The organism is Pseudomonas putida (genome assembly GCF_004357765.1).
GTDB classification, from domain to species: domain Bacteria; phylum Pseudomonadota; class Gammaproteobacteria; order Pseudomonadales; family Pseudomonadaceae; genus Aquipseudomonas; species Aquipseudomonas putida_U.
Window position 1 is genome coordinate 1 of sequence record NZ_SMTE01000014.1, and the last position, 56,342, is coordinate 56,342.

Below are 56,342 nucleotides of genomic sequence, written 5' to 3' on the forward strand. Positions count from 1 at the left end.
AAAAACCGACCATGCCAGTTAAAAACTGTTACCTATGTGCGTGAACTGATTTGTAACCCATGTGGGTGAGTCATACCAGCAAGCGGTTTTGTGCAACTTTTTCCAAGAAAAAAGTTGCCCGCCGTAAAGGCGGAAGGGGCCAGTAGCGCCGCTACACACAATGGATCAACTCACGATCTAAATGCCAAGCCAAGCCAAGCCAAGCCAAGCCAAGCCAAGCCAAGCTCCCCCCGACAATCCGTGAAGAACCAAAAGAAAGGGGGAAACCGACGATGCGCATCGGCTTCCCCCATCACCACTCAATCAGCGTTCAATGCTCGGCGACTGCACTGCGCCTGGGCGCCTCGCTGTTCTGTTCTCCCGGTTCCAGCATCGGGACTTCGTTGCCCTCGGCATCGAACAGCTTGCCATCTTTGAAGTAGTCGCCATCGCGTAGCGCCGAGATGTCGGAGTACTGGATGGTGCGTTCGTAGCCAGCGGCAAACACCGACTGCTGGTCCGAATTGCCCCGGGTGAAATGGTTGAAGATCAGGTTCAACAGGATAGCCATGATCGCCGAAGAACTGATGCCAGAGTGGAAGATGGTCTCGAACCAGTTGGGGAACTGATGGTAGAAGGTCGGCGCGGCGATCGGGATCATCCCGAAGCCCAGCGAGGCGGCGACGATGATCAGGTTGACGTTGTTCTTGTAGCTGACCTTGGAGAGGGTGCGGATACCGCTGGCCGCCACCGTCCCGAACAGCACGATGCCGGCACCACCAAGCACTGGCGTGGGCACGGCAGCGATGATCCGGCCCATGATCGGCAGCAGGCCAAGCACTACCAGGATTACCCCGCCGGTAGCCACCACGTAACGGCTCTTGACACCGGTCACGGCCACCAGACCGACGTTCTGGGCAAATGCACTCTGGGTGAAGGAGCCGAATACCGGAGCCAGGATGCTCGATGCCATGTCGGCGCGCAGGCCATTGCCCAAGCGTTTGGAGTCGACCTTGGTGTCGATGATCTCGCCCACCGCCAGGATGTCGGCCGAGGTTTCCACCAGCGTCACCATGATCACGATGCACATCGACAGGATCGCGGCGATATGGAAAGTCGGCATGCCGAAGTGGAACGGTGTCGGGAAGGCAAACATCGGGCCTTCGGTGACCTTGCTGAAATCGGCCATGCCCAGGCTCCAGGCGATCAGCGTACCGACCACCATCGCCAGCAGGATCGACAACCGCGAAATGGCGGCGTTGCCGAGCTTGCTCAGCAGCAGCACGATGGCGAAGGTCAGGGCGGCCAGGCTGATATTGGCGACGCTGCCGAATTCCGGTGAGGCGCTGTTGCCGCCCATCACCCAGCGGGCCGCCACTGGCATGAGAGTCAGGCCGATGGTGGTGATGACGATGCCGGTCACCAGCGGCGGAAAGAATTTGGTGATGCGCGAGAACACCGGGGTGATCAGAAAGCCGATCAGCGATGCAGCCATGACTGCACCTAGCACGCCGGGCAGGCCGCCGCCGCCCTCGCTGCTGAGGATCGCGCCCATGGTCGCTACACCGGCGAACGACACGCCCTGCACCAGTGGCAGCTGGCAGCCGAAGAAGGGCAGGCCGAGGGTCTGCAGCAGCGTGGCCAAGCCTCCGGCGAACAGCGAGGCGGCGATCAGCAGGCCGATTTCGGCCGGATTCAGCCCAGCCGCCTGCCCCAGGATCAGGGGTACGGCAACGATGCCCCCGTACATGGTCAGCACATGCTGCAGGCCATAGGCCAGATTGGCCCCGAGGCCAAGGTTTTCATCCTCGGGGCGCTTGGCTGGAGACGTGCTAGGAGACGTGGTCATGGAGCAGGCTCTCTGTCTGTTTATTGTTGTGTGGCTACTGTAGACAGTTACTACGATTGATTGCCACAACAATTGTATACAATATTTTGATCGGAGCGCGCACAACGGTGCTCGCAGGGTGCGTAACACCTGAATGCAGATTACGTTCCAAGTCTGGGGAGGCTGCGCTAGAGGGGTGTGTACAAAATGCTCCATGCCAGGCAGAAAGCTGTCTGAGTAGACAGGAAACACCCGGTGATCGAGCTATTAGCTAGCTAAAAGATTTCAATATTCGATGAGTTGACGCAGCTCGCGCATCATTTCGGTGCTGTCGGCCACGTTCAATTCCACCAAACGGTGCAAGTGGCTCATCGATTCCAGATCCAGGTACAGGCAGATGAAGCCAAGTCTGGTGGGTTCTTCATGACGTAATTCGACCTGCATCTGCACGCGGGTGCCTGCGTCGAGGTGGATGATGGCGTCGAAGTCCTGGGTCAGGTCGGCGTCCCAGGGATCAGGTCGCTCGATGAGCAGGCCCTTGAGCGACAAGTCGAGCAACCGGACCGGCCAGCGTCGCGTGCCCTGTCGCAGCTCGGTAGGAGCGTCGAAATCGATACGTTGAAAGCGCCGGCGTTCGTCGTGTGGGTTCATGGTCGGGCTCTCCGGGAGAACATCCTGACTATAGTTAGCTTTATCTACATCCGGTGTCGCGATCGGCTCGCAGAGGCTCTAGACCAAAGCAAGTATGGCAATGCGCGATGACTCGCCCTAGACTCGGTGGGCGGTCTTTTCCAATCCACCAGCTGGAAGTAAACCATGAACAACAATAATAGCCTGCTACGCCACATTCCGTGGCTCGCGCTGGCAGTCATAGGCGCCTGTGCGCTGGGTGTGGTCGCCCTGCGTCGCGGCGAGGCGATCAATGCTTTGTGGATCGTGGTCGCGGCAGTGGCCATTTACCTGGTTGCCTATCGCTACTACAGCCTGTTCATCGCCACCAAGGTGATGCAACTCGACCCCCGTCGGGCCACCCCCGCGGTGCTCAACAACGATGGTCTGGACTACGTCCCGACCAACAAGCACATCCTGTTCGGCCATCACTTCGCTGCCATCGCCGGCGCCGGTCCTCTCGTGGGCCCGGTTCTCGCTGCGCAGATGGGTTACCTGCCCGGTACCCTGTGGCTGATCGCCGGTGTCGTGCTGGCCGGCGCGGTGCAGGATTTCATGGTCCTGTTCCTCTCCACCCGCCGCAACGGTCGCTCGCTGGGCGACATGGTGCGCGAAGAGATGGGCCGTATTCCTGGCACCATCGCCCTGTTCGGCTGTTTCCTGATCATGATCATCATCCTGGCGGTGCTGGCGCTGATCGTGGTCAAGGCACTGGCCGAGAGTCCGTGGGGCATGTTCACGGTGATGGCGACCATCCCGATTGCCATGTTCATGGGTATCTACATGCGCTTCATCCGCCCCGGCCACATCGGCGAGATCTCGGTGATCGGCGTGGTGCTGTTGCTGCTGTCGATCTGGCTGGGGGGCCAGATCGCTGCGGATCCGGTGTGGGGCCCGGCATTCACCTTCACCGGCGTGCAGATCACCTGGATGCTCGTAGGCTACGGCTTCGTCGCCGCCGTGCTGCCGGTATGGCTGGTACTCGCTCCGCGTGACTACCTGTCGACCTTCCTCAAGATCGGCACCATCGTCGCCCTGGCCATCGGTATCCTGGTCATCGCGCCCGAGCTGAAGATGCCTGCACTGACTCAGTTCACCGACGGCACCGGTCCGGTATGGAAAGGCGCCCTGTTCCCGTTCCTGTTCATCACCATCGCCTGCGGTGCGGTGTCCGGCTTCCATGCGCTGATCTCCTCGGGCACCACGCCGAAGCTGCTGGACAACGAAACCAACGCCCGCTACATCGGTTATGGCGGCATGTTGATGGAGTCGTTCGTCGCCATCATGGCGATGGTCGCCGCCTCGGTCATCGAACCTGGCGTGTACTTCGCCATGAACAGCCCGGCCGCGGTCGTTGGCGCGGATGTCGCTTCGGTGGCGCAGACGGTCAGCAGTTGGGGCTTCCTGATCACCCCGGAGCAGCTCGAAGCGGTCGCCCGCGACATCGGCGAGCACACCGTGCTGGCCCGTGCCGGTGGCGCACCGACCCTGGCGGTGGGTATCGCGCAGATCCTGCACCAGGTGCTGCCGGGTGAGAACACCATGGCCTTCTGGTACCACTTCGCGATTCTGTTCGAGGCGCTGTTCATCCTCACCGCGGTGGACGCCGGTACCCGTGCCGGTCGTTTCATGCTTCAGGACCTGCTGGGTAGCTTCGTACCGGCACTCAAGCGCACCGAGTCGTGGACTGCCAACCTGATCGGCACCGCTGGCTGCGTGGCGTTGTGGGGCTACCTGCTGTATCAGGGCGTGATCGACCCGCTCGGTGGCATCAACACGCTGTGGCCGCTGTTCGGCATCTCCAACCAGATGCTGGCCGGTATCGCGCTGATGCTGGGCACCGTGGTACTGATCAAGATGAAGCGCGAGCGCTATGTCTGGGTCACTCTGCTACCGGCGGTCTGGCTGCTGATCTGCACCACCACTGCGGGCCTGATCAAGCTGTTCGACGCCAACCCGGCGGTCGGCTTCCTGGCCCTGGCCAAGAAGTACAGCACTGCGCTGGATGCCGGCCAGGTACTGGCTCCGGCCAAGGACATCGGCCAGATGCAGCACGTGATCTACAACGCCTATACCAACGCCGGCCTGACCGTGCTGTTCCTGGTGGTGGTGTTCAGCGTGCTGTTCTTCGCCGTCAAGGTCGGTTTCGCCGCCTTGAGCCGCAAGGAGCGCAGCGACAAGGAATCCCCATTCCAGGCCTTGCCTGACGCTTGAGAGGACTGCAACGATGTTCAACGACCTGGGTCGACTGGGTAAATACCTGGGGCAGGCAGCCCGCCTGATGGTCGGCATGCCCGACTACGACAACTATGTCGAGCACATGCAGACCAAGCACCCGGACAAGCCGGTGATGAGCTACGAGGCGTTCTTCCGAGAACGCCAGGAAGCGCGCTACGGTGGCAAGTCCGGGCCTAAATGCTGTTGATCCTCAACTGTTGTTAGCTTGTCCTGGCCCCATCGGCGGCAAGTCGGCTCCCACGAAAACCGTAGGAGCCGGCTTGCCGGCGATGGGGCCTGTGTTTTTTTGCCCAGGAGGCTTTCTGCGTGCATACGCCTATTCCCGTAACAGTGCTCACCGGCTTCCTCGGCGCCGGCAAGACCACGCTGCTTAAGTACATGCTCAAGGCCGAGCACGGCCTGAAGATCGCCGTGATCGAGAACGAATTCAGCGAGGCCGGCATCGACAGCCAACTGCTGGGGGACGAGCCGGTGCAGGTCATGACCCTGGCCAATGGCTGCGTCTGCTGCAGCATCCACGGCGACCTGACGCGCGCCCTGTACCTGCTGCTCGAGCGCCTGGATGCCGGCGAGATCGCCTTCGATCGCCTGGTGATCGAGTGCACCGGGCTGGCCGACCCGGCGCCGGTGGCGCAGACCTTCTTCGTCGATGAGGAGCTGCGCGAGCGCTACCTGCTCGATGGCATCATCACCCTGGTGGATGCGGCGCATGCCGACACTCATCTGGCGCAAACCATCGCCCAGGCCCAGGTGGGCTTTGCTGACCGTCTGCTGTTGAGCAAGACCGATCTGGTCACACCGGAGGCGCTTCAGGCCCTACGCGAGCGACTGGGCCGAATCAACGGCCGCGCCGCCATCGGCGTGGTCGAGCACGGCCGCATCGACCTGGCCGAACTGCTCGACGTGCGCGGTTTCAACCTCAATCCGGATCTCGGCGTCGCGCCCCGGCCGACCCTGCGGCCCATCCTCAAGCCCGCCACGCCGGATCGGATTTCCACCCTGGTGCTGCGCAGCGAGACGCCACTGGACATCGACCGCCTCAGCGACTTCATGAATGAGCTGCTGGAAAACCATGGCAAGCAACTGCTGCGCTACAAGGGCGTGCTGAACATCGCCGGGGATGACCGGCGCCTGGTGTTCCAGGGCGTGCTCAAACTCTATGGCTTCGATTGGGATGCCGAGTGGGCGGAAGGTGAAGCCCGCGAGAGCGTGATGGTGTTCATTGCCGATGACTTACCGGAGGAAGCGATTCGGGCTGGTTTTGAGGCTTTGTCTCACGCTTGAAGGCGTCCACGCTGACTCGATCATGCCGCCCAATGGCGGCATTTTTATTGGCCCAATGGAATTTAATCGGGCCAAGTTTCACGGCCCCTTGAAATGAGTACCTTTTTTGGTACACTCGGCCGTATCGGATCACCAGATCAGCGTTCTTTTCTTTCGCAGCGAGCTAGGTAACGAGCCTGTACGCGATTGGTTGAAGGGGTTGTCCCGGGAGCAACGTCAGCTGATCGGCTACGAGATCAAGTCTGTGCAGTTCGGCTGGCCGATCGGCATGCCCTTGGTCCGCAAGATGGAAAGTGGGCTTTGGGAGATTCGCGTCGATCTGGGAGATACAGCCGCGCGAGTCCTGTTCACGATGAGCGAGGGGGCGATGGTCCTGCTCCACGGATTCATCAAGAAATGCCAGAAAACGCCCTTGGTCGATCTCTCGCTGGCCAGGCAACGCAAGACAAGCCTCAGGAGGCATATGCCATGAACCCTCATATCGGTTCCGTTTTCGATGATTTTCTCGCCGAGGAAGGCCTTCTGGAGCCTGTCACGGCAGTAGCCCTGAAACGGGTGATCGCCTGGCAACTGACAGAGGCCATGAAGCAGCAGAAGGTCAGCAAGAAGGCGCTCGCAGAGCGGATGCATACCAGCCGCGCAGCGGTAGACAGGGCCTTGGACCAGACCGACCCAGGCATGACGCTGGCAACGCTAGCCAGTGCTGCCAGGGCATTGGGGCAGCGAGTGGACATACGCCTGGTGCCTGAACACGGCGTGTGCGCTGCAAGCCCGACGGCAGTCCTGTAGCTCGCATCCATTGGCCCACAAAAAAGCCCGGCACATGGCCTAATGCCAGTCAGTTCGCTCGAATCAAGGCTGGCGCAGTCCCTGTGGGAGATCACTCAGCCCTTCTGGGCTGCGCTGTCGCGCAGAGAACCATGGTCCTTGTGGGAGCGGGCTTGTCCCGCGAATGGGGCGGCGCGGTGAATGGCACCGGCTTCGCCGGTGTTCGCGGGACAAGCCCGCTCCCACAGGTTCTACGCTCGAATCAAGCCTGCGCAGTCCCTGTGGCAGATCACCGAGCCCTTGTGGGCTGCGCTGTCGCGCAGAGGACCATGGTCCTTGTGGGAGCGGGCTTGTCCCGCGAATGGGACGACGCGGTGAATGGCACCGGCTTCGCCGGTGTTCGCGGGACAAGCCCGCTCCCACAGGTTCTACGCTCGAATCAAGGCCGGCGCAGTTCCTGTGGGAGATCACCGAGCCCTTCTGGGCTGCGCTGTCGCGCAGAGGACTATGGTCCTTGTGGGAGCGGGCTTGTCCCGCGAATGGGGCGACGCGGTGAATGGCACCGGCTTCGCCGGTGTTCGCGGGTCAAGCCCGCTCCCACAGGTTCTACGCTCGAATCAAGGCCGGCGCAGTCCCTGTGGGAGCGGGTTTACCCGCGAAGGGCTGCAAAGCAGCCACAATTGGCTTAACTGACTGGCATTAGGCACATGGCCGGGCTTTTTCACATCGGGCTATCGCCGATCAGTTGCCGTATACCGGCAGCTTCTTGCAGATGGCCTTGACCTTCTCACGCACGGCGTCGATGACCGCTTCGTTGTTCAGGTCGGCGAGGATGTCGCAGATCCAGCCAGCCAGTTCACGGCACTCGGCTTCCTTGAAGCCACGGGTGGTCACGGCTGGGGTGCCGAAACGCAGGCCCGAGGTGACGAACGGCGAACGTGGGTCGTTCGGTACCGAGTTCTTGTTGACGGTGATGAAAGCCTTGCCCAGCGCGGCATCGGCATCCTTACCGGAAATTTCCTGCTTGATCAGCGACAGCAGGAACAAGTGGTTCTGGGTGCCGCCGGAAACGACGTCGAAACCACGCTCGATGAACACGCTGGCCATGGCCTGGGCGTTCTTCACCACTTGTTGCTGGTAAGCCTTGAACTCAGGCTGCAGCGCTTCCTTGAAGCAGATCGCCTTGGCGGCGATGACGTGCTCCAGTGGGCCACCCTGGGCGCCCGGGAAGACGGCGGAGTTGAGCTTCTTCTCGATCTCTTCGTTCTTGCGAGCGAGGATCAGGCCACCGCGGGGACCACGCAGGGTCTTGTGGGTGGTGGTGGTGACCACGTCGGCGAACGGCACCGGGTTCGGGTAGACACCAGCGGCCACCAGGCCTGCCACGTGGGCCATGTCGACGAACAGGTAGGCACCGACCTTGTCGGCGATGGCACGGAAGCGGGCGAAGTCCAGTACCTGGGAGTAGGCCGAGAAACCGGCGACGATCATCTTCGGCTTGTGCTCGACGGCCAGGCGCTCGACTTCGTCGTAGTCGATCAGGCCGTTGCCGTCGATGCCGTACTGGATGGCGTTGTACAGCTTGCCCGACGAGCTCACGGAGGCACCGTGGGTCAGGTGGCCGCCGTGGGCCAGGCTCATGCCGAGAATGGTGTCACCGGCCGACAGCAGGGCCAGGTAGACCGCGGCGTTGGCCTGGGAGCCAGCGTGCGGCTGGACGTTGGCGTAGTCGGCGCCGAACAGTTGCTTGGCACGGTCGATGGCCAGTTGTTCGACCACGTCGACGTACTCGCAGCCACCATAGTAGCGCTTGCCCGGATAGCCTTCGGCGTACTTGTTGGTCAGTACCGAACCCTGGGCTTCCATGACGGCGGGGCTAGTGTAGTTTTCCGAAGCGATCAGCTCGATATGCTCTTCCTGGCGCAGGGCTTCTTGCTGCATGGCTTCGAAGAGCTCGGCGTCGTACTTGGCAATGGTCAAATCACGGCTGAACATGGCGGTCCTCAAGGATCGGGCTGAATTGGGGGGGCATTCTAACCGATTGCTTCGGGCCTGGCATATGAAGTGACGTCAAGTCGCGGACCAATGGGCCTCATGTTGCATCCCGCGCCCTGCCTGGGCTGGCGATACGCGGGAGTTGACTCGGAAGTCCGTTTTCAGGGGGCAGGTTTTGCCGCCGCCACCGCCCAGTCTGATAACCGATCAGCGGATCAGCGGCAGTGCCTCCTCGGTGAACTGCACCTCGAACTGATGGGCTGGCATCGGCCGTCCGAACAGGTAGCCCTGGACCTCGTCGCAGCCGTGTTCGCGCAGGAAACCGAGCTGCTCATGGGTCTCCACCCCCTCGGCGATCACCGCCAGGTTGAGGCTGTGGGCCATGGCGATGATCGCTCTGGCGATCTGCGCATCCTGTTCGCCTTCAGGCAGGCCGTCGACGAAGGTGCGGTCGATCTTCAGCACATCGATCGGGAATTGCTTGAGATAGTTGAGCGAAGAATAGCCGGTGCCGAAGTCGTCCACCGCGATGCTCAGGCCCAGTTTTTTCAGGCTGTCGAGGATCTGCATGGCTTCGTTGACTTCACGCATCAGGATGCTCTCGGTCAGTTCGAGCTCCAGACACGCCGGCGGCAATCCTGTTTCGTCGAGAATGGTGGCGATCCGCGTGCCCAGTTGGCCGTCGGAGAACTGCCGTGCCGAGATGTTCACCGACACCTTCGGCACCCGCACCTTGGCCTTGTGCCAGGCCTTGAGCTGGCGGCTGGCTTCGCGCAGCACCCAGTCGCCGACATCCACCACCAGCCCCAACTCTTCGATCACCGGAATGAAGTCACCAGGCGGCACCAGTCCGCGGGTCGGGTGACGCCAGCGCAGCAAGGCCTCGGCACCGGTCAGGCGCAGGCCGTCACCGCTGAACTGCGGTTGGTAGTAGAGGATGAATTCGTTCTGCTCAAGGGCGTGGCGCAGGTCGCTTTCCAATTCCAGTCGTTCCAGCGCGCTGGCGTTCATCTCGGCCTGGTAGAACTGGAAATTGTTCTTGCCGCGCTCCTTGGCGTGGTACATGGCGGTGTCGGCGTTCTTCATCAGCTGGCTCAGCTCACTGCCGTCCTGCGGGCTGAGGGCGATACCGATGCTGGCGGTGACGAAGAATTCGCGGTTCTCCAGCACGAACGGCGTCACCAGGCTGCCGAGGATACTCTCGGCCACATGAATGGCACGATTCAGGGCCATCTCGCGGCTGGCGCGTGGCTGTAGCAGCAGAGTGAATTCGTCACCGCCCATGCGTGCCACGGTATCGTCTTCGTCGACACAGGCCAGCAGGCGCAGGGCCATGTCCTTGAGCATGCTGTCGCCGGCGGCGTGGCCCAGGGAGTCGTTGATCGGCTTGAAGCGGTCCAGGTCCAGGAACATCAGCACCACCCACGCTTTCTGTCGCTCGGCGTGTTGCAGCGCGGTGTGCAGGCGGTCCTGGAACAGTGTGCGGTTGGGCAGGTGGGTCAAGGCGTCGTAGTAGGCCAGGCGGTGGATGCGCTGCTCGCTGGCCTTGCGCTCGCTGATGTCGGTGAAGAAGCACACGTAGCTGGCCAGATCGCCTTCATCGTCGAACACAGCGGTGATACCGACCCAGGCCGGATAGCGCTCGCCATTGCGGCGCTTGAGCCAGACTTCGCCTTCCCAACTGGTGTGCTCGTGCAACTGCTTGATCACGTAGCGCAGGTGGCCTTCCTGCTGCTCGTCGACGGTGAGCATCCTGGGCAACTGGTCGAGGACTTCATTGGCCGCATAGCCGCTGACGCGGCTGAATGCCTCGTTGGCCTGGACGATGTAGCCTGCAGGGTCGGTGATGAGAATGGCCGAGGTCGAGTGCTCGAAGACCGTGGCGGCCATGCGCAGGTCTTTTTCCGCCCGGCGCTGCTGGCTGATGTCGCGGCCGACACCGAGCACACCTTCGAAGCGTTCGTGATCGTCCCAGACCAGCACCAGGCGCAGCTCGATGGGAATCTTGCGGCCATCGGCGCGCAGGCAGTCGAACTGGAACAACTGCATGGGCATCTGGCCGCGCAGTTGGCCGAGCTGCTCAGGGTTGCCCATGGCCCGGCTGACCCGCTCCATCAAACTGTAGATCCCGGTAAGCTGGGCCGGGTTGGCAATGATCGACTGCCAGCCATTGGCGAAGATCCAGTCGGCCGGGTAACCCAGCACGGCCTTCACCGAGGGGCTGACATAGTTGAGCTGCAGCTGGCTGTCTGTGGAGAAGATCACGTCGCTGATGCTTTCGGCCAGCAGGCGGTAGCGCTGCTCGCTGTCGCGCAGCGACTGGCTGGCCTCGATCTGCACGGTGACGTCCTTGGCCACGCCGATGATCCGCGTGACCAGGCCGTCGGCGTCACGGGTCAGCACCTGCTCGCGGATCTCGTAACAGCGCCAGTTGCCGTCGCGGTGGCGGAAGCGCAGTTGGCAGTGCAGCGATTCGTCGTGGGCATTGTCGCGTTGCTGCCGGCGTAGTGCGTGGTACAGGGCGGCATCGTCCGGGTGCAGCAGCAGCTCCCAGAAGCGGTCACCCATCTGCGACAGCTCGGCGCGGTCGTAGCCCAACGTCTGGCCGAGGTGGCGGTTGGAGAAGATCATCCGCTTGCTGCAGACATCCTGGACGTAGAGCTGGTCAGGTACGGTGCGGACCACATCCGACCAGAAACTCTCGCGTTCGAGCAGGGACAGCTCAACCTGCTTGCGACTGGTGATGTCGCTGATGCTCAAGATCACTGCCTGGTAGTCGCGCCGTTGCTGAGGCAGGCGCGCCATCAGCCACAGGTGCAGTTCACCGCCCAGGGGCGCGGACAGGCGCACCTCCAGCTCCAGCAGCGGGCGCTGTTCGATCAGGGCATCGATCAACTGCATGCCGACGCTGTCGCGGCTATCTGCGCTGCCATCGATCAGGCGCTGCCAGGCGCCTTCATGGCATTGGACATTGAGCAACTGGCGGGCCACCTGGTTGATTTCGGTGATTTTCAGTTCCTGCAGCAGCGAGCGGCGCAGGTTCGAATCCAGGGCCAGGCTCTGCTTGAGCGCGGCATGGTTGCGCAGGTGGTAGCGGTCGAGCTGGCCGGGCAGGCTCGACAGGTCGAGCACACACAGAGCAACGCCGGTGCCTTCGAAGATGTCCTGATAACGTCGGCGGTCTTCTTGCAGCGCGCGCTGGCGGCGCCGCATGCTCAGTAGTGCCAGGACCGGCAACAGAGCGCAGACCAGCACCAGCAGGCATTTGCCGATCAGCGGCGGTAGCAGTTTCTGGCGAGCCAGGTCGGCGTCGTACAGGCCACGCAGTTGCCAGGTGCTGTTCTTGATGAAGGCCAGCATCACGCTTTGCAGCGGTGCCGCGGCGGAAGTACCGTGGCTCTGGCGTTCGAGTACTTCGCCGCTGCGGCTGTTCTCCAGGACCCAGAGGGTGTCTCCCGGGCGTTCGAGATGGTCGATCAGCGACTGGTAGTAGGCCGGCGACAAACGCAGCAGCCAGTAACCGCGATCCTGCTCGGGCGCTTGGCGCAGCAGCAGGTAGAGCGTCTGGTTGTCCGGGGCGTTGCTGAACAGGTAACCGCGCCCCTGGTTGAGCCTCAACAAATCGCCAATCATCTGGCGGTCCGGAGTGCCGTCCAGGGTATCGCTGACGATTCGCCCGTCATGGTCCAGCCAGGCCACATCCTGCAGGTTCGGTAGTCGTTCGCGCAGCAGCTCCAGCAGATCGGGAAGGGCTGAAGGCGTCGGTGGCTTGACGTAGGGCTGGACGACATTGATCGCTTGCTGGGCCTTCAATGCCAGGTTCAGGCTCAGATGGTCGGCCAGTTCGGCGCTTGCCGTCAGGTGCTGCTGGCGCTGTTCGGCCTGGGTGTGACGGAATTGAGCGAACAACTGCCACAGCAGCAATCCCAGCAGAACCAGGGCCAGCAGGGCCAGCGCAGCCTTCAGGGTGGTGTGCAGCGGAACTGCGCACGCCTGGCGCGACGGTGGCGGCAACGACGGTTGAGTGAGGTCGGTCAAGCGTTGGTCCTGCGATTGGGCTGGCGATGGCAGGTTGTGGACATGCACGCGGTGTGCCGCTGTCCAGGCGTTCAGGGGGCGCGCACTATAAATGCGAGCGCCACAAATCAGCTAGCATGCCTAGGATTATGTCAAACTGCCAGCACCGATGTCAGGGGTGTCCACTCGGTCCCGGGGTTCGGCAAGGCCCTGTAACTTGTGCGAGAATGCCGCCGCTTCAATGACAACGCATCGGAGATGTCTGGTTTTGGTTACCCACTATTCCACCAATGGCCTCGATTCCGCCTGTGGGCGCAGCAGTCAAACCCTTGTCAGCACTGCCGTGACCGAGGACGTATCGTGCAAATCCTGCCAGCGTTCGCTGCTCAAGCCTGAGTCGGCCGCTGCTGCGAAAGCCAAGTCGCCATCGCTGGCCGAGTTGCGCAAGAGCGCCAAGGCCGTCGCGCCTGCCGTCGTCCAGGCAGCCCCGGTTGTAGCAGCGCCTGTGCTCGCCGTGAGCAAGCCCAAGGCTGTCGCTGCACAAACCTCGGTTGCCGAACAGCCCGCCCGCAGTGGTGGTTTCAGCGTGAAGGCCGCCTGGGCCGCGCGGCTGGCCGAGCAGGGCGACCGTTGCCGGTTGCCGCGGGGCAAGGTAAAGCAGCGTCACGTCTGAGCTGCCAGACGATTGTGCGGGTCCACGAGCGGCCCGCACAGTCCAATACACGTCTCCCGCACCCCCACCATCCGACCACCCTGTGCAACGCCGCGCGTTGGCGTAGAATGGTCGTCTTTGTTCAACGACACCCGTCAACACATCACCCGGCCCGTCAGGCTGGGCGATCGTCGATGTCTTTACCTATCTGAATTAGAGGGCTTGGTTTTGGCTCAATACGTCTACACCATGCATCGGCTGAGCAAGGTCGTGCCGCCGAAGCGTGAGATTCTCAAGAACATTTCCCTGTCGTTCTTCCCTGGCGCCAAAATCGGCGTGCTCGGCCTGAACGGTGCGGGTAAATCGACCCTGCTGCGGATCATGGCGGGCGTCGACAAGGAGTTCGACGGCGAAGCCCGCCCGATGCCCGACATCAATGTCGGCTATCTGCCTCAGGAGCCGCAGCTGGACCCGAGCAAGACCGTCCGTGAAGTGGTCGAGGAAGCGGTCAGCGTGATCAAGGACGCCCAGGCCCGCCTGGACGAGGTCTATGCCGCCTACGCCGAGCCCGACGCCGATTTCGACAAGTTGGCTGCCGAGCAGGCCAAGCTCGAGGCGATCCTGCAGGCCGCCGACGGCCATAACCTCGAGCGCCAGCTCGACGTCGCCGCCGACGCCCTGCGCTTGCCGGCTTGGGACGCGAAGATCGAACACCTGTCCGGCGGTGAAAAGCGCCGTGTCGCCCTGTGCCGTCTGCTGCTGTCGGCGCCCGACATGCTGCTGCTCGACGAACCGACCAACCACCTGGACGCCGACTCGGTAGCCTGGCTGGAGCGCTTCCTGCACGATTTCCCGGGTACCGTGGTAGCCATTACCCACGACCGTTACTTCCTCGACAACGTCGCCGGCTGGATCCTCGAACTGGACCGCGGCGCCGGCATCCCGTACGAAGGCAACTACTCCGGCTGGCTGGAAGCCAAGTCGGAACGTCTGGCCCAGGAATCCAAGCAGCAGAGCGCTCACGAAAAGGCCATGAAGGAAGAGCTGGAATGGGTGCGCAAAGGCGCCAAGGCCCGCCAGTCCAAGTCCAAGGCCCGTCTGCAGCGCTTCGAGGAAATGCAATCGCAGGAATTCCAGAAGCGCAGTGAAACCAACGAGATCTACATCCCGGCCGGTCCGCGCCTGGGTGACAAGGTCATCGAATTCAAGAACGTCACCAAAGGCTATGGCGATCGTGTGCTGATCGACAACCTGTCGTTCTCCATGCCCAAAGGCGCCATCGTCGGTGTGATCGGCGGTAACGGTGCTGGTAAGTCGACGCTCTTCCGCATGCTGATGGGCAAGGAGCAACCCGACTCCGGCAGCATCGAGATCGGTGAAACCGTGCAGCTGGCCTGCGTCGACCAGAGCCGCGAAGACCTCGACGGTGCCAAGACCGTGTTCCAGCAGATCTCCGACGGTTCCGACCAGATCCGCATCGGCAGCTACGAGATTCCTTCGCGGACTTACGTCGGTCGTTTCAACTTCAAAGGTGGCGACCAGCAGAAGTTCGTCAAGGACCTCTCCGGTGGTGAGCGTGGCCGTCTGCACCTGGCCCTGACCCTGAAGGAGGGCGGTAACGTCCTGCTGCTCGACGAACCGTCCAACGACCTGGACGTCGAAACCCTGCGTTCGCTGGAAGAAGCCTTGCTGGACTTCCCGGGCGCCGCCATCGTGATTTCCCACGACCGTTGGTTCCTGGACCGCGTGGCTACGCACATCCTGGCGTACGAAGACGACTCCAACGTGGTCTTCTTCGAGGGTAACTACACCGAGTACGAGGCTGACCGCAAGAAGCGCCTTGGCGACGCGGCCACCCAGCCGCACCGCGTACGGCACAAGAAGCTGGCGCAGTAAGCCGGTTTTGGATGCACAGGAATGGGGCCCTTAGAGGCCCCATTTTTGTGCTTTCCCGTAAAGTCGCGGTGGCTGCTTCGCGGGCAAGCCCGCGAAGCAGGCGGCGCGATGGAAGATTGTATACATTTATATAAAATGCACCAAAAAATTCATTAAAACGACATTATGCCCTGTTCCAGTGCGATTGCTTCTTGGTACATTCCCGAAAAACCAATAAGTCCAATCCCTCTTGGTGAGATGTCTACCATGATCGAATCCGTCGACCATTTCCTCGCACGGTTGCAGCAACGCGACCCAGGCCAGCCAGAATTCCACCAGGCTGTGGAGGAGGTGTTGCGCAGCCTCTGGCCATTCCTGGAAGCCAACCCTCGTTACCTGCAAGCCGGCATCCTAGAGCGCATGGTCGAACCTGAGCGCGCCGTGCTGTTCCGCGTGTCCTGGGTCGACGACCAAGGCAAGGTCCAGGTCAACCGCGGCTATCGCATCCAGATGAGCAGCGCCATCGGTCCTTACAAGGGCGGCCTGCGCTTCCACCCCTCGGTGAACCTGAGCGTGCTCAAGTTCCTGGCCTTCGAACAGGTCTTCAAGAACTCCCTCACCTCCCTGCCTATGGGGGGCGGCAAGGGCGGTTCGGACTTCGATCCGAAGGGCAAGAGCGACGCCGAGGTCATGCGCTTCTGCCAGGCCTTCATGAGCGAGCTGTACCGCCACATCGGTGCCGACTGCGATGTACCGGCCGGTGACATCGGCGTGGGCGCGCGCGAAATCGGCTTCATGTTTGGCCAGTACAAGCGCCTGGCCAACCAGTTCACCTCGGTGCTGACCGGCAAGGGCATGACCTACGGTGGCAGCCTGATCCGCCCAGAAGCCACCGGCTACGGCTGCGTTTACTTCGCCGAAGAGATGCTCAAGCGCCAGGACAAGCGCATCGACGGACGCCGCGTGGCCATCTCCGGCTCCGGCAACGTGGCCCAATATGCTGCACGCAAGGTCATGGACCTGGGCGGCAAGGTCATCTCGCTGTCGGACTCCGAAGGCACGCTCTACGCCGAGGCGGGGCTGACCGATGCTCAATGGGATGCGCTCATGGCGTTGAAGAACGTCAAGCGTGGTCGCATCAGCGAGTTGGCCGAGCAGTTCGGTTTGGAGTTCCGCAAGGGTCAGAAACCCTGGAGCCTGCCGTGCGACATTGCCCTGCCATGCGCCACTCAGAACGAGCTGGACAGCGAGGATGCCCGCACCTTGCTCGGCAACGGCTGCATCTGTGTGGCCGAAGGCGCCAACATGCCGACTACCTTGGAGGCTGTGGATATGTTCATCGAGGCGGGCATCCTGTATGCCCCGGGCAAGGCATCCAACGCCGGTGGCGTGGCCGTCTCGGGCCTGGAAATGTCGCAGAACGCCATGCGCTTGCTGTGGACCGCCGGTGAAGTGGACAGCAAGCTGCACAGCATCATGCAGTCGATTCACCACGCTTGCGTGCACTACGGCGAAGAGGCCGATGGCCGTGTGAACTACGTCAAAGGCGCGAACATCGCCGGCTTCGTCAAGGTCGCCGATGCGATGCTGGCCCAGGGCGTGGTCTGAGTTCAAGACCAGAGGGGCTGCAAAGCAGCCCCTCAGCCTTCTCCTTCGATCTCGAGTATCTCGATCATCTGGTCCCCAGCGGGACGCCGCCAGAGGACTTCATCCCCAGGCCCTGCGCCTAGCAGCGCCCGTCCCAGAGGCGACCCCCAGTTGATCAGGCCACGCCCGGCATCGGCCTGGTCCTCGCCTACCAATTGCACCCGATGCTCCTGGTCCTGCTCATCGACGAACCTGACCCAGCTGCCGATCTGTACCTGGCTGTGCGAGGTCGCGGCAGGCACCACCTGGGCGCTGTGCAGCCGGGTACTGAAATAGCGTAGGTCACGCTCTACATCGGCCAACCGCTGGCGGTCAGCGCGCTCGCCCTGGGCTTGCAGGGCATCGCGTTGGCTATTGAGTTCGGCCACCCGTTGTTGCAGCTGGCGCAGGCCAGTGGCGGTAACGTAGTTGGTCTGGTCGCTGACACGGCGCTCCACCGGCTGGTCGGCCTGGGCGGCGGCGTGGTCCTCGTTGACGAATGCTCGGCTCATGTGGGGCCTCCTTGTGCAGAAGACCACTATGGCAGCTGTGGAGTTGCGGTGGATGTCCGTGCGCGCCCTAGTTGCGCCGATAGGCGCGGGCAGCACTGCGATCCTTTTCCTGTTGCCAGTCGCGGTCGCGCTGGTCCCAGTAGCGTTCGTGGTACTGACGCTGCTCTTCGCTGTTCTGCATCGCCTGGCACTGGCGAAACCCATCGTCCCAACCATTTTCGTACTGCCGCTCGGCCAGATAACGGGGCACGTTCTTGCGAAACGCCCCAGCCATCACCCCGGCGGCCTGGTGTCCGCTGCTGCAGCCGTCCTGGAAACCGTCGGCATAGGCGGGTGGATAGCCTTGTTCGAGCAGTTGCTCGTGGGTGGATGCACAACCGTACAGCAGCAACGCGACACCTACACCGACCACATACCGCCACATAGCCCAAGACCTCCCGTTGATGCAGGAAGTCTAGGTGGCTATTTGTCGGGGAGCCGTCAAAACCGTGTCAAAGAGTCGCCTGGTTCACAGATCAGGTCAGTAGTGGTACCACTTCAATTCCAGCATCACCTCGTTCTGCGCACTGGCCAGATGGCTGAACTGACGCGACGCACTCAGGCGCAGGCCGAGGTTCTGGCTGATTTCCCACTGCTGGTTGAGGCTCAGGCTACGCCGCACCTCACCATTGGTGAAGTAATCGCCCTTGGCCTCCAGGGTCATGTTACCCAGGCCATTGCGCCACAGCAGGCCGCCATTGAACCCAGCCGCCGGGGCGACGAACTGGGCGAAGTCGTTATGGTGCTCGACCCGCAGCGTGCCCAGGGCGAAGCCCAGCAAGCCATCGGCCAGTTGCCAGGTACCACCTGCGCCGCCATTGACGTGGCTGACCAGCACCTCGTCGTCATGCTTGCCGGGGACCCGCTCCAGGCCACCGGCCACTTGCCAGGACCAAGGCTTGAGCAGCGCGTTACGCGGTGTCAGCGAGCGGATGGTCGCCAGGTCCAGACGCTGTACCTGCCAGTCGTTGCCTTCGTACTGGCGCACTTTGAGCTGAAGAATCTCGATCTGGGCGCCCAGCGGGAAACCGTAGGCATTGTCGTTGAGGTCGTGGTAAGCCATGCGCAGGCCATATTCGGCATATGCGCGATCCTCTCGGGTACCTGCACCGAGCTGCCAGGTGCGTGAGTCATGGCCATCCTCGGGCAATCCGGGGCGCTCGATCTCCAGCGGCGGCGGTGGGTTGCGGTTGATCGCCCGAAGCAGCTCGAAACTGCGCCGGGCCTGCTCCGGGTCACGCTCCTGGCCATTGGCGCGATAGCGCTCCAGGCGGTAGGCGGCATCCTGCACCAGGGCTTGGCGCTCGCGGGGCAAGGAGGTGAATGCCGGGGCTTGCAGCTTTTCGGTGTCGGCGCTGACCGCCAGCACCTGGCGCTTTTCGGCATGGTCGAGCGGCTCAGCGCGGGCCAGCAGTTCGCGTTCACGCGAGGGGCGGTAGTTGATGCTCGACACCAAACCGGACTGCTTCACCGCCTTGACCGTGTCGGTGGGGATCGCGGTCAGGGGAAACTGCGAGGTCAGATCGAGGCTTGGCCGCGCCACCTGCAGCAGCTCCAGCAGCCGGTATGAGCAGTTCTCATCGAAGAAGAAGTAATCGAACTGGATCTGCTTGAGTTCCCACACATGCTCGACCATGCGCCCGGTCTCTTCCGGCGTGAGGTCCAGCTGGTATTCCCACAGGTCGCGGTTTTCCAGGCTGCGGTATTCGGACAGTTTCTCCTGGTAGGGCATCAGTGCGAACAGGCCGGGGTAACCACCCATCAGGCCTTTCCAGGCGTAGAGAATGCTGTTGTCGCTGCCTTCGATATAGGCACCGAAGTTGATGGCGTAGCTCAGCAACGTCGTGTCGTCGCTGCGGGTATTGGATTGGTCGATGCGCAGCAGGGTATGGCCGAACATGGACGATGGGCTGTTCAGGTAGGCCGCCGGGAAGATCAGCGCAGCGCTGTGCGGGTCGATCGACTGGTACCAGGTCTTGAATTCCTGGCAGTCCGGTTGCGGCAGGTTCTGCAGGTCGAGCTGTTCACGCAGCCAACGGGTGCGTGCCGGGAAAACGCACTGGGCATGCTTGTCGCCGAGGTTGGCCGGTGCGTACAGCGCTTGCACCGTGGCCCGCAGCTCATGATCGGGATGGTGGGCGCCATCGGCGGCGAGGAAGAAAGCGTCATCGTCCACATAGCTGCGCCAGCCGCCGAGCTTGGCGGTCTCGTAGTGACCGAGGGCGATCCAGTAAGGCGTACCGGCCAGTTGCCGAACACGGGCGTCATCCAGCACGGGCGCTGCGTGAAGCGGGGCGCAGAACAGCAGCGCCAGGGAAGCGAGGCGTTTGAGCATGGGGGCAACTACTTCTCAACGATGCCGAAAGAAAAGCGAAACCCGCCCCGGTAGCGGGGCGGGAGATGCCGGACTCAGGCCTCGGTGGCGTATTTGGCCAGGCGTGGGTCGCTCTTCAGGACAGCCAGGGTGTTGGCATGAACGGTTTCGGCGTTCACGTCGGCGCTGCTGAAGATCTGGTTGAAGTGCTGGTGGGTGACCGATGCGAAGTAGCCGCGGTCTTCAGGTGCGACGCCCAGTACCACCGCATAGGTGGTCAGTGCTTCGCCTTGGCCCATGGCCATGTCTTCGGACAGCTCGTTCATCATGCCATTCATGGCGAACCAGGATTTGCCGCCGTAGGTCAGTGCAGCTTTGGTGGAGCAGCCGTTGGTACCGGAGGTCATGCCGAAGGTGGCGTTACCGGAGGTGCCGTTGGTGGTGGAGGCCAGGAAGTGGGCCGGAGTGCCACGTTGACCTTCGAACAGGAGGTTGCCCCAGCCGCAATTCGGGCCGCCTGGTGCTTCGGCCATGGCGTTGAGGGAGACCACGGTGAACAGAGTACCCAGAAGAATCCGTTTCATAGCATTTGTTCTCTATTTGTCTTAACCAAGGGTCAGGGTTGTCTGGCAACTCGGTTGCCAGGCGGGAAAGCTTTTTACCCACCCGCGCAGCTTGGAGTTTAGGCACGATCTAAAGGTTGCGTTGCTGATTGCGAAAAATTTGCTCGTATCAGGCACGTGCGGCTGCAAGATAAAGTCCTGGCGAGCCTTGCAACCCGCGCGCGGGCAGCGCCAGAATGCTGCGTATCGCCCCGCCGAAGTAAGGAAACCCAATGCCCGATCCCGTCGCTGCGCGCCTGCGTCTCGCGCCTGAAGCCCTGACCCGGCGTTTTTCACCCGAGCAGTTTGCGTTCACCCATACCGACGATCTGGAGCCCTTCCGTGGTGTCCTGGGCCAGGAACGTGCTGTCGAGGCCCTGCAATTCGGCGTGGCCATGCCGCGCCCCGGTTACAACGTTTACGTGATGGGCGAGCCCGGCACCGGGCGTTTTTCGTTCGTCAAGCGTTACCTCAAGGCCGAGGGCAAGCGCCAGCAGACCCCTTCCGACTGGGTCTACGTCAATCACTATGACGATACCCGTGAACCCCGCGCATTGGAGCTGCCCTCGGGCACCGCGCACGCCTTCATCGCCGACATGGGCGGATTGATCGACAACCTGCTGGCCACCTTCCCGGCGGTGTTCGAGCACCCGTCCTACCAGCAGAAGAAGGGGGCCATCGATCGCGCCTTCAACCAGCGCTATGACCGGGCCCTGGATGTCATCGAGCGGGCCTCGCTGGAAAAAGACGTGGCCCTGTACCGTGATGCCAGCAACGTCGCCTTCACCCCCATGGCCGACGGCAAGGCGCTCGATGAAGCCGAGTTCGCCCAGTTGCCAGAGTCGGTGCGCGAGCAGTTCCATGAGGACATCGCCGCGCTCGAGGAACGCCTCAACGAAGAACTGGCCAGTCTGCCGCAGTGGAAGCGCGAGTCGAACAACCAGCTGCGCCAGTTGAACGAAGAAACCATCACCCTGGCCCTGCAGCCATTGCTGGCGCCGCTGTCGGAAAAGTACGCCGAGAACGCAGCCGTGTGCGCTTACCTGCAATCGGTGCAGTTGAACCTGCTGCGCACCGTGGTCGAACAACTGGTCGACGACAGCAAGACCGATGCCGCGGCGCGCAAGCTGCTCGAAGAGCAGTACGCCCCGAGCCTGGTGGTCGGCCACCACGCCGATGGGGGTGCCCCGGTGGTATTCGAGCCGCACCCGACCTACGACAACCTGTTCGGGCGTATCGAATACAGCACCGATCAGGGCGCGCTGTACACCTCGTACCGGCAACTGCGACCCGGCGCGCTACACCGGGCCAACGGTGGCTTCCTGATCCTCGAAGCGGAGAAGATGCTCGGCGAGCCGTTCGTCTGGGACGCGCTCAAGCGCGCCCTGCAGTCGCGCAAGTTGAAGATGGAATCACCCTTGGGCGAGCTGGGTCGTGTCGCCACGGTTAGCCTGACGCCACAAGTGATCCCGCTCAAGGTCAAGCTGGTGATCATCGGCTCGCGCCAGTTGTACTACGCCTTGCAGGACCATGATCCGGACTTCCAGGAGATGTTCCGGGTGCTGGTCGACTTCGACGAAGACATGCCGATGGTCGACGAGAACCTCGAACAATTCGCCCAGCTGTTGCGCACCCGCACCAACGAGGAGGGCATGGCGCCGCTGACCAGTGACGCCGTGGCGCGGTTGGCGACCTACAGCGCCCGCCTGGCAGAAAACCAGTCGCGGCTGTCGGCACGGATCGGCGACCTGTTCCAGCTGGTCAGCGAAGCCGATTTCATCCGTCAGCTGGCCAGCGACGAAATGACCGACGCCGGTCATATCGAGCGGGCGCTCAAGGCCAAGGCCACACGCACCGGCCGAGTCTCGCAGCGGGTGCTCGACGACATGCTCGCCGGCATCATCCTGATCGATACCGAAGGCGCGGCCATCGGCAAATGCAATGGCCTCACGGTCCTCGAAGTCGGCGACTCGGCGTTCGGCATGCCGGCACGCATCTCGGCCACCGTCTATCCCGGCGGCAGCGGCATCGTCGACATCGAGCGCGAGGTCAACCTGGGGCAGCCGATCCACTCCAAGGGGGTGATGATCCTCACCGGTTACCTGGGCAGCCGTTATGCCCAGGAATTCCCCCTGGCGATCTCGGCGAGCATCGCCTTGGAGCAGTCCTACGGCTACGTCGACGGCGACAGTGCGTCGTTGGGTGAGGTCTGCACCCTGATCTCGGCCCTGTCGCGTACCCCGCTCAAGCAATGCTTCGCCATCACCGGCTCGATCAACCAGTTTGGCGAGGTCCAGGCGGTCGGTGGGGTCAACGAGAAGATCGAAGGCTTCTTCCGCCTTTGCGAAGCACGCGGGCTGACCGGCGATCAGGGCGTGATCATTCCGCGTGCCAACGTCGCCACGCTGATGCTCGACGAACGTGTGCTGCAAGCGGTCGAGGCGGGGCAGTTCCATGTCTATGCGGTCAAGCAGGCCGATGAGGCCCTCAGCCTGCTGGTGGGCGAGGAGGCCGGTGTGCTGGACGACAAGGGCCAGTTCGCCGAAGGCAGTGTCAACGCTCGAGTGGTCGAACGGCTGCGAGAGATCGCCGAGATGATCAGCGAAGAAGAGATCAAGGAGGCGGAAAAAGAGCGCCTGGAAGAAGTCATTGCCCAGGCCAAACCTGCCTGAGTCAATAACCCGGCGCTGGCGGTCATGGCTACCGTTCAGCGCCAGTTTTCCAGCTTCTGCCGGCGGTCTTCTATGCTGGAGCGTAAGGACATTACGGTCAGGATGAAAACAGCCTGTACGTTCAGGCTGAACATCGCTTTGTGGAGGGGACGCGGCCATGCGCAACCTCAGCCTTACCCGCCAGTGCCTTGGCCTGGTGACACGCATCGAATGCAGCATTCGTCCCTTGGCCGGCGACAATGGCATGTGGACGTTGCTGTTCGCCGCCGGCATGGCCGGTGAACAACCGTCCGCGATCAAAGCTCAGGGGCCGTTCCATGGCCCGATGGTGGCCGAGTCGGTGCTCAACGCCATCGTCGACAGCCTGACCCTGCATGGCTACCAGGTGGCCGAAGACCCGCAGATCTGGTGCCTGCACCTGCAAGCACAGCTGCGGCGGATCAATGGCGAGCGCTGCCGCAACCTCGGCGATTATCAGTTCCATCCTGAAACCTGAGAGGCCGTCGAGACTGTTGCTGACCCAGGTGGCTGGCTATACTCGCCGTCGTTTTTACCACCTGATGAGTCTCGACCCTGCATGGAACGTTTTCTCGAAAATGCGATGTATGCCTCGCGTTGGCTGCTCGCACCCATCTACTTCGGTCTGTCCCTCGGCTTGCTGGCCCTGGCGCTGAAATTCTTCCAGGAAGTGGTGCACGTGCTGCCCAACGTCTTCGCCTTGAGCGAAGCCGACCTGATCCTGGTGATCCTTTCCTTGATCGACATGTCGCTGGTCGGCGGCCTGTTGGTGATGGTGATGATCTCCGGCTATGAGAACTTCGTCTCGCAACTGGACATCGACGACAGCAAGGAAAAGCTCAACTGGCTGGGCAAGATGGACTCTTCGTCGCTGAAGATGAAGGTCGCAGCGTCGATCGTGGCAATTTCGTCCATTCACCTGCTGCGCGTGTTCATGGACGCGCAGAACATCTCCACCGATTACCTGATGTGGTACGTGATCATCCACATGACCTTCGTCGTCTCGGCATTCTGCATGGGCTACCTGGACAAGCTGACCAAGCACTGATTCCTTGTTGGCCCCTTCGCGGGCAAGCGCCGCTCAACTGACGAGCGGCGCCTGCAATGCCTTGTGTAATTCCTCGCTCTGTACAAAAAATGAACACTCATGCGTGATCCCCAGCGCGAGGTGGTTCCATGAACCTGCACCAACTCAACACCGAGGCCCGGGCGGGCCATGTCGACGAACTGAACCTGATCGCCATCGAAGGCGGTGACTACCTGCTCGAAGCCCGGGTCAGTGGCCGTCCCCATCCCCTTGACGACAACCGTGGCAAGCGCCTGCGGGTGCACTCGATCGAAGATGCGCGGTTACTGCTGGAGTCCATTCCGCTGATGTCGATGAACCTGGTGCATTGGTCGGTTCAGGACGAGATGTGCGGGATGGGCACTCATCCGGAAGAAGACCTCAAAGTGCCGATTTCCCAGCGTTCGGCCTGGTAGCTGCTCCCAGGCGTCCCAGTGTGCTAGGCTGCTCGCCCTTTTCATCAAGGGCGCGGCTGCACTGCGCCCTGCAGTGGAGCACGACCATGTCCGATATCAACCTGTCCACCGACGAAACCCGCGTCAGCTACGGCATCGGCCGTCAGCTGGGCGGCCAGCTGCGCGACAACCCGCCACCGGGCGTCAGCCTGGAAGCCATCGTTGCCGGCCTCACCGACGCTTTCAGCGGCGTCGAAAGCCGCGTCAGCGAAGCCGACCTTTCGGCCAGCTTCAAGGTCATCCGTGAAGTCATGCAGGCCGAAGCCGCTGCCAAGGCAGAAGCTGCTGCCGCTGCCGGTAAAGAATTCCTGGTCGAGAACGCCAAGCGTGAAGGCATCACCACCCTGGCTTCGGGCCTGCAATACGAAGTGATCACCGCAGGCGAGGGCGCCCAGCCGACCCGCGAAAGCAACGTGCGCACTCACTACCACGGCACCCTGATCGATGGCACCGTGTTCGATAGTTCCTACGAGCGTGGCCAGCCTGCCGAATTCCCGGTCGGTGGCGTGATCGCCGGTTGGACCGAAGCCCTGCAGCTGATGAACGCCGGCAGCAAATGGCGCCTGTACGTGCCGAGCGAGCTGGCCTACGGCGCCCAAGGCGTCGGCAGCATCCCGCCGCACAGCGTACTGGTGTTCGACGTCGAGCTGCTCGACGTTCTGTAATGCCCTCGGGCCGCTTTGCGGCCCATTCGCGGGACGAGCCCGCTCCTACAGCGATCGTATGCCCTGTGGGAGCGGGCTTGCCCCGCGAAGAGGCCGGCCTTGCCAGCCTCAATTCCAGTCTGTTCCCCCGGGGCGCAACGCCCGCGCATAGCAGAACAGAAACAGGTTTCTCACCAGTTCCTTGAGCACGATCGGTTCACTCGAATTCAGCCCGTTGAGGTCCAGGTCACCCAGGTCGCGCAGTTCGTCCAGGGCTTCTTCCTCGAGCACCGCGCACACTTCGCCGGTTTCCCGGTGCAGGATGCGCAGGTAGGGATGGGGACGGTCCAGCCAGGCGTCGATCAGATAAGTCATGGCTATTCTCCTTGGGTAGCGTCCCAATGAGAATAATTCTTATTATCAGAATAGCAAGCGCCAATTGCCGGATTTTGTCATCAGACCTTACGCACGAACTCGGACTTCAGCTTCATGGCGCCAATGCCGTCGATCTTGCAGTCGATATCGTGGTCGCCATCGCACAGGCGGATGTTCTTGACCTTGGTGCCGACCTTGACCACCAGGGACGAGCCCTTGACCTTGAGGTCCTTGATCACGGTGACAGTGTCGCCGTCCTGCAGAACGTTACCGACCGAGTCCTTCTTCACCACATCGTCGCTGGCCGCTTCTGGCTCACCGCTGGCCGACCACTCGTGGGCGCACTCGGGGCAGATCAGCTGAGTGCCATCCTCGTAGGTGTATTCGGAGTTGCATTTGGGGCAGGGTGGCAACGTGCTCACTTCGGTTCCTTAAACTGACGGGTGGTTAAAAACCCACATTGTATAAGGTTTTGCTGTCGATGTGTTTTGTCCGGACAAAAGCATCGCGGGCAAGCCCGCTCCTACAGGGATCACGCAATCCTGTGGGAGCGGGCTTGCCCGCGAAGAATCCGGCTCGGTCTGTCAGTGTGTACGCGCGACCGCAAACTCGCTCAACTCAACCAACGCATCGCGATACTCGCTGGCTGGCAGCACTTCCAGGCAGTCGATCGCACGCTTGACGTAGTCGCGCGCCAGTTGGGCGGTGTAGGCCAGGGCGCCGGAGGTCTTGACGGCCTCGCGAATCTGCTCGAGGTCTTCCAGGCCACCTTTCTGGATCGCCTGGCGCACCAGTGCGGCCTGCTCCGGGGTGCCTTCGCGCATGGTGTAGATCAGCGGCAGGGTCGGCTTGCCTTCGGCCAGATCGTCGCCGACGTTCTTGCCCAGGGCCTCGGCATCACCTTCGTAGTCGAGCAGGTCGTCGACCAGTTGGAAGGCGACGCCCAGGTGGTCGCCGAAGGTGCGCAGGGCTTCGCGCTGGGCCTCGGTGCCGCCGGCCAGGGCCGCGGCGCTGTGGGTCGAGGCCTCGAACAGCATCGCGGTCTTGCCGCGGATGACGTCCATGTAGATCTCTTCGGTAGTGCTGGCATCGCGCACGCGCGACAGCTGCAGTACTTCGCCCTCGGCGATCACCCGGGTGGCCTTGGAGAGGATCTGCATGACCGGCATCGAGCCGAGTTCTACCATCATCTCGAACGAGCGCGAGTACAGGAAGTCGCCGACCAGTACGCTGGGCGCGTTGCCCCACAGGGCATTGGCGGTGGAGCGACCGCGGCGCATGCCCGACATGTCGACCACGTCGTCGTGCAGCAGGGTGGCGGTGTGCAGGAACTCGATGGTCGCGGCCAGCAGGCGCAGATCATCGCCCTCACGGCCCAGGGCCTTGCCGCAGAGCAGTACCAGCAAGGGGCGCAGGCGCTTGCCGCCGGCGGACGTGATATAGTCGCCGATCTTCGATACCAGCGGCACGCGCGAGGTCAGCTGCTTCTTGATGATCTCGTCGACGGCGCTGAAATCGTCAGCTACCGCGCGGTAGAAGGTTTGGGGTTGCATCGGCTGCTCCATTCAGGTTGCGCGGCATGCTAGGTCGCGGGTACCGGTGTGTCAAGGCGCGCTGCCCGTGGGCCGGGGGCGCCACTTGCAAGCAAAACCCGGGTTGCGTACAATCGCGCACCCTAACTTCCTGGGCAGCACCTGCCTTACGCAATTGCACCGGGCCGTTCCAGCCCTGTGCAGCCATGCCAGCCAATACTCATCATATAAAGCGCTGGGTGAGCAGGATTATCGGAGAAATACCATGTCTTACGCAGTAATCGTTACCGGCGGCAAGCAGTACAAAGTCGCTGAAGGTGAATTCCTCAAGGTCGAGAAGCTGGAAGTCGCCACCGGCGAATCCGTGACTTTCGACCGCGTTCTGCTGGTTGCCAACGGTGACGACGTCACCATCGGTGCACCAGTCGTCGCCGGCGCTAAAGTGGTTGCCGAAGTCGTTTCGCAAGGCCGTCACGATAAAGTACGCATCATCAAGTTCCGTCGTCGTAAGCACCACATGAAGCGTATGGGCCACCGCCAGTGGTTCACCGAGATCAAAATCACCGGTATCCAGGCTTAATCCCCTAGATCCCCTGAATTTATTTGGAGAATTGAACCATGGCTCACAAAAAGGCTGGTGGTAGTACTCGTAACGGTCGCGACTCAGAATCGAAACGCCTTGGCGTGAAGATGTATGGCGGCCAGGTTATCAAGCCAGGCAACATCATCGTCCGTCAGCGCGGCACCGAATTCCACGCTGGCTACGGCGTTGGCATGGGCAAGGATCACACCTTGTTCGCCAAGATCGAAGGCGTGATCAAGTTCGAGAAAAAAGGCGAGTTCATGCGCCGTTACGTGAGCATCGTCGCCGCTTAATCGCGACGTCGCTCCAGAAGCCCCGTCATGCGACGGGGCTTTTTCGTTTGTGGTGAGCCTCTTGCAAAGCTGTTCGTATGGGCTGCCGGCGTTGGTTTCTACGGTCGTACGGGGCCGCCGCGCTCATTTTTGCAAGAGCCTCAGGGTTTGTGTCATTCAGCTCGTCGGTCGACGAGAGGCGGTTTTAGATGAAGTTTGTTGATGAAGTATCGATTCGGGTAAAGGCCGGTGACGGCGGTAACGGTTGCATGAGCTTCCGCCGCGAGAAGTTCATCGAGAACGGTGGTCCCAACGGCGGTGACGGTGGTGACGGCGGCTCGGTGTACATGGTCGCCGACGAAAACCTCAACACCCTGGTGGACTACCGCTATACCCGCCACCACGAGGCCCAGCGCGGCGCCAACGGCGGCAGCACCGACTGCACCGGCAAGAAGGGTGAAGACCTGTTCCTGCGCGTGCCGGTGGGCACCACGGTGATCGATGCCACCACCCAGGAGGTGATCGGTGACCTGATCGCCCCTGGCCAGAAGCTGATGGTCGCCCAGGGCGGCTGGCACGGGCTGGGCAACACCCGCTTCAAGTCCAGCACCAACCGCGCGCCGCGCCAGACCACCCCAGGCAAGCCGGGCGACCAGCGTGACCTGAAGATGGAGCTGAAAGTGCTGGCCGATGTCGGTCTGCTGGGCTTGCCTAACGCCGGCAAGAGCACCTTCATCCGTTCGGTCTCGGCAGCCAAGCCGAAAGTCGCCGACTATCCGTTCACCACCCTGGTGCCGAACCTGGGTGTGGTCAGCGTCGACCGCTGGAAGAGCTTCGTCATTGCCGACATCCCTGGTCTGATCGAGGGTGCTTCCGACGGCGCCGGTCTGGGTATCCGCTTCCTCAAGCACTTGGCCCGTACCCGCGTGCTGTTGCACCTGGTCGACCTGGCGCCGCTGGACGACAGCGACCCGGCCGATGCCGCCGAAGTCATCATCAACGAGCTGGCGCAGTTCAGCCCGTCGCTGATCGAGCGTGAGCGTTGGCTGGTGCTGAACAAGTGCGACATGCTGATGGATGACGAGCGCGACGAGCGGGCCAAGGCGGTGATCGAGCGCCTGCAGTGGGAAGGTCCTGTCTACATGATCTCGGCCATTGCCAAACAGGGTACCGAGCAGCTCAGCCACGACCTGATGCGCTACCTCGAAGAGCGCGCCGACCGCCTGGCCAACGACCCGGCCTACGCCGAAGAACTGGCCGACCTCGACCAGCGTATCGAAGACGAAGCCCGTGCCCAGCTGCAGGCCCTGGACGACGCGCGTACCTTGCGTCGTACCGGCGTCAAGAGCGTGCACGACATCGGCGATGACGATGGTTGGGATGATGATTTCGAGGACGACGAAGACGGCCCGGAAATCATTTACGTGCGCGACTGATCGGTTGCAGTACACTAAACGCCGCTCCTCGGAGCGGCGTTTTTGTATCTACGGTATCTACAGATTCGACATAGGTTGGAAGAAGATGCGAAGCAAGGTGACAGGCGCCAAGCGCTGGGTCGTGAAGATCGGCAGCGCCCTGCTGACGGCCGATGGCAAGGGCCTCGACCGCGGCGCCATGGCCGTTTGGGTCGAGCAGATGGTGGCATTGCGGGAAGCGGGCGTGGAACTGGTGCTGGTCTCCTCCGGGGCCGTGGCCGCGGGCATGAGCCAGTTGGGCTGGACCTCGCGACCGAGCGCGATGAACGAGCTGCAGGCCGCCGCCTCGATCGGCCAGATGCGCCTGGTGCAGGCCTGGGAGTCGAGTTTCGGCGAGCACGGCAAGCACACCGCGCAGATCCTCCTGACCCATGACGATCTGTCCGACCGAAAACGTTACCTCAATGCCCGCAGCACCCTGCGCACCCTGGTCGACCTGGGCGTGGTGCCGGTGATCAACGAGAACGACACGGTGGTCACCGACGAGATCCGCTTCGGCGACAACGACACCCTCGCCGCGCTGGTGGCCAACTTGGTCGAAGCCGATCTGCTGGTGATTCTCACCGACCGCGATGGCATGTTCGATGCCGACCCGCGCAACAACCCCGAGGCCCAGTTGATCTACGAGGCCCGCGCCGACGACCCGGCGCTGGACGCAGTGGCGGGCGGCACCGGTGGTGCCCTGGGCCGTGGCGGTATGCAGACCAAGCTGCGCGCTGCGCGTCTGGCGGCCCGTTCCGGTGCCCACACCATCATCATCGGCGGGCGCATCGAGCGCGTGCTCGATCGTCTCAAGGCCGGCGAGCGCCTGGGCACCTTGCTGTCGCCCGAGCGCGGCATGCTGGCGGCGCGCAAGCAGTGGCTGGCTGGCCACCTGCAGACCCGCGGCACCTTGGTGCTCGACGCCGGTGCCGTGCAGGCCCTGCGTCAGGCCAACAAGAGCCTGCTGCCGGTTGGTGTGAAGACCGTGCAGGGCAGCTTCCGGCGTGGCGAGATGGTGGTCTGCGTCGGACCGGACGGGCTTGAGGTCGCACGCGGCCTGGCCAACTACAGTGCGCTGGAAGCGCAGAAGATCATCGGCCAGCCGTCGGACGCCATCGAGGGCGTGCTGGGCTACATTGCCGAGCCGGAGCTGGTGCACCGCGATAATCTGGTGCTGGTATGAGTGTGCTGAAGCAGGCGCTGGGTATCCTGGCGCTGGCATTGCCGATAGTCGCCGGGGCCGAGGAAATCGGCCAGGTTTCCACCGTGTTCAAGTTCCTTGGGCCGAACGATCGCATCGTCGTCGAGGCGTTCGACGATCCCAAGGTAGAGGGTGTGACCTGTTACCTGTCGCGGGCCAAGACCGGTGGCGTGAAAGGTGGGCTGGGGTTGGCCGAGGACCGGGCGGAGGCGTCGATCGCCTGTCGCCAGGTCGGACCGATCAATTTCAAGGGTGAACTCAAGGATGGCGAGGAGGTGTTCAAGGAGCGCACCTCGCTGGTGTTCAAGACCATGCAAGTGGTGCGTTTTCTCGACAAGAAGCGCAATACGCTGGTGTACCTGGTGTACAGCGACCGCATGATCGAAGGCAGCCCGCAGAATGCGGTGACGGCGATTCCGATCTTGCCTTGGGCTCAATGATCGCCTGGTAGATTGCAGGGAGGCCTTTGGCCTCCATTCGCGGGGCAAGCCCGCTCCCACAAGTACCGCGCTGCCCCGTATCTGTAGGAGCGGGCTTGTCCCGCGAAAGGGCCGCAAAGCGGCCCCCATACAACGAATCAGGCCAGCTCTTCGGCCTCATCCTCACGCACGATCGCCTTCACTTCATCGCGGCGGCTGATGAACTTCCAGTCCGCTTCATCGATGTAGATGCCGTTCGGCCCGCTACCCCCTTCCAGGTCGATCGCCACGCGCGCCGACACCTGCGGCTTGACGCTGGCCAGGATCGGTACGAAGCCCAGCTGCAGACTGGTTTCCAGCAATGCCGCCTGGTTGCGCTCGTCGATGTCCGCCGCCTCGTCGAGGTAGTAGGGCAGGCGAATGCGCCCTGCCAGGTCGCGGTCCATCAGGTGCAGCAACAGATACATGTTGGTCAGCGCCTTGATGGTCATGGTGGTGCCGTTGGACGCGGCGCCATCGATGTCGGCATGGATCACCGGCTGGCTGTTGATCTTGGTGATCTCGAAGGCCAGCTCGAACAGGTCCTTGAGGCCCAGCTGGTTGTGGTTGGCTGCCACCAGTCGTGCCAGGTATTCCTTGGCTTCTTCGTTCTTGTGATCCTGCTCGGCGCTCTGAGTCAGGTCGAACACCGACAGTGTCTCACCTTCCTCGTACTGGCCGGCGCTGTGGATGATCTGGTCGATGTGCTTGAGCGCTTCCTTGTTCGGCGCCAGGACCACGCGGAAGCTTTCCAGGTTGGACACCTGGCGCTTGTTGATCTCGCGGTTGAACAGGGCCAGCTGGTGTTCGAGGCTGTCGTAGTCGCTGCGGATGTTGCGCAGGGTCCGGGCGATGTCGGTCACCGCAGCACGGCGTGCCTTGGCCAGGGTCAGGGCCTCGTCGGTGCGGTGCGCATAGGCGTTCACCAGCAGCTGCAGGCGGCGCTCCATGTCGTCTTCGCTGTCGAACTTGGCCACGCCCTTGAGGCGAACCTGGGCATACAGCGCCTCGATCTGGTTGTCGACCCGCTGCAGGCTCTGCCACGCATCCTGGTAATCGTTGAGCAGCGGCAGCAGGTTGTCCATCGAGTCGTCGACCGCGTCCATGAACGGCGTGCCGAACGGCAGGTCGGCCGGCAGCAACTGGCGGCGGCGCAGGGCGTCTTCGAGGGTGCGCTGCTTGGCTTCGAGGTCGGCGATCTGGCGGCCGACCAATTGCAGTTTGGCCGACAGCTGCTGGACGCGTTCGGTGAAGGCATCACTGGAGCGCTTGAGCTCGTCCTGGGCCGCCTCCAGCTGCGCCAACTGTTCCAGTTTCTCCGGCTCTTCGGCGCTCAAGGTCTCGCTGCGGCGGTAGTCTTCCAGGGCCTTCTGAGCATCCAGCACCTGCTGGTACAGCGCCTCTGTCTGCGCCTTGGAGGCGCTGCGGTCGGCGGCGACCGATTGTTGGGTCTTGAGCTGCTTGAGCTCTTTCTCCAGGCGCTCTTTCTGATCGCGCAGGGCGGCTCGGTCGGCCAGGGCCTGCAGTGCCGGTGGGTCGATGTGCGACAGGTCGATGGAGATGCCTGGCGCTTCGAAACGCTCGCCCTTGAAGCTGTCGAGCACCGCTTCGAGGGATTTCACCCACAGGTCGCTGTCGTCCAGTTCGATGCCGCGCTCACCCAGCGGCAGGCTGAACAGCGCTCCGTTGAACAGGCGCATCAGGCGGTCGACGTCCTGTTGCGAGAACTCCTCGCGCAGGCGGGCGTAGCTGTTGTTGTCGGCGTGGTCGAGCTGTTGCTTGACCTGCTTGAGGCGTTTTTCCAGATCGCGTACACGCTCGTCGAGGTCTTCGGCGGAGAACTGCCGGGACTGGGCCAGTGCGCCGGCCAATTCGTCGTGAGCATCCTTGGCCGCCAGCAATTGCTGTTCCAGCACCTTGGCGTCCTCGACCAGGGCGAAGCGGTGCTTGAGCACCGACAGCTCGCCCAGCCAGCGCTGGATGCCGGTGATCTCGCGTTCAAGGCGCATCAGCTCCTGGGTGCCGCTGCGCTGGTCGTTCTGCAGGCTGTCCTGCTCGCTGCGGTAGTGCTCGGCCTGGATCACCAGTTCTTCCTTGCGCGCCATGGCGTATTCCTGCCAGGTGCCCAGCAGGTTGTCGAGCAACGGCGAAAGGCGGTGCAGCTTGCCGCGCAGGATGTCGCGCTGGGCTACGCCACCGGCCAGGGCTTCGACCAGCGGGCCGGCGGCGACCAGGGCGTTGTAGTCCTGCTCCATGCGGCGCACGTCGCGGAAGGCTTCTTCGCAAGCGGCGATGTAGTCGACGCTGCCCGAGCGCAGGCTGTGCTCGAAAGCGTCGAGGAACAGCTGCTTGAGCTTGGCGGCGGTGATCTCGCGCATGTGCAGCAGGTTGATGAACAGGGCGCGGAAAGTTTTCAGGCTCTGCTCGCTGGTCGAGCGCAGCGGAATCAGGGTCAGGTCCAGCGGTACCGAGGTGTGGCCACCGACCAGCAGCCGGCGTAGCTCGTCCGGTTTGAGCTCGTAGGCCTTCAGGCCCAGGCGCTCAAGGTTGGTGAACAGCTCTTTCTGGCGCAGGCAGGTGTCGTTCTTCTGGTAGTGGGCCAGGTCCAGCTCGCCCTTGTAGGCGAAGAACTGGTGGCCGAAACCACCGCCGGGACCGCGACCGACCACGCCGACCACGTGCGGGCCGTGGGGCAGGTTCAGTTCGCAGAGAATGTACGAGGTGTCGCTGGCGAAGTAGAACCGGCGCGACTGCTCCAGGCTGTATTTGCCGAAGCTCATGTCGGACATGCGCGCCAGGATCGGGAACTGCAGGGCGTTGATCGACGCCGATTTACCCAGGTTGTTGGCGCCATAGACCGACAGCGGGTGTTCCAGGGGGAACAGGCCGAGGCTGTAGCCGGCGGTGTTGAGCAGTGCGAAGCGGCGGATGCCGTAGCGTTCCTGGCTCATGCGTCAATCTCCTGTTGCTCTTCGCGGATGGCCCGGGCCAGGGCGTCCTCTTCGCTTTCCTCGCCGTCGAATGGCGTGAGGTCGAGCGGATCGTCGGTACGGTTGAGTTCTTCCGGGCTTTCTTCTTCGACCAGTACCGGGGTCGGCAGCGGCAGGTCGCTGTGCAGGCTGGCGGCCAGGTCGCGGTCCTGTTGTACCGACAGGCACACGTCGAGGAAGCGGTGCATCGGCGGCAGGAAGCGGTAGATGCCGCCTTCTTCATGGGCGAAGCCGAGCTGGGTCATGCGGCGCATGATCTTTTCTTCGAGCTCGTCGACGGTCTGCACTTCGGCCTGCAGGAACAGGTCGCGGTACTTGTCCAGCAGCGACGGCAGCTCGTCGCGGCCGATGCTGCCGCCATCGAGCACGGCCATCGGGTCACGGCCCTGGTCGGCCAAATGCTCGACCAGGATGAAGGTGAACAGCGACAGGCGCTGGGCGGTCTTGTTGACCTGCGCGGCGGCCTGTTCGGGGACGAAGTAATAGAACCCGCGGGTGTCGCACACCAGCTCGAAGCCCAGGGCTTTGAACAGGGTGCGGTACTGGTCCTGGAAGTTCGACAGCTGCGCGTACATCTCAGGGTCGCGGCGGCTGACGTGGAAGCCCTTGAACAGCTCGCGGAAGATCGGCGCGAGCTGGGACAGTTCGGAGAGATCAAGATGCATTGGCTGGGCTCGCGTTGGTGTCAGGTTGCGCTTGGCGGGTGGACGTCAGGGCGAACGAGCGCAGGCTGACCAGATGTTCCTGGGTGCTGTACTCGCGGCGCTCGAGGCGTTCGCGCTTGAAGCGTTTTTCCCGCGAAAGGCGCGAGAACCAGTACAGCAATTCGTCGGTGGCGCCTTCAGGCTCCTGCTCCAGTAGCCAGACCATGAGGTCGGGCAGCGGCAGGGCGTCCTCGCAGCGTTCGAGCATTTCCTTGACCGTGCGCGGCGCCCGCGGCAGCGGCCCCTTCTGGGTCTTGTGCGCCTTGGGGAAACGAGCCGGCTTGGGCTCGAAGCGGGCCAGGGCATAGACATACGCTTCGACCTGGCTGGCACTGCCGAGGAAGGTGCTCTGGGGACGGGTGAACAGCGGCATGGCCGCTTGCGGTACGGCGTCGATGCCCTTGCGCCGGATCACCGACAGGGCCAGTGCGGCGCCGCGGGTCACGGCGTTGTGCCGGCGCGCTTCTTCTCGCAGCGGCAGCAGCAGTTCGCGGGCGTGGCGCAGGGTCAGCTGGGCGCTGGTCTGCATCTCGAGGATGCGCGCGTGGGTGCGCAGCAGCATGTCGTCGTCGACCAGGTGGCCCAGGCGCGCCTGTTCGCCAAGCAGCTTCAGCAGCACGGTCTCGACCTTGCGCACACCCTGTTCGAAGGCGCCGTCGGCGTTGACCAGCTGGATCATCGGTTCGACGTATTCGTCCCAGGTCGCCAGGACTTCGGCATACCGTTGGCGCAGCGGGATCTGGCGGTTGCTGGTCTTGGCCCGTTCGGCCACGGCCACCAGTGCCTGTTCGTCGTTGTCGAGCTTCTTGAGCACGTCGCGTACACGCATGTCCAGCAAGCGCAACTGGCGTGCCAGATCGTCGCTGTCGCGGTTGTCGAAGGCGTCCTGGATATGCCCGGCCAGGCGCTCCAGGTGGCGCAGGTAGGCCTCGATCTCCAGGCACAGGCCCAGGCGGTGTTCGCGGCGCAGGTAGGCGAGGAAGTCGTGGATCTGGGCATTGAGCTCGAAGCGGTTCGGGCTCTTGGCCACCGGCACGAGAATATCCAGGCGGATCCACACGTCGAGCAACTGGGTGATGTCCTGCGGGGTGCTTTCCACCTGCTGGCGGCCCAGTTGCTGGCGCAGTTCGACCAGGCTCAGGGTGCCCTGGTCGAAACGCTCGCACAGCGGCTCGATCAGGGCCCAGTGTTCGGCTAGGGCGCGCAGGACGCGCTTGGGTTCGATCATTGGCGTCGACTCGTTGCCAAGTAAAAGGGGGCGATTGTACTGCATCCTAGGGGGAGGATTTCACCCCTTGGTCTGTAATGAGGGGTAACCCTTGCTTCTGTGGGGGAATCCGCTGGCCTGTTCGCGGGTAAACCCGCTCCTACAGGATCTCCACCATTTCGAATACTGAGGGGTATCTGTAGGAGCGGGTTTACCCGCGAACGGGCCAGGCGAGGCAACAATTTTCTGCCGACCTGTTGAGGCGCCGGACGCCCAACGGCGTTAGAATGCCCGACTGACTTCACCCCCCGGATACCCGAGCCTTGCTGACCGAGCCCCGCCGCCGCGCCTACCTTTCCGCCATGCAAGTGGTGCATTGGCTGCCGCGCGCCGAACTGCCGTTCGCTGCGCCGTCGCGCCCAGAGCTGCTCCTGCCACAGGCGCCAGTGGACGAGCTCGAATTCGAGCCCCGGACCGCGGCGGCTGTCGCCAGCGAGGCGGCGGTCGTGCCGCAAGCACGTAACGTGGAACGCCCGAAGATCGAAGTGCCACGCCCAGGCAGCACGCCCAAGCCTTCGGCCAAGATGGCCGAAGCCGAGCCGCCGGCGCCGGCCCCGCGTCCGCTACCGGTGCCGCCGCCACGCTTTGCCCTGCAGCTGCTGCGAGCCGGCAGTTGCCTGCTGCTGGTGGAGCTCGCCACTGGCCAGCCGTTCCAGAGCCGCGACCCATCCTACCTGCTGCTCAAAGACATGCTGCGTGCTGCCGGATTGCCCGATGCGCCGCAGATCATCGGTGAGCCGGTGCGCTGGCCGTTGCTGGTGCGCGGCAACATGGATCAAGGCCCGGACGCGGCGCGCGATTTCGTCCAGGGCTTCATCCAGGCTCGCCTGGAAGAGGCGCCCAGTGCCTGTCTGTGGCTGATCGGCCTGCCGGCTCTGCGCTTCGCAGCCCATGCCGAGGCCGAAGCTTACTACCAAGTACTCAAGATTGACGGCCTGGGCGAGGCCTGGGCCTTGCCCGGTCTTGAACTGTTGATGGACGAGCCGCAGCGCAAGGCGGACGTCTGGAAAGCCATGCGCCAGCTCATGGCGCGCTGGAAGAGCGTTGAATGAGTGACTCGATCAGCTTCCGCCCGATGACCGAGGCGGATCTGGATGCCGTGCTTAAGATCGAATATGCCGCGTTCAGTCACCCTTGGACCCGAGGGATTTTCCTGGACGCGCTGAAGTCCTACGAGGTCTGGTTGATGTTCGATGGTCAGCAACAGGTGGGCCATGGCGTGATCAACGTGATCATCGACGAGGCCCATCTGCTCAACATCACCGTCAAGCCCGAGAACCAGGGCCGCGGCCTGGGATTGCGTCTGCTTGAGCACTTGATGGCGCGTGCCTATCAGCTCAATGGCCGCGAATGCTTCCTCGAAGTGCGCGCCAGCAACCAGTCGGCCTATCGCCTGTACGAGCGCTACGGTTTCAATGAGATCGGCCGCCGCCGCGACTACTATCCGGTTGCCGGAGGGCGCGAAGATGCCTTGGTAATGGCTTGCACCCTGCTCGAAGAGTGACTTGACTGCATGGCAGTACCCGCGCGCGTGACGCGGGTGTGCCCGGTGTGGCAGGGGAGGAGCGATGCGCAGGCTGGTGCTGGCGGCGATGTTCATGGTGGGTGCTGTCCACGCCGATGATCGCGACCTATGGATGTTCGCCCAATGGGCCGGGGATCACCAGACCCGGCCATTTCGCGAGATGTTGGTCGAGGCCCGGCTCTACGGCGTGGTACCGATCCATCAGCTGCTGCGCTCGGCTTCGGACTGGAGGCAATGCCACGCCTCGCCGTTCGCGGTTCCGCCGGTCAGCAACTGGGCGGCGGTGCGTTCTACCCTGGCGTTGCTCCACACCCTCGACCAGCAAGGCCTCTTGCGTCAGTTCGAGGTGGTGTCGGCCTACCGTGAGCCGGTATTGAACCGCTGTGCCGGTGGCGCCGTGGCCAGTGCCCATACCCGCGCCTTCGCCGTCGACATCCTGCTGCCTGCCTGGGCCGATCCCAATCCGTTGTGCGTCTTCTGGCAGCAGCATGGCCAGGCCTGGAACATGGGGCTGGGTCGCTATCCCACCGGCCGCATCCATATCGACACTGCCGGTTACCGGACCTGGGGTGGGGATGGGGGGCCCGCATCGTCGTACTGCGCCAAGCTGGCGGCTGGCAGCTAGGGTTTTCTGCAGACAAAGAAAAAGGGCTTACCTTGCGGTAAGCCCTTTGACTTGTTTGGTGGCTACACAGGGACTTGAACCCCGGACCCCAGCATTATGAATGCTATGCTCTAACCAACTGAGCTATGTAGCCGATGGCGCGCATTATTCTCTTGCGCAGGCCTGCTGTCAACACTGATTTGAAAAAAAATTTGCACGCTTTCAAAAACTTAGCCGTCAGGCCCAGCTTCAGTACGCAATCAGCCATTGACCTAGCACGCCATGCACACGCAGGTGCTGTTGCTCCGCCAGTCTGTCCAAGGCTTCTTCGCTGCGGTCGAGGTTGTAGGTGCCGGTCACACGCCGATAGGCGGCGTGATCATTCCACAACACGAGTCGTTGGCCTTGATGGGCGGCCAAGCGCTCCAACACGTCGGCCAGTGGCATATCGGTGGCACGCAGGTAGCCGGTTCGCCAGGCCGTTGAGGCGTTGGCATCGACTTTTTGTACTGCGTCGATCCGGGCATCGTTGAAGGTGACCCGTTCACCGCTCGCCACCATGCGCTGATCGCCGCCCTGGATGACCATGGCTTTGCCACTCAAGACCGTAAGTTCGCTCTGGTCGGCACGGCGGGCCAGCGCCAACCGGGTGCCGAACACCTGGATGCGTGCATCGGCGACTTCGATTTCCATCGCCCGACCATCGAGCATCACCTCCACGTCGACCTGGCCTTGCACCAGCTGCAGCACCCGCGTGCGTCCACGCAGATCGACATTCATGGCGCTGGCGCTGTCCAGGTGCAGGGTGCTGCCATCGTTCAGGCGCACGCTGCGCCGCTCGCCGACGTCGGTGTGCAACTCGCTGCCCAAACGCTGCAGCAAAGGCCAATACAGGTAGGCCAACGCTCCGAGCAGCAGCAGGAACGATAACCCCAGGTACTTGCCCGTCACGCTGCGACGCGTCTTGATCAACTGGGGGCGAGGGCGGCTAGGTAGCGCTGGGTGCAGCTGTTGCCAACAGGCTTCGAGTTCGGCGTAGGCGTGGGCATTGAGTGGGTCCTGGCACCACAGGGCAAAGGCCTGGCGGGTCTGTACGTCGCAACCTGGCTGGCGCAATAGCGAAAACCAACGCAGTGCCTCCTGTTGAGGATCGGATTGGGTCTGCGCGGCGGACATAGGGCTCATGGCGGCTGCTCGCTGGAAGTGGGCGTTTCGCCCAGCGATAACGGGGTGACAGGTCGAGGATGCTAAATATATTGAGAACCATTTGCAAGTATGCAGGTGCCGCTGAGAAATAAAGGTAGCTATGTATCTATTTGTTTCCCGATAATCGGATCCCAACCTGCGGACGGAGATCAGGCCAATGGCCATCAGTAGCGCTTCCTCGGCTACCACCAGCGGCACGGCAAACCCAGCCAACCCGCTGGTGATGCGCATCATCACCTTCTGTGCCTTGGCGCATCTGATCAACGACTTGATCCAGTCGGTGCTGCCGGCGATCTACCCGATGCTCAAGACCAGCTACGGGCTCAGCTTCGCCCAGATCGGCATGATCACCCTGACGTTCCAGATCACCGCCTCGCTGTTGCAGCCGTGGGTCGGCTTCTTCACCGACCGTCGACCGACGCCCAACCTGCTGCCGTTGGGCACCTTGTGCACCTTGGTCGGTATCGTGATGCTGGCGTTCGTCGGTAGCTTCCCGATGATCCTGCTGGCCTCGGCGCTGGTGGGCATCGGCTCGTCGACCTTCCACCCGGAAACCTCGCGCATCGCCCGCCTGGCCTCCGGGGGGCGCTTCGGCCTGGCCCAGTCGACCTTCCAGGTCGGCGGCAACACCGGCTCGGCCCTGGGCCCGCTGCTGGCGGCGGCCATCGTCATTCCGTTCGGCCAGGGCCACGTGGCCTGGTTCGGCGTCGCCGGCCTGGCGTTCTTCGGCGTGACCCTGATGCTGCGCCGTTGGTACAAGGAACATCTCAACCAGGCCAAGACACGCAAGGCGGTGCAGGCCAGCCATGGCATCTCCCGCCAGCGGGTGATCGCCGCCTTGATCGTGCTGGGCCTGTTGGTGTTCTCCAAATACTTCTACATGGCCAGCTTCACCAGCTATTTCACCTTCTACCTGATCGAGAAGTTCGACCTCTCGGTGGCCAGCTCGCAACTGCACCTGTTCCTGTTCCTCGGCGCGGTGGCGGCCGGTACCTTCTTCGGTGGGCCGATCGGCGACCGTATCGGGCGCAAGGCGGTGATCTGGTTCTCGATTCTGGGCGTGGCGCCGTTCACTCTGGCGCTGCCCTATGCCGACCTGTTCTGGACCACCGTGCTGAGCGTGGTGATCGGCTTCATCCTGGCATCGGCGTTCTCCGCCATCGTGGTGTATGCCCAGGAACTGGTGCCTGGAAGCGTAGGCATGATCGCCGGGATCTTCTTCGGTTTGATGTTCGGTTTTGGTGGCATCGGTGCTGCGCTGCTGGGCTATCTGGCCGATCTGCGTGGTATCGAATACGTCTATGGGCTTTGCTCGTTCCTGCCCTTGTTCGGTTTGCTGGCGGTGTTCCTGCCCAGCACCGGTAAGCGTTGAGACTGCTTGGGCTGCATTGCAGCCCATTCGCGGGCAATTGACGATGCAGCCCGCCATCGCCTAGAGTGCCGCCTCTCTCCACCCTTCCACGTAGTCGTTACCGTAATGCGCCGTAGCCAATGTCTCCCTCGCACCCGTCAGCCTGCCTTGCAGGCGATGCGCCGTGCGTGGCCGAGCGATACGGTGCTCAAGCGGCGGCGCAGCGTGCTGTTTGCCTTCACCTTCTCGCCACACCTCGCCCTGAACTGAACTGCGCCCCTGCATCGCCTGGCATTCTGGCGTGCTCGCGGGCGCCTGCATTTGCGCGTCTTTTCAGTTTGCGAGGAGTGGTACATGAACATGCGTTTGCTGGCCGGCCTGTTGTTCGCCGTGTCGGTCGTCGGTTTCAGCCTGGGAGCCAGCCTGCCGCTGGTGTCGTTGCGCCTGCACGAGGCAGGAGCCGGTACCCTGGAAATCGGCATCATTGCGGCCATACCCGCGGCGGGGATGATGCTTTCGGCGTTCATGGTCGACGCCTGTTGCCGGCACCTGACCCGGCGCACCATCTACCTGTTGTGCTTCAGCTTATGCACCGTGAGCATCGCCCTGCTCGAATCGGCCTTCGCTTCGCTGTGGCTGCTGGCTGTGCTGCGCCTGGGGCTGGGCATCGGCATGGGCATTGCGATCATCCTTGGCGAATCCTGGGTCAACGAACTCTGCCCGGACCACAATCGCGGCAAGATCATGGCCTTGTACGCCACCAGCTTCACCGGATTCCAGGTACTGGGCCCGGCACTGCTGGCGCTGCTCGGCGCCGACAGCCCGTGGATCATTGGTGTGGTGACCCTCGGTTACGGCCTGGCGCTGCTGTGCATCCTGCTGACCGTGCCCAACGACCACGTCGAGCATGGTGAGGAGGGTGAGAAGAGCTTCGGCCTGGCCGGGTTCTTCCGCGTGGCCCCGGCATTGTGCGTGGCGGTGTTGTTCTTCTCGTTCTTCGATGCCGTGGTGCTGTCGTTGTTGCCGGTGTATGCCAGCAGCCATGGCTTCGCCGTGGGTGTGGCGGCGCTGATGGTGACAGTGGTGTTCGCTGGCGACATGGTGTTCCAACTGCCGCTGGGCTGGTTGGCCGACCGCGTCGAGCGCACCGGGCTGCATCTGCTGTGTGGGCTGGTGGCGATGGCCATCGGCATCGCCTTGCCCTGGTTGCTGGACATGACCTGGCTGCTGTGGCCGATGCTGGTGCTGTTGGGCGCGGTGGCGGGGGCGATCTACACCTTGGCGTTGGTGCTGATCGGTCAGCGTTTCAAGGGCCAGGACCTGGTCACGGCCAATGCCAGTGTGGGCTTACTGTGGGGTGTCGGTAGCCTGGTCGGGCCGCTGCTCAGCGGCGCGGCGATGGACGTGGCGCCCCATGGGCTGCCGATGGCCCTGGCGCTGATGGCGGGGTTGTTCGTGTGTTTCGCTCGGCAATCGTATCGGCGGACGGGGCGGTTGCGGGCAGTGGTGGACTGAGGCGCTCGATTGCATGCCAGGAATTACCGCGCAAGAACCGGCGTTTCGCCGTCCCATCACTGAGCTAAGATGGAGCTGGCCTGAACCCACTGGAGGCTTGCATGACCCTCGCCGACCCGGTGCCCGATGACTACCGTGCGGCCATCGACTACCTGAGCGCGCTGGACGCTGACTGGGCGCGGCATATCGCTGCGGTGGGGCCGTGCCTGCACCAGGCCAAGCCAGCGCAGGAGCCCTACGAGGCACTGGTGCGGGCGATCGCCTACCAGCAATTGCATGGGCGTGCCGCCGAGGCCATTCTGGGGCGGATGCTGGCGTTGTTTCCCGAGGTGGCGTTTCCGCGCCCTGAGCAATTGTTGGCAGTGGAACCGCAGACGCTGCGCGCTTGTGGTTTTTCGGCGAGCAAGCTGGCGACGATCCAGGGCATCGCCCAGGCGCGTCTGGAGGGGCGGGTCCCTAGCCGCGCCGAGGCGCTGGTGATGGACGATGAAGCCCTGATCGAGCGTCTGGTGGCGTTGCGTGGCGTAGGGCGCTGGACCGTGGAGATGTTGCTGATCTATTGCCTGGAGCGCCCGGATATCCTGCCGGTGGACGATTTCGGCGTGCGCGCCGGGTATCGCCGGCTCAAAGGCCTGGACAAAGCGCCGACACCGGCGCAGTTGCGGGCCCTGGGGATGGCGTGGAGCCCGTTTCGTACAGTGGCGGCCTGGTACCTGTGGCGGGCCTGATGGACGCTCAGTGGCATGTCCGGCCTTTTCGCGGGCAAGCCCGCTCCCACAGGTACAGCACAGCCCTCGGGACCTCACCAATCTCTGTGGGAGCGGGCTTGCCCGCGAAGGGGCCGGACCGGACGATGCAAACATGAGAACTTCCCAGATGACGCCCTACACCACCGAGACCCAACGCTGGCAAGCCGTGGAGTCGCGCGACGCCGGCGCCGTCGGCCACTTCGTCTATGCCGTGCGCACCACCGGCATCTACTGCCATCCAGGTTGCAGATCACGCATGGCCAAGCGCGAGAACGTCGAGTTCTTCGACACCCCGACCAGCGCCGAATCCGCAGGCTACCGCGCCTGCCGCCGCTGCCAGGGCAAGCCGGCCGATAACCGCCGCAGCGCGCTGATCACCCAGGCCTGCCGCCTGCTCGAAGAGCACCACAGCCCCCTCAGTCTCGACCAGCTCGGCGCACGTCTGGCGGTAAGCCCGTTTCATCTGCATCGTCTGTTCAAGGCCGAAACCGGCCTCACTCCCAAGGCCTACGCCATGGCCTTCCGCGCCCGGCGGCTGCGCGAGCGGCTGGGCGAAGGGCAGGGCTCGGTCACCGACGCGATCTACGACGCAGGTTACAATTCCAACAGCCGTTTCTACGCCAGTGCCGACCAACGCCTGGGCATGCAGCCGCGGATTTACCGGGCTGGCGGTGACGGCGCCGCCATCCATTTCGCTGTCGGGCAGTGCACGTTGGGCGCTATCCTGGTGGCGCAAAGCGCCAAGGGCATCTGCGCGATCTCGCTCGGTGACGATCCTCAAGCCCTGCTCGAAGCGCTGCAGGACCAATTTCCCAAGGCTGAGCTGATCGGTGCCGATGCCACCTACGAACGTCTGGTCGCCGAAGTCGTAGGTTTCGTCGAAGCCCCGGCGCTCGGCCTCGACCTGCCCCTGGATGTGCAGGGCACGGCGTTCCAGGAGCGCGTCTGGCAGGCCCTGCGTGAAGTGCCGGTGGGCAGTCAAGTCAGCTACAGCGACATGGCCGAGCGCATTGGCGCGCCGCGGGCCGTGCGCGCGGTGGCCATGGCTTGCGCGGCCAATCGCATCGCCGTAGCCATTCCTTGCCATCGGGTGGTACGCCGCGACGGCGACATCAGTGGTTACCGCTGGGGCGTGGAACGCAAGCGGCAGCTGCTGGATCGAGAAGCGGCACTCTCCTGATTGCCTGAAGCCGCGTAGAATCTGCCGCCAGATCGGAATGTAAAGAGGAACATTCGATGGGGCGTGTCAGCCTTGCTCGTTTCTACCTGGGTGTGTTGGCCCTGATGCTGGCGCTGGCCAGCCCCGCCTGGGCGGCACCAGCCACACCGCTGTCGAACCTGAGCGTGGGTGAGATGCCTGCGCTCGATGAAAATGCCAGCCTCGAGCAGCTCAGCGATCGGCTCGACGTGATCCGACAAGGGGTCACCAGCGACGCCAACGACGATGTGCTGGCACAGTTGCGCCTGGCCACTATCCAGGTCCAGCGCCAGGCCGATGCGCTCAGCGCCGAGCGCACTGCCGACGTCAGCAAGCTGGATGACAAGCTCAATGTGCTGGGCCCGGTGCAGCCGGACGAGGCCGCTGCCCTGACCCAGCAACGCAAACAGCTCGCCGCCGAGAAGAAGGCGCTGGTGGCTCAGCAGGAGCAGGCGACCAAGCTGACCCAGTCGGCACGCGACCTGTCGACCCAGATCGTCAACCTGCGGCGCAGTCAGTTCAACTCGCAGATCACCAGTCGCGCCGCTTCGCCGCTGAGCCCGAGCTTCTGGCGCAGCATCATCCGCCCCACCCAGGATGACGTGGCGCGCCTGCGCGACCTGCAAGGCGAGGCCACCGATGCCATCGCCAGTGCGTTCGATGCCGTCCATCGCTGGCTGTTCATCGGCAGCCTGGTCGCTGCGATCCTGGTGTGGACCGTGCTACGCGGCCTGATCGAACGCGGCCTGGCCCACGCCATGGTGCGCTGGTTGCCGGAAGGGCGCTTGCGCCGTGGTGCCCTGGCCGTCGGTGTGAGCCTGGCGACGCTGGGGACCATCGCCGGTTCGGTATCGTTGGTGCGTTGGGGCTTGGAGAGCAGTGCCGAGCTGGGCGCGGATATCGCCAGCGTGACCAACCATGTGCTGACCCTGGTGGTGTTCAGCGCATTCATCACCGGGCTGGGGCGCGCCATGCTGATGCTGCAGAGACCGTCCTGGCGTCTGCCGCCGATTCACGATGAAGTGGCCAGTGCACTGGGATGGTTCCCCAAGTTGCTGGCCCTGGCGTTGATGGTCATGGTGACCTTGGAGCGCATCAACAGCGTGATCGGCGCCAGTCTGGCGCTCACGGTCGCGGTCAATGGACTGACCGCGCTGGTCGTGGCAGTGATCTTCTCCACCGCCCTGATGCGCTATCGCCGCACCCTGCGCGAGCATGATCTGGAGCGCCCGAGCGGCATCGCCGGGCTGATTCCCTTCGTAATGGTGGTGTGGCTGGCGGCGATTCTGTTGTCACTGCTGGCAGGCTACCTGACCCTGGCCTACTACCTGACCGCCAAGTTGCTGTGGGTCAGCCTGGTCACCACCTGCGCCTACCTGCTGACCACCTTCCTCGGCGATCTCTGCGAGACGCTGCTGTCGCCGCGGCAACCGGGCGGCCTGGCCCTGGCCGCGTCGCTCGGCCTGGCGCCTCGGCACCAGGCCCAGGCCAGTACCATCCTGGCCGGTATCGGCCGCACCACCTTGCTGTTCCTCGCCCTGCTGCTGGTGCTGATGCCTTCAGGCACCAGCCCCGCCGAACTGATGGCCAGCCTGGGCGATTGGGACGGCACCGGCGGCAAGATACTGGGTAACCTGAACATCGTGCCCCAGGATATCCTGATGGCGTTGGTGCTGTTCTTCGGCGGCCTTTTCGGCCTGCGCGTGATCAAGCGCTGGCTCAGTGAACGGCTGTTGCCGGAAACCGACATGGACGCCGGCATGCGTGCCTCGCTGGTGACCTTGGTCGGTTACCTGGGCTTCATCTTCCTGGCCATGCTGGTGATGACGACCCTGCACATCAATCTGACCAGCTTGACCTGGGTGGTCAGTGCGCTGTCGGTAGGTATCGGTTTTGGCTTGCAGCAAATCGTGCAGAACTTCATTTCTGGCCTGATCCTGCTCACCGAGCGGCCGGTCAAGGTGGGCGACTGGGTGAGCCTGGCCGGGGTGGAGGGTGATATCCGGCGGATCAACGTGCGCGCTACCGAAATCCAGATGTCCGACCGTTCGACGGTGATCGTGCCCAACTCCCAGTTCATCTCCCAGAACGTGCGTAACGTGACCATGGGCAATGCCCTGGGGGTGGTCGGCATTACCTTGACCTTGCCCTTGGAGACTGATGCCAACCGCGTGCGCGAGTTGCTGCTGTCGGCGTTCCAGGCGCATGAGAGCATTCTCGATGCGCCTGCCTGCTCGGTGTCGTTCAAGGACCTGACAACCAGCGGCATGGTAATCAGCGTCAGTGGTTACGTGGCGGGACCCCGGCAGGTGTCGGGGACCCGCAGTGATTTGCTGTTCACCATCCTCGGGCGGCTGCGGGACGAGGGGATTGCCTTGTCTTCGCCACAGAGCATGGTGTTGGTGCAGGAAGGGGGGCGCTCGGCGCAAGAGTCGGTTTAGGGGGAGTGGTGGGCGTGGAGCGAGGAGCCTTGGCCAGCTCCCTGGATCACCCCAAGCACCGCGTCACATGCTTGACCGACTGATACGCCGCCAAGCCCCAGGGCCCAAGCTCGCGGCCAATGCCGCTGCCCTTGGTGCCACCCCACGACGTTTCGACGAACACCGCCTGGATCGAGTTGATCCACACATGCCCGACCTCCAGCGCATCGGCCACCCGCTCGGCACGCATCAGGTCGGCCGAGCAAACGGTGGCGACCAGCCCGAAGCGGCTGTCGTTGGCCTCGGCGATGGCCTGCGCCTCGCTGGCGAAGCGGCGGGCGCAGAGCACCGGGCCGAAGATTTCCTCGGTCCACAGGCGACTGTCGTTGGGGACGTCTGTATACAGCGTGGGGCTGACGAACCAGCCGTCGCGCTCCAGCGTCTTGCCGCCGGCCAGGCAACGCAGGCCTTCCTCGCGTGCAGTAGCGAAGTAGCCGGCGACCTTGAGCCACTGCGCCTGGCTGGTCAGCGGCCCCATGTCGACCTCCTCGCTCAGCGGGTTGCCCACGCGCAGCCCTTGCAGCGCCTGTTGCAAGCGCGGCAGCAGGGCATCGGCGATGCCGTCCTGCACCAGCAGGCGTGAAGTCGCCGAGCACATCTGCCCGGCGTTCCAGGTGATCCCGGCGACGATCCACTCCACTGCCTGTTCGACATCGCAGTCGTCGAACACCACGATCGCCGACTTGCCGCCCAACTCCAGGGTCACTGGCCGGCAGTGGGCCGCGCTACTGCGCATCACCTGGCTTCCGACACTGTTGCTACCGGTGAACGAGAGCTTGTCCAGGCCCGCGTGATTGCTCAGCGCAGCTCCGACCTCGGCCTTGCCGTTGACGATGTTCAGCACCCCGACGGGCAGCCCGATCGCCTCGGCGATCTGGCCGTAAGCCAGTTCGACCAGCGGAGTGATCTCCGAAGGCTTGAGCACTACGGTGCAACCGGCCGCCAGGGCCGGGGCAATCTTCCAGGCGCTGGTCACCAGGGGGAAGTTCCATGGCACGATCAGCCCTACCACGCCGACCGGTTCGAGCCGGGTGCGGGCGCTGAAACCGGGAGCCGCCAGGGGCACGTCGCGGTTCTGCAAGGGCAACTGCTCGGCCAGGTCGGCGTAGTAGCTGAAGGTCGCCAGCGCATCCTCCAGGTCGATTTCCGCTTCGTGCCGAGGCTTGCCGTTGTTACGCATCTGCAGCTCGATGAGGGCTTCGCGACGTTGCCCAAGCTGCTCTGCGAACCCCCGCAAGTAGGTGGCCCGCGCCGAGGGCTCGACCTGCTTCCAGGCCGGTAGGGCCTGGCGCGCGGCAGCCACCGCCTGGTCGACCTGGGCCACGCTGGCGGCCATCAGTTCGGCGAACGGCAACCCAAGGGAGGGATCGTTGACGCTGATGCAGTCGCTGCCCTGGCCTTCGACCCAATGGCCGGCGATGTAGTGGGAAGTGGTCATGTGAATATCCAGTCAGGCCGGGTCGGCAAAGGTTACGGGCGCGTGCGCGGTGCTTTTGCAACGCACCCAGCGCGGGCCGTTGGGGCCGTACACGCCAGCAGGTTCGGGGAACAGGTTGAGCAGTAGCAGGTACAGCAGGCCAGCTACGCCAAGTGTCACCGGCAGGCTCAGGTCGATGCCACCGGCCAGATCCCCCAACGGGCCGACGAACTGCCCCGGCAGGTTGACGAAGCACAGGCCGATCACCGCGCTGGGGATCCAGGCGCCCATGCCGCGCCAGTTCCAGCCGTGCAGGAACCAGTAGTGGCCGCCGCGCTGGCCGCGGGTGAACACCTGCAGGTCGTCGGCATGGTAGAAGCCGCGACGGGTGATCAGGCCCAGGATCATGATCACCATCCACGGGCTGGTGCAGGTGATGATCAACACGGCGAAGGTCGACACGCTCTGCACCAGGTTGAAGGTGAAGCGGCCGATGAAGATGAAGGCGATGGCCAGCACGCCAATCAGCAGGGTGGCGCCGGCGCGGCTGAGCAGGCGCGGGAACACGCTGGACATGTCCAGCCCCGTGCCATACAGCGCGGTGGTGCCGGTGGACATGCCGCCGATCACCGCGATCAGGCACACCGGCAGGAAGAACCAGCTCGGCGATACCGCCAACAGGCCGCCGACGTAGTTGTTGGCAGCGATGTAGTCCGGTGCCTGGCTGGCCACCAGGGTGGCGGTGCACAGGCCGAACAGGAACGGGATCAGCGTCGCGACCTGGGCGGCGATCACCGCCAGCATGATGCGCGCCTTCGGCGTTTGCCGTGGGATATAGCGCGACCAGTCGCCAAGGAACGCGCCGAACGACACCGGATTGCTCATCGCCAGGATCGCCGCACCGACGAACGCAGCCCAGAAGCCGGCCTGGCCGAGGCTGACGCTGCCGGCGTAACCGGCATCGAACGGCCCGGCAAAGGCGAAGATGCCGAGCAGGAACAGCAGGCTCGAGGCCCACACGGCGATCTTGTTCACCCACAGCATGAAGCGGAAGCCGAAGATGCACACTACCAGTACCAGCACCGCGAACAGACCATAGGCCAGGCCCAGGGTCAGATCGGTTTCCGGCAGGCCGACCAGGCGCTTGGCGCCGCCGACCAGGGCATCGCCCGAACTCCACACCGACAGCGAGAAGAATGCCACGGCGGTCAGCAGCGACAGGAATGAGCCGACGATACGCCCGTGCACGCCAAAGTGCGCGCCCGAGGACACCGCATTGTTGGTCCCGTTGAGAGCGCCGAACAGGCCCATGGGGGCAAGGATCAGTGCGCCCACCCCAACGCCGAGCAGAATTGCCCAGGCACCCGCCTGGAACGACAGGCCGAACAGCACCGGGAAGCTGCCCAGTACGGCGGTGGCGAAAGTGTTGGCGCCGCCGAAGATCAGGCGGAACAGGTCCAGCGGGGAGGCGTCGCGTTGATCGTCAGGGATCTGTTCGACGCCGTTGGTCTCGATACCGGTCGAGTGGCTCATGGTGATGCTCCAGCGCGGTTGTTGTAGACGCGGTGCGTTGCACGGGTCGTTTTTGTGGTGCGATGGCAGGGCGGCAAGGCCGCAGGAAATCGAATCAGGCCGGGGTCACGACCGACAGGTGCTCATGACACGCCAACCAGCGTTCGCCGTGGCGACGGAAAACAATGGTCTCACGCTCGGCCAGCCGATGTTCCTCGCCAGCGCTGCGAATGTGCGTGGCCACATCGTGCATGAAGACCGCGACATCGCCCTGCAGGCTGACCTGCGCATTGCTCGACTGGCAGCCGAGCACGGCGAAGCCTTCGGCCTGCCATTGGGCCCAGAGGTCTTCATAGGCACGGCGCGACAGCAGCGGCTGCGGCAGGGTGTGGAAGAGGAACGTGGCGTCTTCGCTGAAGCAGGCGAAGTAGCGAGCGGTGTCGTTGCTGGCGAAGGCGTCGACGAGGGCGTCGGCGGCTTGTCGTACCTGAAGGGTCTGGTCCACGGGAGTGGCCTCACGTTTATTGTGATTGTGTTGAGGCGATTCTGGTGGGGGAGGGCGAAGGGAAAAATCGGTGGGAGGAAATAATTAGTTCAGGAATTCGTGAAGTGATTGCCCTCCGGGCTGCCGGCATGGCGTGTGCTCACAGGCGCCGAGGGGCGGCCAGGCCACCCCTGGGAGCTTCAATCAGTTCGCATCGCGCACCGCGCTGAGGAATGTCCGGGTACGTTCCTGCTGCGGATTCTCGAAAATCTGCGCCGGGGTGCCTTGTTCATGGATCTGCCCCTTGTAGAAGAAGCACACCCGGTCAGCGAACTCGCGGGCAAACCCCATCTGGTGCGTGACCATCAGCATGGTCAGGTTGTGTTCGCTGCCCAAGCGGCGAATCACGTTGAGCACCTCGCCGCACAGCTCCGGGTCCAGTGCCGAGGTCACCTCATCGAACAGCATCACCTTGGGCCGCATCGCCAGTGCCCTGGCAATCGCCACGCGCTGTTGCTGGCCGCCGGACAGTTGCGATGGGTAGTGTTCGAACTTGTTACCCAGGCCGACCATCTCCAACAGCTCGGCAGCGCGCTCGCGTGCTTCGGCTGGCTTGACGCCCAGTACCTGCACCGGGGCCTCGATGACGTTCTGCAAGGCGCTCATGTGAGGGAACAGGTTGAAGCTCTGGAACACCATGCCGATCTTCGCCCGCACCCTGCGCACATGGCGTTCGTTGGCCGCGACCAGTGCGCCGTTGCGCCCCGGCATATGGGTCAGCGATTCGCCGTCGACGTCGATTACGCCCTGATCGATGCCTTCGAGGGTCATCAGCACCCGCAGCAAGGTCGACTTGCCCGAGCCGCTGGGGCCGATGATCGCCACCTTTTCGCCGGGGGCGACATTCAGGTTCAGGCCATCGAGCACGGTAAAGCTGCCGTAGCGTTTGGTCACGTCCTTGAAACTGACGAGGGGTTGGGCAATGGCCGCTGTGGGCATGCTGGTATCCCGGGGCAAGGGGGTGGCAGTGGCGAGTGGGGTCACAGGCGCGATCATCAGCGGAGCTCCAGGCGCACTTCGAGGCGCCGAACGAGATAGGCCAGAGCGATGCTCAAGGCCAGGAAGAACAGGCCGACCAGGGTGATCGGCTCCAGGTAGCGGAAGCTCTCGGAACCGATGTTCTTGGCCTGCTGCATGATTTCCACCACGGTGATGGCCGACAGCACCGGAGTGTCCTTGAGCATGGCGATCAGGTAGTTGCCCAGCGGCGGCAGGATCGGTCGGATCGCCTGGGGCAGGATGATCGTCCGGTAGGCGGTCCAGGGCGCGAAGTTCAGCGCCACCACCGCTTCCCATTGGCTGCGTGCCACCGAATCGAGGCCGCCGCGGTACACCTCGGCCAGGTAGCAGGCGTAGTGCACGCCGATACCGATGATGCCCGCCTGCAGGGCGGTCATGCTGACCCCGTAGTTGGGCAGCACGTAGTACAGGAAATACACCTGGATGAGCAGCGGCGTACTGCGGATGAATTCGATCAGCAATGCCACCGGCCACGACAGCCAGGCATGGCGGCTGCGCCGGGCGATGGCCAGGAACAGGCCCAGCACCACGGCGATCAGGAAGCCTACCAGGGTGATGCCGAGGGTTTTCAGCGACGCCTGCAACAAGCCCGGCAGGATCTGTGCGACGTAATTCCAGTCCCAGAGGTTCATGACAGGCTCCCCCGCAGGCGACCACGGCTCAGGCGTCGTTCGACCCGGCGCATGAGGAAGTTGATGACCTGTGCCAGGAAGAAGTACAGCAACAGGGTCAGGCTGAAGATCTCCAGAGTCTGGAAGGTCGCCTGGTCGAGCTGGCGGGCACGAAAGCTCAGGTCCGACAGGGTGATCAACGACACCAGCGACGTGTTTTTCAGCAACTCGATCAGCAGGTTGGTGCCTGGGGCGATGGCTGCCAGCAAGGCCTGGGGCAGGATCACCCGGCGAAAGCGTGTGGCGGCGGGCATGTTCAGTGCGGTGCAGGCTTCGTATTGCCCCTTGGCCACCGAGCTGATCGCCCCGCGCATCACCTCGGCACCATAGGCACCGATATGCAGCCCGAGGCCGACGATGGCCACGGTATAGGCGCTCAGTTCGAGGTTGAACGGTGGCAACGGCAGCACGAAGAACAGCCAGAACAACTGCACCAGCAACGAGGTGCCACGGAACACCTCGATGTAGGCCACGCAGAACCAGCTCAAAGGCCGCCAGGAAGAGCGCCGGCCCAGTGCGGCGAGGATCGCCGCGACGATGGCCAGCAACGAGCCGAAGACGGTGACCTGGACCGTGATCCAGACCCCTTGCAGTAACAACGGTATCAATTCACCCATGATTCGACCTGACTAATCGGATGACACAGGGAATGGCACGGCAAGCACCATGCCACCTCGACTCACGGCTGGGCACAGAGCTCGGCGGCGGTCTTGTCGGTCACGTTGGAGCGGTCGAAGCCGAACGGTGCGACGGCCTTGAGATGCTCCTCGCTGCCCAGCCACTTCTTCAGTTCGGCGTTGACCGCATCGCGCAAATCCTTGTCTTCGGGGCGGAAGGCCAAGGCGCCGTAGCCGGTGTGGGCCGGATCGTCGCTGAAGTCGCTGATCGCCTCGACCTTGTCGCCGCCTTTCTTGGCCAGGCCCTTCATGGTCAGCTGGGTGCCCACGGCGGCATCGGCGCGACCGGCGCGCACGGCCTGCAATTGCGCGGTGGTGTCGGGAACCTGGAGTATCTGCGCATCGCTGACGCCCGAATCGCGGGCATAGGCAAGGTTGACCGTGCCCGCCATGATCGCCAGCTTTGCGTCGGAATTCTTGGCGATATCGGCATAGCTGTGCAGGTTCTTCGGGTTGCCTCGGGCTACCAGCAGGGTGTCGGGCAAGGCGTATTGCGGGTCGGTGAAGATCACCTGCTTGCAGCGGGCCGGGGTGATGTACATGCCAGCGGCAATCACATCGAAGCGTCCCGCGCGCAGCCCAGGGATCAACGACCCCCACTCGGTGAGGACACCATCGACCTGCTTGATGCCCATCTTCTCGAAGATGATCCGGGCGATTTCCGGCGACTCGCCGGTGACCCGGCCATCGGTCTCGGTGTAGGCGAACGGCGTTTCATTGGCGTAGCCGATGCGCAGGCGGCTGTTTTCCTTGATCTCCTGCAGGCTGGCGGCCTGTGCGCTGGCGAGCAGGCCGAGGGTGGCACAGGCCACCAGCAGGCGGTGGAACGGACGGTTGGAAGGCTGGCTCATCAATGAATCTCCTGTTTGTTATAAAAACCGTCGACGACGGCTCTGTGTTAGGAGGCAGTGGAGCAAAACAGCGAAAGCAGGGCCGGTCGTTTGTTCGAGGCTGCCAGGCAGCGTGGGTGTCGACCTTGGGCCGAGCATACAAAAGCTGCAACCGCGATGGCATTGCACTAGGACAATTGCCCGGGCCCGTTCTACAGGTGATGCTGTGTCCCTGGCCCCGGCAAGTGAAGCGAACATCATGATGCACAGTTGGAAGGCAGCCCTGGACGCCGCCCGCATCGGCGAGTCCAAGTACAAGATTCTGGTCCAGGCCGTCACCGGCGAGATCGAGCGTGGCGTGCTGGTGCACGATCAACGCCTGCCACCGCAGCGCCAGGTCGCCGATGCCCTGGGGATCAGCGTGCAGACCGTGACCAATGCCTACAAGGAACTGGAACGCCAGGGCTTGGTGCGCTGCGAGATCGGTCGAGGCAGTTTCGTCAGTCGACGCATGAGCGACCGTGTGTCGGATGACATCATCGACCTGCCCGAGCGCACCCTGGTCGATTTCTCCATCACTCGCATTCTTCATACCCAGGTGCACGAGCGCATCTGGCGCGAGACCTGCGCCGAACTGGCCGTGGAAGAGGAGCAGCCGTGGATCCATGCCTACCGGCCGATCGCCGGTTTCCAGAGCCATCGCGAGGCGGCGGTACGCTGGCTGGATGGCCTGGGCATGCAGGTCGAACATGACGACGTGCTGGTGACCAATGGCGCCGCCCACGCCATCTTCCTGGCCTTGGCTTCCCTGGCCGGGCCCGATGACGTGGTGCTGTGCGAGGGGCTGACCGACCATGGCGTGATCGGTAATTCGCAGGTGTTGGGTTTCACCCTCAAGGGCCTGGAGATGGACCGCGAGGGCATCGACCCGGAGCATTTCGAAGACATCTGCAGCAATGAGCGGGTGACCGCGCTGGTGTGCACACCCAATCTCAACAATCCGACGGTCAGCCTCATGCCCGACGCCCGGCGCCAGGAAATCGCTGCGATCGCCCGGCGTTTTGGTGTGCACATCATCGAAGATGACGTCTACGGGCCGTTGCTCGGTGGCCGCCAGGCACGGCCGCTCAGTTCGTATGCGCCGGAACTGTCGTTCTACTGCACGAGCCTGACCAAGTCGGTGCTGACCGGACTGCGCGTGGGCTACCTGGCCATGCCCAAGCGCCTGGCACTGCGCACCGAGAGCATTCTGCGGGTCAACAGCTGGATGGCGACGCCCCTGGTGGCGGAGATCGCTTCACGCTGGATCAATGATGGGCGAGCGCTGCAACTGGTCGAGTTGCAGCGCAAGTTGCTGAGCGAGCGTCAGGCACTGCTGCGTGAGTACCTGGGTGAATATCTGCGTGGTCAGCACGAGCATGCCCTGGGGGCGTGGCTGAACATACCCGAGCGCTGGGAAGTCGACAGCCTGGTGCGCGCCTTGCGTCGTCGGCAGATCGCAGTGACCCCGCCGGAGCCGTTCCTGGTACGCGGCACGCCGCGGCCGCGGGCCGTGCGTCTATGCGTGGGCGCCGAATGTTCCGAGGCGAAACTGCGCCAGGCCCTGGGTGACATGCGCGAGTTGTTCGGCCAGTACCCGCAGATCCACGAGCTCTGATTCGCCGGCCAGAACACCGTCCGGCGCCCTGGTCCGGTCAAATTCTCAGGCAAATTGCCCTAGTACATTCATCGCGACAATTTTCGCCTCATACACTCGGCCCAACATCAGGTCACTCGTTGGGTCCCGGTCATGTCAGCGCTTTCGCTTCACGATCTCTATGTCGCCCGCCAGCGCATCCAAGGCCTGGTGCGTCATACCCCGCTGGAGTTGTCAGCCAGCCTGAGCCGGCGCCTGGGCGTGCCGGTCTACCTGAAACTCGAAGCCTTGCAGACCACCGGCAGCTTCAAGCTGCGCGGCGCCAGCAATGCCATCGCCGCGCTCGATCCGCAGCAGCGCTCGCGAGGTGTGGTCACCGCATCCACGGGTAACCATGGTCGGGCAGTGGCACATGCCGCCGCGCAACTGGGCGTCAAGGCCACCGTGTTCCTTTCGCATCTGGTGCCAGACAACAAGGTGCAGGCCATTCGCGACCTGGGTGCGCAGGTGTGCATCGTCGGCCAGTCCCAGGACGATGCCCAGCACGCCGCGCAACAGCTTGCCGAAGACCACGGCGCAGCGCTGATACCTCCCTTTGACCATCGGCATGTCATCGCTGGGCAGGGCACCCTCGGCCTGGAAATCATCGAGCAGTTGCCCGAGGTCGATCAGGTGCTGATCCCACTCTCTGGTGGCGGCCTGTTCGCCGGCGTGGCCTTGGCCCTGAAGAGCATCAATCCAGCGATCGCCACCCATGGCATCAGCATGCAGCGCGGCGCGGCGATGCACGCCAGCCTGCAGGCCGGCTGCCCGGTCGAGGTGGAAGAACTGACGACCCTGGCCGACTCGCTCGGCGGCGGTATCGGCCTGGACAACCAGCACACCCTGGCCATGACCCGGCGCCTGCTCGACCACCTGCACCTGCTCCCCGAGGCCTCGATCGCCAACGGCATGCGCCACGCCTACCAGCAGGAGCGCCTGGTGCTCGAAGGCGCCGGCGCGGTCGGTATCGCCGCGCTGCTCGACGGCCTGGTGGCTCCCCGGGGGCCGGTCGTGGTGGTGGTCAGTGGGCGCAATGTCGACAGCGCTCAGCATCAACGCGTCATCAACGGCGGCGACGCCTGAGACATCACGTTCCTTCAACTGGAGGTATTCGAATGCCGGCCATCACCTTGCTCAGCGAAGCCGACCTGCGTAGCTGCATCACCCTTGACCGCGATGCCCTCGACGCCATCGAACAGGCCTTTGCCGCGCTTGCCACCACCTCGGTCGCGATGCCACCGATCCTGCGCCTGGACGTGCCCGAGCACAACGG

Annotated in this window: 52 protein-coding genes and 1 tRNA gene (1 of these 53 running past the window's edge); 30 read left to right on the top strand and 23 right to left on the bottom strand. The window is 63.3% G+C overall.

Annotation, left to right across the window (positions count from 1 at the left end; all coding sequences use genetic code 11):
- Positions 1-310 precede the first annotated feature (310 nt).
- Complete coding sequence (locus E2H86_RS20480) at positions 311-1,828, bottom strand: nucleobase:cation symporter-2 family protein (protein ID WP_133331142.1); 1,518 nt, start codon at positions 1,826-1,828, stop codon at positions 311-313.
- Positions 1,829-2,092: 264 nt separating this feature from the next.
- On the bottom strand, positions 2,093-2,458 hold the full coding sequence (locus E2H86_RS20485) for a PilZ domain-containing protein (RefSeq protein WP_133331144.1): 366 nt from the start codon (positions 2,456-2,458) through the stop codon (positions 2,093-2,095).
- 165 nt (positions 2,459-2,623) lie between these two features.
- Here E2H86_RS20485 and E2H86_RS20490 point away from each other — a divergent pair, with 165 nt between their 5' ends.
- From E2H86_RS20490 to E2H86_RS20510, 5 genes are all read left to right on the top strand, one after another.
- Positions 2,624-4,690, top strand: coding sequence for a carbon starvation CstA family protein (locus tag E2H86_RS20490; protein WP_133331146.1), 2,067 nt, complete (start codon positions 2,624-2,626; stop codon positions 4,688-4,690).
- Positions 4,691-4,703: 13 nt separating this feature from the next.
- Positions 4,704-4,901, top strand: a complete 198-nt coding sequence (locus tag E2H86_RS20495; protein WP_008094130.1) for a YbdD/YjiX family protein — start codon at positions 4,704-4,706, stop codon at positions 4,899-4,901.
- A gap of 119 nt (positions 4,902-5,020) precedes the next feature.
- Positions 5,021-5,998 carry a GTPase gene (gene yjiA, locus E2H86_RS20500; RefSeq protein WP_133331148.1) on the top strand — a complete coding sequence of 326 codons (978 nt, stop codon included), beginning with the start codon at positions 5,021-5,023 and terminating at the stop codon, positions 5,996-5,998.
- Between the two features lie 106 nt (positions 5,999-6,104).
- The gene (locus E2H86_RS20505) at positions 6,105-6,470 is read left to right on the top strand and encodes a type II toxin-antitoxin system RelE/ParE family toxin (protein ID WP_243744086.1); all 366 of its coding nucleotides are present in this window, start codon (positions 6,105-6,107) and stop codon (positions 6,468-6,470) included.
- Positions 6,467-6,787: a helix-turn-helix domain-containing protein gene (locus E2H86_RS20510; RefSeq protein WP_133331150.1), complete on the top strand. Its 321-nt coding sequence runs from the start codon at positions 6,467-6,469 to the stop codon at positions 6,785-6,787. The genes E2H86_RS20505 and E2H86_RS20510 overlap by 4 nt, the downstream gene beginning before the upstream one ends.
- Before the next feature lie 720 nt (positions 6,788-7,507).
- Here the strand turns inward: E2H86_RS20510 and glyA are convergent.
- Both glyA and E2H86_RS20520 read right to left on the bottom strand, forming a co-directional pair.
- Positions 7,508-8,761, bottom strand: a complete 1,254-nt coding sequence (gene glyA, locus E2H86_RS20515) for a serine hydroxymethyltransferase (protein ID WP_112251928.1) — start codon at positions 8,759-8,761, stop codon at positions 7,508-7,510.
- Between the two features lie 207 nt (positions 8,762-8,968).
- On the bottom strand, positions 8,969-12,799 hold the full coding sequence (locus E2H86_RS20520) for a sensor domain-containing protein (protein ID WP_133331152.1): 3,831 nt from the start codon (positions 12,797-12,799) through the stop codon (positions 8,969-8,971).
- A gap of 247 nt (positions 12,800-13,046) precedes the next feature.
- Here E2H86_RS20520 and E2H86_RS20525 point away from each other — a divergent pair, with 247 nt between their 5' ends.
- The 3 genes from E2H86_RS20525 (at position 13,047) to gdhA (ending at position 16,913) form a co-directional block, all read left to right on the top strand.
- Complete coding sequence (locus tag E2H86_RS20525; protein ID WP_133331154.1) at positions 13,047-13,451, top strand: hypothetical protein; 405 nt, start codon at positions 13,047-13,049, stop codon at positions 13,449-13,451.
- Positions 13,452-13,658: 207 nt separating this feature from the next.
- A complete protein-coding gene (gene ettA / locus E2H86_RS20530) occupies positions 13,659-15,326 on the top strand; it encodes an energy-dependent translational throttle protein EttA (protein ID WP_133331156.1) in 1,668 nt (555 codons plus the stop codon).
- Positions 15,327-15,572: 246 nt separating this feature from the next.
- Complete coding sequence (gene gdhA, locus E2H86_RS20535; RefSeq protein ID WP_133331157.1) at positions 15,573-16,913, top strand: NADP-specific glutamate dehydrogenase; 1,341 nt, start codon at positions 15,573-15,575, stop codon at positions 16,911-16,913.
- 32 nt (positions 16,914-16,945) lie between these two features.
- Here the strand turns inward: gdhA and E2H86_RS20540 are convergent, their stop codons facing one another.
- The 4 genes from E2H86_RS20540 to E2H86_RS20555 form a co-directional block, all read right to left on the bottom strand.
- A complete protein-coding gene (locus E2H86_RS20540; protein ID WP_133331159.1) occupies positions 16,946-17,443 on the bottom strand; it encodes a GreA/GreB family elongation factor in 498 nt (165 codons plus the stop codon).
- Positions 17,444-17,510: 67 nt separating this feature from the next.
- Positions 17,511-17,867 carry a hypothetical protein gene (locus E2H86_RS20545; RefSeq protein ID WP_133331161.1) on the bottom strand — a complete coding sequence of 119 codons (357 nt, stop codon included), beginning with the start codon at positions 17,865-17,867 and terminating at the stop codon, positions 17,511-17,513.
- Between the two features lie 96 nt (positions 17,868-17,963).
- Complete coding sequence (locus E2H86_RS20550) at positions 17,964-19,817, bottom strand: Lnb N-terminal periplasmic domain-containing protein (RefSeq protein WP_133331163.1); 1,854 nt, start codon at positions 19,815-19,817, stop codon at positions 17,964-17,966.
- A gap of 74 nt (positions 19,818-19,891) precedes the next feature.
- Complete coding sequence (locus E2H86_RS20555; protein WP_133331165.1) at positions 19,892-20,380, bottom strand: DUF3015 domain-containing protein; 489 nt, start codon at positions 20,378-20,380, stop codon at positions 19,892-19,894.
- 251 nt (positions 20,381-20,631) lie between these two features.
- Here E2H86_RS20555 and E2H86_RS20565 point away from each other — a divergent pair, with 251 nt between their 5' ends.
- The 5 genes from E2H86_RS20565 to E2H86_RS20585 all read left to right on the top strand — a co-directional run bounded on the left by E2H86_RS20565 (position 20,632) and on the right by E2H86_RS20585 (position 25,274).
- The gene (locus E2H86_RS20565; protein WP_133331169.1) at positions 20,632-23,070 is read left to right on the top strand and encodes a Lon protease family protein; all 2,439 of its coding nucleotides are present in this window, start codon (positions 20,632-20,634) and stop codon (positions 23,068-23,070) included.
- Between the two features lie 157 nt (positions 23,071-23,227).
- Positions 23,228-23,566 (top strand): PA4575 family protein, encoded by a 339-nt coding sequence (locus E2H86_RS20570; protein ID WP_085673987.1) that lies wholly within the window; start codon positions 23,228-23,230, stop codon positions 23,564-23,566.
- A gap of 81 nt (positions 23,567-23,647) precedes the next feature.
- Positions 23,648-24,136, top strand: coding sequence for a TIGR00645 family protein (locus E2H86_RS20575; protein ID WP_133331171.1), 489 nt, complete (start codon positions 23,648-23,650; stop codon positions 24,134-24,136).
- 128 nt (positions 24,137-24,264) lie between these two features.
- Positions 24,265-24,570 carry a DUF6482 family protein gene (locus E2H86_RS20580; protein ID WP_133331173.1) on the top strand — a complete coding sequence of 102 codons (306 nt, stop codon included), beginning with the start codon at positions 24,265-24,267 and terminating at the stop codon, positions 24,568-24,570.
- A gap of 86 nt (positions 24,571-24,656) precedes the next feature.
- A complete protein-coding gene (locus E2H86_RS20585; protein WP_133331175.1) occupies positions 24,657-25,274 on the top strand; it encodes an FKBP-type peptidyl-prolyl cis-trans isomerase in 618 nt (205 codons plus the stop codon).
- A gap of 108 nt (positions 25,275-25,382) precedes the next feature.
- Here E2H86_RS20585 and E2H86_RS20590 read toward each other — a convergent pair whose 3' ends face one another.
- The 3 genes from E2H86_RS20590 to E2H86_RS20600 all read right to left on the bottom strand — a co-directional run bounded on the left by E2H86_RS20590 (position 25,383) and on the right by E2H86_RS20600 (position 27,181).
- Positions 25,383-25,628: a PA4570 family protein gene (locus tag E2H86_RS20590; protein WP_133331177.1), complete on the bottom strand. Its 246-nt coding sequence runs from the start codon at positions 25,626-25,628 to the stop codon at positions 25,383-25,385.
- A gap of 80 nt (positions 25,629-25,708) precedes the next feature.
- Entirely contained in the window at positions 25,709-26,050 is a 342-nt protein-coding gene (locus E2H86_RS20595; RefSeq protein ID WP_133331179.1) for a zinc ribbon domain-containing protein YjdM, read from the bottom strand.
- 162 nt (positions 26,051-26,212) lie between these two features.
- Complete coding sequence (locus E2H86_RS20600; protein ID WP_133331181.1) at positions 26,213-27,181, bottom strand: polyprenyl synthetase family protein; 969 nt, start codon at positions 27,179-27,181, stop codon at positions 26,213-26,215.
- 244 nt (positions 27,182-27,425) lie between these two features.
- On the opposite strand from E2H86_RS20600, the gene rplU reads away from it, so the two are divergent.
- The 5 genes from rplU to E2H86_RS20625 all read left to right on the top strand — a co-directional run bounded on the left by rplU (position 27,426) and on the right by E2H86_RS20625 (position 31,113).
- Positions 27,426-27,740: a 50S ribosomal protein L21 gene (gene rplU / locus E2H86_RS20605; protein WP_133331183.1), complete on the top strand. Its 315-nt coding sequence runs from the start codon at positions 27,426-27,428 to the stop codon at positions 27,738-27,740.
- Between the two features lie 38 nt (positions 27,741-27,778).
- A complete protein-coding gene (gene rpmA, locus E2H86_RS20610; protein ID WP_003247464.1) occupies positions 27,779-28,036 on the top strand; it encodes a 50S ribosomal protein L27 in 258 nt (85 codons plus the stop codon).
- A 188-nt stretch (positions 28,037-28,224) separates the two neighbouring features.
- Positions 28,225-29,451: an Obg family GTPase CgtA gene (gene cgtA / locus E2H86_RS20615; protein WP_133331185.1), complete on the top strand. Its 1,227-nt coding sequence runs from the start codon at positions 28,225-28,227 to the stop codon at positions 29,449-29,451.
- Between the two features lie 85 nt (positions 29,452-29,536).
- A complete protein-coding gene (gene proB / locus E2H86_RS20620; RefSeq protein WP_133331187.1) occupies positions 29,537-30,655 on the top strand; it encodes a glutamate 5-kinase in 1,119 nt (372 codons plus the stop codon).
- On the top strand, positions 30,652-31,113 hold the full coding sequence (locus tag E2H86_RS20625) for a CreA family protein (protein ID WP_133331189.1): 462 nt from the start codon (positions 30,652-30,654) through the stop codon (positions 31,111-31,113). The genes proB and E2H86_RS20625 overlap by 4 nt, the downstream gene beginning before the upstream one ends.
- Before the next feature lie 137 nt (positions 31,114-31,250).
- On the opposite strand, the gene mksF is transcribed toward E2H86_RS20625, so the two are convergent.
- The 3 genes from mksF to mksB are packed head-to-tail and all read right to left on the bottom strand — an operon-like array spanning position 31,251 to position 36,053.
- Complete coding sequence (mksF, locus tag E2H86_RS20630; protein ID WP_133331191.1) at positions 31,251-34,082, bottom strand: Mks condensin complex protein MksF; 2,832 nt, start codon at positions 34,080-34,082, stop codon at positions 31,251-31,253.
- Positions 34,079-34,786 (bottom strand): Mks condensin complex protein MksE, encoded by a 708-nt coding sequence (gene mksE / locus E2H86_RS20635; protein WP_133331193.1) that lies wholly within the window; start codon positions 34,784-34,786, stop codon positions 34,079-34,081. The genes mksF and mksE overlap by 4 nt, the downstream gene beginning before the upstream one ends.
- Complete coding sequence (mksB, locus tag E2H86_RS20640; RefSeq protein WP_133331195.1) at positions 34,776-36,053, bottom strand: Mks condensin complex protein MksB; 1,278 nt, start codon at positions 36,051-36,053, stop codon at positions 34,776-34,778. The genes mksE and mksB overlap by 11 nt, the downstream gene beginning before the upstream one ends.
- 302 nt (positions 36,054-36,355) lie before the next feature.
- Here mksB and E2H86_RS20645 point away from each other — a divergent pair, with 302 nt between their 5' ends.
- From E2H86_RS20645 to E2H86_RS20655, 3 genes are all read left to right on the top strand, one after another.
- Entirely contained in the window at positions 36,356-37,144 is a 789-nt protein-coding gene (locus E2H86_RS20645) for an energy transducer TonB (RefSeq protein ID WP_133331197.1), read from the top strand.
- Complete coding sequence (rimI, locus tag E2H86_RS20650; RefSeq protein WP_133331199.1) at positions 37,141-37,596, top strand: ribosomal protein S18-alanine N-acetyltransferase; 456 nt, start codon at positions 37,141-37,143, stop codon at positions 37,594-37,596. Before E2H86_RS20645 ends, rimI begins: the two co-directional genes overlap by 4 nt.
- Positions 37,597-37,660: 64 nt before the next feature.
- A complete protein-coding gene (locus E2H86_RS20655) occupies positions 37,661-38,242 on the top strand; it encodes a D-Ala-D-Ala carboxypeptidase family metallohydrolase (RefSeq protein WP_133331201.1) in 582 nt (193 codons plus the stop codon).
- 56 nt (positions 38,243-38,298) lie between these two features.
- Here E2H86_RS20655 and E2H86_RS20660 read toward each other — a convergent pair.
- Positions 38,299-38,375 (bottom strand) — tRNA-Met (locus tag E2H86_RS20660).
- Positions 38,376-38,470: 95 nt separating this feature from the next.
- Positions 38,471-39,406 carry a FecR family protein gene (locus tag E2H86_RS20665; protein ID WP_230385375.1) on the bottom strand — a complete coding sequence of 312 codons (936 nt, stop codon included), beginning with the start codon at positions 39,404-39,406 and terminating at the stop codon, positions 38,471-38,473.
- A gap of 178 nt (positions 39,407-39,584) precedes the next feature.
- Between E2H86_RS20665 and E2H86_RS20670 the strand changes: the two genes are divergently transcribed.
- From E2H86_RS20670 to E2H86_RS20690, 6 genes are all read left to right on the top strand, one after another.
- Positions 39,585-40,799 (top strand): MFS transporter, encoded by a 1,215-nt coding sequence (locus tag E2H86_RS20670; RefSeq protein ID WP_133331203.1) that lies wholly within the window; start codon positions 39,585-39,587, stop codon positions 40,797-40,799.
- Between the two features lie 105 nt (positions 40,800-40,904).
- On the top strand, positions 40,905-41,048 hold the full coding sequence (locus E2H86_RS26040) for a hypothetical protein (protein WP_165976107.1): 144 nt from the start codon (positions 40,905-40,907) through the stop codon (positions 41,046-41,048).
- Positions 41,049-41,132: 84 nt separating this feature from the next.
- Positions 41,133-42,293: an MFS transporter gene (locus E2H86_RS20675; RefSeq protein ID WP_133331205.1), complete on the top strand. Its 1,161-nt coding sequence runs from the start codon at positions 41,133-41,135 to the stop codon at positions 42,291-42,293.
- A 101-nt stretch (positions 42,294-42,394) separates the two neighbouring features.
- A complete protein-coding gene (locus E2H86_RS20680; protein WP_133331207.1) occupies positions 42,395-43,021 on the top strand; it encodes a DNA-3-methyladenine glycosylase family protein in 627 nt (208 codons plus the stop codon).
- A 148-nt stretch (positions 43,022-43,169) separates the two neighbouring features.
- The gene (ada, locus tag E2H86_RS20685) at positions 43,170-44,222 is read left to right on the top strand and encodes a bifunctional DNA-binding transcriptional regulator/O6-methylguanine-DNA methyltransferase Ada (RefSeq protein ID WP_133331370.1); all 1,053 of its coding nucleotides are present in this window, start codon (positions 43,170-43,172) and stop codon (positions 44,220-44,222) included.
- Between the two features lie 56 nt (positions 44,223-44,278).
- Positions 44,279-46,681 carry a DUF3772 domain-containing protein gene (locus tag E2H86_RS20690; protein WP_133331209.1) on the top strand — a complete coding sequence of 801 codons (2,403 nt, stop codon included), beginning with the start codon at positions 44,279-44,281 and terminating at the stop codon, positions 46,679-46,681.
- A gap of 46 nt (positions 46,682-46,727) precedes the next feature.
- Here E2H86_RS20690 and E2H86_RS20695 read toward each other — a convergent pair whose 3' ends face one another.
- The 7 genes from E2H86_RS20695 to ehuB all read right to left on the bottom strand — a co-directional run bounded on the left by E2H86_RS20695 (position 46,728) and on the right by ehuB (position 53,412).
- Entirely contained in the window at positions 46,728-48,158 is a 1,431-nt protein-coding gene (locus E2H86_RS20695) for an aldehyde dehydrogenase family protein (RefSeq protein ID WP_133331211.1), read from the bottom strand.
- 12 nt (positions 48,159-48,170) lie between these two features.
- Positions 48,171-49,670 (bottom strand): purine-cytosine permease family protein, encoded by a 1,500-nt coding sequence (locus E2H86_RS20700; RefSeq protein WP_133331213.1) that lies wholly within the window; start codon positions 49,668-49,670, stop codon positions 48,171-48,173.
- 94 nt (positions 49,671-49,764) lie between these two features.
- Complete coding sequence (locus E2H86_RS20705; protein ID WP_133331215.1) at positions 49,765-50,154, bottom strand: YybH family protein; 390 nt, start codon at positions 50,152-50,154, stop codon at positions 49,765-49,767.
- Between the two features lie 183 nt (positions 50,155-50,337).
- A complete protein-coding gene (gene ehuA, locus E2H86_RS20710; protein WP_165976111.1) occupies positions 50,338-51,132 on the bottom strand; it encodes an ectoine/hydroxyectoine ABC transporter ATP-binding protein EhuA in 795 nt (264 codons plus the stop codon).
- Between the two features lie 56 nt (positions 51,133-51,188).
- Positions 51,189-51,845: an ectoine/hydroxyectoine ABC transporter permease subunit EhuD gene (gene ehuD / locus E2H86_RS20715; RefSeq protein ID WP_133331219.1), complete on the bottom strand. Its 657-nt coding sequence runs from the start codon at positions 51,843-51,845 to the stop codon at positions 51,189-51,191.
- Positions 51,842-52,501, bottom strand: coding sequence for an ectoine/hydroxyectoine ABC transporter permease subunit EhuC (gene ehuC, locus E2H86_RS20720; RefSeq protein ID WP_133331221.1), 660 nt, complete (start codon positions 52,499-52,501; stop codon positions 51,842-51,844). The genes ehuD and ehuC overlap by 4 nt, the downstream gene beginning before the upstream one ends.
- A gap of 62 nt (positions 52,502-52,563) precedes the next feature.
- Positions 52,564-53,412 (bottom strand): ectoine/hydroxyectoine ABC transporter substrate-binding protein EhuB, encoded by an 849-nt coding sequence (gene ehuB, locus E2H86_RS20725; protein ID WP_133331223.1) that lies wholly within the window; start codon positions 53,410-53,412, stop codon positions 52,564-52,566.
- 241 nt (positions 53,413-53,653) lie between these two features.
- Between ehuB and E2H86_RS20730 the strand changes: the two genes are divergently transcribed.
- The 3 genes from E2H86_RS20730 to eutC all read left to right on the top strand — a co-directional run.
- The gene (locus E2H86_RS20730) at positions 53,654-55,048 is read left to right on the top strand and encodes a MocR-like ectoine utilization transcription factor EhuR (protein WP_133331372.1); all 1,395 of its coding nucleotides are present in this window, start codon (positions 53,654-53,656) and stop codon (positions 55,046-55,048) included.
- A 132-nt stretch (positions 55,049-55,180) separates the two neighbouring features.
- Positions 55,181-56,152, top strand: coding sequence for a hydroxyectoine utilization dehydratase EutB (gene eutB, locus E2H86_RS20735; protein WP_133331225.1), 972 nt, complete (start codon positions 55,181-55,183; stop codon positions 56,150-56,152).
- A gap of 32 nt (positions 56,153-56,184) precedes the next feature.
- A protein-coding gene (gene eutC, locus E2H86_RS20740) for an ectoine utilization protein EutC (RefSeq protein ID WP_133331228.1) crosses the window boundary here: on the top strand, positions 56,185-56,342 show its 5' portion. It continues 835 nt past the right edge of the window; 158 of the gene's 993 nt are visible here — the first part of the coding sequence; the start codon lies at positions 56,185-56,187; its stop codon lies beyond the right edge, outside the window.

What these genes read in the sequence shown, in the direction of transcription:
- gdhA (WP_133331157.1), top strand. Translation starts at nt 15,573, where the DNA reads ATGATCGAATCCGTCGACCATTTCCTCGCACGGTTGCAGCAACGCGAC.
- proB (WP_133331187.1), top strand. Translation starts at nt 29,537, where the DNA reads ATGCGAAGCAAGGTGACAGGCGCCAAGCGCTGGGTCGTGAAGATCGGC.
- E2H86_RS20695 (WP_133331211.1), bottom strand. Translation starts at nt 48,158, where the DNA reads ATGACCACTTCCCACTACATCGCCGGCCATTGGGTCGAAGGCCAGGGC.
- ehuD (WP_133331219.1), bottom strand. Translation starts at nt 51,845, where the DNA reads ATGAACCTCTGGGACTGGAATTACGTCGCACAGATCCTGCCGGGCTTG.
- E2H86_RS20585 (WP_133331175.1), top strand. Translation starts at nt 24,657, where the DNA reads ATGTCCGATATCAACCTGTCCACCGACGAAACCCGCGTCAGCTACGGC.
- ehuA (WP_165976111.1), bottom strand. Translation starts at nt 51,132, where the DNA reads ATGCCCACAGCGGCCATTGCCCAACCCCTCGTCAGTTTCAAGGACGTG.
- mksB (WP_133331195.1), bottom strand. Translation starts at nt 36,053, where the DNA reads ATGATCGAACCCAAGCGCGTCCTGCGCGCCCTAGCCGAACACTGGGCC.
- E2H86_RS20495 (WP_008094130.1), top strand. Translation starts at nt 4,704, where the DNA reads ATGTTCAACGACCTGGGTCGACTGGGTAAATACCTGGGGCAGGCAGCC.
- E2H86_RS20550 (WP_133331163.1), bottom strand. Translation starts at nt 19,817, where the DNA reads ATGCTCAAACGCCTCGCTTCCCTGGCGCTGCTGTTCTGCGCCCCGCTT.
- rimI (WP_133331199.1), top strand. Translation starts at nt 37,141, where the DNA reads ATGAGTGACTCGATCAGCTTCCGCCCGATGACCGAGGCGGATCTGGAT.
- ada (WP_133331370.1), top strand. Translation starts at nt 43,170, where the DNA reads ATGACGCCCTACACCACCGAGACCCAACGCTGGCAAGCCGTGGAGTCG.
- E2H86_RS20690 (WP_133331209.1), top strand. Translation starts at nt 44,279, where the DNA reads ATGGGGCGTGTCAGCCTTGCTCGTTTCTACCTGGGTGTGTTGGCCCTG.
- E2H86_RS26040 (WP_165976107.1), top strand. Translation starts at nt 40,905, where the DNA reads ATGCGCCGTAGCCAATGTCTCCCTCGCACCCGTCAGCCTGCCTTGCAG.
- E2H86_RS20480 (WP_133331142.1), bottom strand. Translation starts at nt 1,828, where the DNA reads ATGACCACGTCTCCTAGCACGTCTCCAGCCAAGCGCCCCGAGGATGAA.
- E2H86_RS20730 (WP_133331372.1), top strand. Translation starts at nt 53,654, where the DNA reads ATGCACAGTTGGAAGGCAGCCCTGGACGCCGCCCGCATCGGCGAGTCC.
- E2H86_RS20565 (WP_133331169.1), top strand. Translation starts at nt 20,632, where the DNA reads ATGCCCGATCCCGTCGCTGCGCGCCTGCGTCTCGCGCCTGAAGCCCTG.
- E2H86_RS20545 (WP_133331161.1), bottom strand. Translation starts at nt 17,867, where the DNA reads ATGTGGCGGTATGTGGTCGGTGTAGGTGTCGCGTTGCTGCTGTACGGT.
- E2H86_RS20675 (WP_133331205.1), top strand. Translation starts at nt 41,133, where the DNA reads ATGAACATGCGTTTGCTGGCCGGCCTGTTGTTCGCCGTGTCGGTCGTC.
- E2H86_RS20600 (WP_133331181.1), bottom strand. Translation starts at nt 27,181, where the DNA reads ATGCAACCCCAAACCTTCTACCGCGCGGTAGCTGACGATTTCAGCGCC.
- rplU (WP_133331183.1), top strand. Translation starts at nt 27,426, where the DNA reads ATGTCTTACGCAGTAATCGTTACCGGCGGCAAGCAGTACAAAGTCGCT.
- cgtA (WP_133331185.1), top strand. Translation starts at nt 28,225, where the DNA reads ATGAAGTTTGTTGATGAAGTATCGATTCGGGTAAAGGCCGGTGACGGC.
- mksE (WP_133331193.1), bottom strand. Translation starts at nt 34,786, where the DNA reads ATGCATCTTGATCTCTCCGAACTGTCCCAGCTCGCGCCGATCTTCCGC.
- E2H86_RS20655 (WP_133331201.1), top strand. Translation starts at nt 37,661, where the DNA reads ATGCGCAGGCTGGTGCTGGCGGCGATGTTCATGGTGGGTGCTGTCCAC.
- E2H86_RS20510 (WP_133331150.1), top strand. Translation starts at nt 6,467, where the DNA reads ATGAACCCTCATATCGGTTCCGTTTTCGATGATTTTCTCGCCGAGGAA.
- E2H86_RS20665 (WP_230385375.1), bottom strand. Translation starts at nt 39,406, where the DNA reads ATGAGCCCTATGTCCGCCGCGCAGACCCAATCCGATCCTCAACAGGAG.
- E2H86_RS20580 (WP_133331173.1), top strand. Translation starts at nt 24,265, where the DNA reads ATGAACCTGCACCAACTCAACACCGAGGCCCGGGCGGGCCATGTCGAC.
- E2H86_RS20540 (WP_133331159.1), bottom strand. Translation starts at nt 17,443, where the DNA reads ATGAGCCGAGCATTCGTCAACGAGGACCACGCCGCCGCCCAGGCCGAC.
- eutB (WP_133331225.1), top strand. Translation starts at nt 55,181, where the DNA reads ATGTCAGCGCTTTCGCTTCACGATCTCTATGTCGCCCGCCAGCGCATC.
- E2H86_RS20575 (WP_133331171.1), top strand. Translation starts at nt 23,648, where the DNA reads ATGGAACGTTTTCTCGAAAATGCGATGTATGCCTCGCGTTGGCTGCTC.
- E2H86_RS20485 (WP_133331144.1), bottom strand. Translation starts at nt 2,458, where the DNA reads ATGAACCCACACGACGAACGCCGGCGCTTTCAACGTATCGATTTCGAC.
- E2H86_RS20700 (WP_133331213.1), bottom strand. Translation starts at nt 49,670, where the DNA reads ATGAGCCACTCGACCGGTATCGAGACCAACGGCGTCGAACAGATCCCT.
- E2H86_RS20590 (WP_133331177.1), bottom strand. Translation starts at nt 25,628, where the DNA reads ATGACTTATCTGATCGACGCCTGGCTGGACCGTCCCCATCCCTACCTG.
- glyA (WP_112251928.1), bottom strand. Translation starts at nt 8,761, where the DNA reads ATGTTCAGCCGTGATTTGACCATTGCCAAGTACGACGCCGAGCTCTTC.
- E2H86_RS20625 (WP_133331189.1), top strand. Translation starts at nt 30,652, where the DNA reads ATGAGTGTGCTGAAGCAGGCGCTGGGTATCCTGGCGCTGGCATTGCCG.
- mksF (WP_133331191.1), bottom strand. Translation starts at nt 34,082, where the DNA reads ATGAGCCAGGAACGCTACGGCATCCGCCGCTTCGCACTGCTCAACACC.
- E2H86_RS20570 (WP_085673987.1), top strand. Translation starts at nt 23,228, where the DNA reads ATGCGCAACCTCAGCCTTACCCGCCAGTGCCTTGGCCTGGTGACACGC.
- E2H86_RS20670 (WP_133331203.1), top strand. Translation starts at nt 39,585, where the DNA reads ATGGCCATCAGTAGCGCTTCCTCGGCTACCACCAGCGGCACGGCAAAC.
- rpmA (WP_003247464.1), top strand. Translation starts at nt 27,779, where the DNA reads ATGGCTCACAAAAAGGCTGGTGGTAGTACTCGTAACGGTCGCGACTCA.
- E2H86_RS20680 (WP_133331207.1), top strand. Translation starts at nt 42,395, where the DNA reads ATGACCCTCGCCGACCCGGTGCCCGATGACTACCGTGCGGCCATCGAC.
- ehuC (WP_133331221.1), bottom strand. Translation starts at nt 52,501, where the DNA reads ATGGGTGAATTGATACCGTTGTTACTGCAAGGGGTCTGGATCACGGTC.
- ehuB (WP_133331223.1), bottom strand. Translation starts at nt 53,412, where the DNA reads ATGAGCCAGCCTTCCAACCGTCCGTTCCACCGCCTGCTGGTGGCCTGT.
- E2H86_RS20555 (WP_133331165.1), bottom strand. Translation starts at nt 20,380, where the DNA reads ATGAAACGGATTCTTCTGGGTACTCTGTTCACCGTGGTCTCCCTCAAC.
- E2H86_RS20490 (WP_133331146.1), top strand. Translation starts at nt 2,624, where the DNA reads ATGAACAACAATAATAGCCTGCTACGCCACATTCCGTGGCTCGCGCTG.